Genomic DNA, 43,821 nt, shown 5'->3' on the forward strand with positions numbered 1-43,821 from the left:
GGCAACTGACACTCGAAGCACTTGCTGATGCTGGATGCTGGACCGCGTGATCGACCATCCGGCAGTGCAGGCATGGGCAGACAGCCTGACAATGAAAAACCACTTCCGTCACCACGCTGGATGAGCTGAAGTGGACAGCAAGGCCTTGTCCAATCTGGTGCGCCTTCACTGATTTTCGTGCACGTGGTAAATGACCGGCAGCGTGCACGTACGGTACAATCTCTGACGGCGCTGCGCCCGCCCGACTGATCGAACATCCGCGGATCGGCGAGAGACTGGAAGAGTTCGAGCCACGTGAAGTTCCGCCGTCTTTGGGCGGGCAATTACGAAGATGCGCTATGAGATCCACAGAATCGACTATCGACGTGCGGCGTCTATGGCACACACGAGAGGATCGATAGGACATGAGCCGCAGTTCGGCAATTGGACTCTGTCCTTCGGACAAAGCTTCGAACGACATAAATCGCGGCTTCGGCCTAAGTCCACCGGCTCGCCGGAGACGTGACCGCAAAATGCCCAGGAACGAGAAACTCAAGCTGCTGATCCTCGAAGCCCGCTTCTATGATGATCTGCTGACGGACGACGCTGCTCGACTGCGCCAAGGCTGCGCTCGACGAAGCCGGCGCCAAATACGACGTCGTCACCAAAGTGCCGCGCGCTGGAAATTTTACCGGCCGTGATCTCCTTCGCGCTCGATGCCCGCCGAGGGGAGGGCATCTGACTATGATGGTTATGGTCGCGCTTGGCACGTCATCCGCGGCGAGCACGCATCATTTCGACATCGTCGCAACGGCAGCCGCACGTGCCCTGATGGATATGTCGGTGCAGGAATCGCTTTGCATCGGCAACGGCATCGTCCCACTGCAGGGAATGTACGAACAGGCCTGGACACGCGCCGGCGCAGGAAGGCGACAAGGGTGGCTTTGCAGCCGCGTGCGCACATCACCATGGATTCGCCGTGAAGAAACGGCTTGGAGCCTCACGGCGTGACGCAATCTCGGAGACAATGACCGAGCCACCGTGCGCGCCAGGCCACCAAGCGCGGCGCCGTGCCCGGCTGGCCGCCGTGCAACGGCACTCTATCAGATGGATGCGCGGCAAGCGGCGCGTCTTCGAGATCACCAAGCCGAATACGAGGCCTTTCGTCTCGGCAAGGAAGTCGACGGCGCACTCTAGCGCGAGGCCGATGGCGCAATGGTTCTCGCGCCATCCACGGGTGTCGTCGAGAACCAGAAGAACCGGCGATACCCGGGTGATCATGTGAGAGCCGCCAGGCACTGAGCGAGGATTGCCGCGTGTCGAGGCTGCGATTCGACGACTGCGACGCATTCTGCGCGCCGGCGTCTACGAGCTGATGGAGCGCGAGGATGTCCCGTCGCCGTCATCGTCTCCGCATATGTCGACATCGCCAAGGCCTTCTACGAGGAAGATGAGCCGACGCTGTGTCAATGCCGGGCTTGACCGTGGTGTCTCGCGCCGGGTGCGTGGCGAAGGGGCGACGGCGAAGGGCGCATCATGACAGCAATCGCCGTAGCGGCGGGCAGGGCGGCGAGTCGCGCCCGCTTTGATCCTCGCCCAGGCATCGCAGGCGATCATCGGCTCGGACCGCCCCATCGCCATTTCCATGCGCTGGCCGGGCAATATCTGACTTGGTGCCCGACAATCGCTGGCAACGGCAGGCCGGTCACCGCTTCAACATCGGCGTGGCGCTCGGAGGCGCGCGCAACGACAACCACCAGAGCACGTCGACCATGGTCGACTATCTCAACCGGTCCGGAGAACCGCCTGTCTATGTCGACATTCCGCATGTCAACCACAATTCGGGTGAGCGGCTGCAAAGCTATATCGCGACGATGCAAGTCGCCGATCTGGAACCCGTCGTCGTCGACGCGGCGCGCGACTACACCTGGGACTTCGAGCGCATCGGCCATGAATGGATGGAAAGGACACTCGATGCTGGCGGTCTGCCCGGCCGCACCATCCTGTGCGCCAATGACCGTCTCGCCTTTGGCGTGATGTCGGCCGCGTTCTCGCGCGGCCTGAAGATCGGCCGCAAGCCCGATTGCGATCTGCGCGTTGCCGCGCATGACGATCATCCGTTGAGCCGTTACACCTGTCCGGCGCTGACCACCATGGCGCAGGATTTCGCCGCCATGGCCGGCCGCAGCGTCGAGATTCTATTGGCCCTGCTGGACGAGGCCGACCCGCCAAAGCAGGGCTTGGCACGCACGGTCAAGCTCGGCGCGACCCTGGTGATGCGTCAGTCGGCCTGAGCGTGCACCGTCAGCGACTCTCGAATTGGCGCCAGGCAGCCACCGCCTCGGCCACCGCTTGCCGCGCGGCCGGGATATGGCGTCCCATCGAGACGAAGCCATGGATCTGGCCCGGCCATTGCCGCACGATCTGCGGGACGCCGGCGGCCTGCAGGCGCGCTGCATAGGCTGCCCCTTCGTCGGCGAGGATGTCGCAGCCGGCAAGCGCGACGAAAGCCGGCGCGACGCCGGCGAGATCAGGCGCCAGCAAGGGCGAGACGCGCCAGTCCAGAATGTCATCCGGTGCTCGCACATAGTGGTCGCGGAACCATGCCATGGTGGTTGCCGTAAGCCCGAAACCGTCGCCGAAGCGCCGGTAGCTGTCGGCCGTCTGCCGCGCATCGGTGTTGGGATAGATCAGGATCTGCGCGGCAAGCGACGGCGCCAGCCCGTCGCGCGCAAGCAGCGCCAGCACGGCGGCGAGATTGCCGCCGGCGCTGTCGCCGGCAATGGCGATGCGGTCGCGATCGATGCCGAGACTGACGGCGTTCTCCGCCATGAAGCGGAGCGTTGCCCGAGCATCCTCCAGCCCGGCGGGAAATTTGTGTTCCGGAGCCAGGCGATAGTCGGGACAGACAATGACGGCGTTGCCGAGATTGGCCAGCCAGCGGCAGATCTCGTCATGCGAATCGAGATTGCCGACGACCCAGCCGCCGCCATGCAGATAGAGCAGCGCCGGCGCGCCGCTCGGTGGTGCGCCGATGCCGCGATGGATGCGGACCGCGATGGGGCCGTTCGGCCCGTCGATCCGCTGTTCCGAGGTCGCGGCAGTCGGCGCGTGTTCGCCCTGTTGCGTCGGGAACGAGGCGTTGTAGGCGGCCCGCGCCGCCGCCACGCTGCCGTTCTCGAACGGCTCGCCGCCGGTCGCGCGGCCGATTTCGAGGACGCGCAGCGCATCCCGGTCGAGCGTCATCGTCATCTCCTCAGGCAAGAAGGTCGCTCGCCTCTTCCTCTGTCAGCAGGGCCGGCTGGGTGACATCGCCCGCGACCGCGACCGAGCCCTGGCTCTCGCCGGAACGCAGGATCGCCTCCATGATCTCAAGCACATGCAGCGCCACATTGCCGGACGCGCGTGGCGTCTTGCCGGTCTGAAGCGAGCGCACCAGATCGGCGACGCCGAGCATGCGATAATTGGCGCGGTCGGGCGCCGCATAGGGCCAGTTGCGGGCGCCGTAAAGTTCGCCTTCGCTGGGGAAATCCTTCCAGTCGGCGCCGCATTCGGACAGCGACACGGTGCCGCCGAACGTGTCGGGATCGGGCAGGCGCAGCGAGCCTTCCGTGCCGTGCAACTCGATCGGGTGGTTGGAGTGGCGAAAGACGTCCCAAGAGGCGCCGAAGGTGACGGTCGCGCCGGAGCGGAATTCGAGCAGCGACAGCACGTTGGTCGGCGTGCCGACCTTGAATGTGGTGTTCCTGAACGGCCCGTCGGCGGTGATCAGCCGTTCTTCCTGGCCGCGCGTCGCCATTGCCATGACGCGCTCGACCGGACCGAGCAGGTTGACCAGCATGGTCAGATAGTAGGGCCCCATGTCGAACACCGGCCCGCCGCCCGGCTGGTAGTAGAATTGCGGATTGGGGTGCCAGTGCTCCATGCCGCGGCCCATCATGAAGGCTGTGCCGGTGACCGGACGGCCGATGGCGCCGGCGTCCATCAGCCGGCGCGCCCGGCGCCCGGCGGCACCGAGGAAGGTGTCTGGCGCCGAGCCGAGCTGCAGGCCGCGCGACTTCGCCTCGCTGACCAGGAGCTGCCCGTCGGCGGCCGAGGTGGCGAGCGGCTTTTCGGTGAAGACGTGCTTGCCGGCCGAAAGCGCCGACATGGTGACGTCGAAATGCACGGCGGGGATGGTGAGGTTGAGAACGAGGCCGATTTCGGGATCGGCGAGCAAGGCATCGACGCTCATTGCCCTGATGCCGTATTCACGGGCCCGCAGGGCGGCCGCGTCGGCCGAGATGTCGGCGCAGGCCTTCAACTCCACGCCTGCAAAGAGTGCTGCGTTGCGCATGTAGGTCATGGCGATGTTGCCGCACCCTATGATCCCTACACCAAGCTTTTCCATTCGTCCTCCAGTCGGCCGCCGTCCGTCATTCAATGCCGGATCGGCGGTTCTTCGTCCACGTCGTGGCGATCCTTCGCCCACGTCATAAGCACATCGATGCGCCATTATGCAGTTTAAATCTTGACGCGCGACAATTTTTTATAAATCATGTGCGAAGTTGGACGGGCGGGAGTGGCTGCCGTCAACTCTGGGAGGACTACAAATGGACAAGTCAAGGAAGGGGCCGCGCGGCGGCTCCAAGTCGATAGGGCATGTCACCATTGCCGATCGCCGGCAATTTCTCATCGGTTCCGCCGGCCTTCTCGGCGCGGCGGCGTTCGGAGCGGGAACCTCGCTCGGCATCGGCCGGGCGCGTGCCCAGAGCCGGGCCGAAATCTCGTTTGCCAGCGCCGCCTTCTTCGGCAAGGAGACCTTCGGCGACCTGATCAAGGCCTTCAACGAATCGCAGGACCGCATCCTGGTCAAGAACATCGAATTGCCGCCGCCGAGCTCCTCGACCGAGGTCTACCAGGGCCTGGTACAGCAGCTCGCCCGCCGCACCGGCACGCCCGACGTCTTCAGCCAGGACGTGATCTGGATCGCCGGCTTTGCCGCCGCCGGGTGGGCGCTGCCGCTGGACGAGTATTTCCCGGCCGACAAGCGCAGCGCCTACTTCACCGGGACCCTCGATGCCTGTACCTATGGCGGCAAGCTCACAGCCCTTCCCTGGTTCATGGATTCGGGCATGTTCTATTACCGCAAGGACGTGCTGGAAAAGCATGGCGGCAAGGTGCCGGAAAGCTGGGCCGACATGGCGACCATTGCCGCCGCCGCGCAGAAGGCCGGCGATATCGATTTCGGCTATCTCTGGCAGGGCAAGCAGGCCGAGGTTCTGGTCTGCGACGCGGTCGAGATCATCACCTCCAACAGCGGCGCCATCCTGGCGCCCGATGGCAAGTCGTCGCTGATCAACCAGAAGGGCGCCGTGGATGCGATCCAGTTCCTGCACGACACCATCGCCACCAACAAGATCAGCCCACAGGATGTGCTGTCGTGGGACGAGGAGCCGTCGCGTCAACCCTTTACCTCGGGCAAGGCGATGTTCATGCGCAACTGGTCCTATGTCTATCCGATCGCCCAGGACGCCAAGGCTTCCCAGGTGGTCGACAAGGTCGGCGTCGCGCCGCTGCCGTCGTTCCCCGGCGGCAAGAGCTCGGCCTGCCTCGGCGGCTACCAGCTCGGCGTCAATGCCAACTCGAAGCAGCGGGAAGCCGCGATCGAACTGTTGACCTGGCTGTCGTCGACCGAGATCCAGCATCGCATCGCGCTGAACTTCGGCCTCGCACCGACACGGCCGGCGCTGTTCCAGGACGCCCAGATCAAGAAGGAACAGCCGTTCATGGCCAGCCTCGAGAAGGTGTTCACCGGCGCCACGGCGCGGCCGATCACGCCCGAATACGCGAAAGTGACGTTGGCCCTGCAGTCCGGCATCTCCAAGGCGCTGGTCTCCGGCAACATCCAGGCCGAGATGGACGCGCTGGCGGGCCAAATCAACAAGATCGTAGGCTGAACCAATGTCCGCGGCCGCCACACTTCCAGGCATCGGCCGACCGCGGAGCCTTGGCAAGGCGCTTCCCGGCGCCTTGTGGGCCCTGCTTCTGCTGACGCCGGCCTTCGTGTCGCTGGCGTCGGTCTCCTTCTACCCGATCGTCAACGGGCTCTACCTGTCGCTCACCAACACCTCGCTGATCACGCAGGAGCAGGATTTCACCGGCTTCGCCAACTATGTGGAGCTGTGGGGCGACCCGCAGTTCTGGAATGCCTGGTGGCACACGATGTGGTTCACCGCCGCCTCGACGGTGCTGGAGACGGTGATCGGGCTCGGCATGGCGCTTATCCTGTGCGAGACTTTCAAAGGGCGGGGGCTCGTCCGCGCGGCCATGCTGGTGCCGTGGGCGATGCCCACCGTCGTCACCTCCAAAATGTTCGGCTGGCTGTTCGACGGCCAGAACGGCATCGTCAACTACATCCTCCTGCATGCCGGGCTGATCGACCAGAACATCAACTGGTACGGCTCCCCCGACACGGCGATGATCACCATCATCATGGCCGATGTCTGGAAGACGACGCCGTTCATGGCGCTGCTGCTCCTGACCGGGTTGCAGACCGTGCCCAATTCGCTGATCGAGGCGGCGCGCATGGATGGCGCCAAGGGCTGGATCACCTTCTGGTATATCCGCCTGCCGCTGCTGATGCCCACCTTGCTGATCGCCGGCCTGTTCCGCGCGCTCGACGCCTTCCGCGTTTTCGATCTCGTCTATGTGCTGACCGGCGGCGGCCCGGCCGATTCGACGGAGACGCTGTCGACGCTGTCCTACAAGGTGCTCTTCTCGACGCTGCAGTTCGGCTACGGCTCGGCCGTCTCGACGGCGATGTTTGCCACCGAGGGCATCATCGCGCTGGTGTTCTGCCTCTACCTCATCCGCCAGATCAGGAGAGCGCAATGAACGACACGCGCTCGCCGCCGCAGACTTTTCTCATCTATCTCGGCGCCGTGCTGATCCTGGTCTGGTCGGGCGGTCCGTTCATCTGGCAGTTCTCGACCTCGTTCCAGCTCGACAAGGCGCTGACGTCGGGCTCGCCGTCGCTGATCCCGCATCCCTTCACGCTCGAGCACTACTACAACGCCTTCGTTGAAAAACAGCTTCACCGCTATGTCTGGAACTCGCTGGTGGTCTCGCTGGCGACGACCTTCCTGTGTCTGTTCGTCGGCTCGCTGGCCGCCTTCGCGCTGTCGCGGCTCAACATCAAGGGCCGCTTCGGCATTCTCATGGTCATCCTTTCGGTATCGATGTTCCCGCAGATCGCGCTGGTTGGGCCGCTCTATCTGGTCGCCACCAATCTCGGCCTGCTCGACACCTACACGGCGCTGATCATCACCTATCTGGCGCTCGGCCTGCCGCTGGTGACCTGGGTGCTGTTCGGCTATTTCGAGACGCTGCCGCGCGAGATCGACGAGGCGGCGCGCATGGACGGCGTCAGCGTGCCCGGCCTGCTCTGGCGCATCATCCTGCCGATGTCGCTGCCGAGCCTGGTGACCACCGGCCTGCTCGCCTTCATCACCGCGTGGAACGAATTCCTGTTCGCGCTCGCCTTCACCTCCAACATCGACCGGCAGACGATCCCGGTCGGCATCGCCAACTTCACCAACCTCTATTACGTCCCCTGGGGCGATATCGCCGCGGCCTCCGCCGTGGTGACCGTGCCCTTGATCCTTCTGGTGCTGTTCTTCCAGCGCCACATCATCGAAGGCCTGACCCAGGGTGGCGTCAAGGAATGAACGACATGACGAAGACGAAGCTAAAGGTCGGCTGCCAGACCTTCACCTGGGAGATGCTGGGCAAGGCCTGGACCGGCGGCCCCGACGATCTGTTGAAGGCGATAGGCGATGGCGGCTACGCCGGCATCGAGATCACCGACACCATGATCGGCGACTATGCCGCCAGGCCGGCCGAGTTCGCTGCGGCGCTCGGCGCCCGAGGCCTCGACTTGGTGTCCTTCGCCTTTGGCTCCAAGAGCGGTTTCACGCTGAAGGAAGCGCTGGAAAGCGACCTCGAAGCCGCCCGGCACTGGGTTGGCTTTGCTGCGAATTTTCCCGGCGCGCTGGTGTCGATCGGTTCGGCGACGGTCGTCTCCGATGGTCCGCGCGAAGACAAGTTCGCGATAGCAGCCGAATTCTACAATCGCGCCGCCGAGATCGGCCGCCAGGCCGGTGTGGATGTCGCGGTGCATCCGAGCTCGCATCACAACACGCTGCTGTTCGACCGCGCCGACTATGACACGATCTTTGCCTTGCTCGACCCCGATCTGGTCGGCTGGGTGCCGGATACCGGCCATATCCTGCGCGGCCACGAGGACATGCTCGACACGCTGCGCACCTACCGCGACCGCATCCGCTACATTCACCTCAAGGACGTCGACGCCGAGGGCACCTGGGCCATGCTCGGCAAGGGCGTCTGTGACACCCCGGCGGTCATCGAGATCGCCGGCACCGCGCCGCGCTTCACCGGCTGGCTTGTGCTCGAAGAAGAATCCGACACGGCCGCCGCCGAACCCGCTGGCGCGGTCATGACCAACCGCCAGACAATGCGCTCCTACGGCGCCTGAAGAACGAGACGATGATCAAGAAACAGGACAGACGCCTCAGGGTCGGCGTGCTCGGCTGCGGCCCCATCGCGCAGTTCGCGCATCTCGAATCCTGCGTGAAGGCGGGCAATGCCGATCTTTACGCCATCTGCGACGCGGCACCCGACCTGCTTGCCCGCATGGGTGCCACCTACGAGCCGCGCAAGATGTATGCCGACTATGACGCGATGCTCGCCGATCCGGAGCTGGAGGCGGTGATCGTCGCCACGTCGGACGCCTATCACGTGCCGATGTCGATCAGGGCCCTCGATGCCGGCAAGCATGTGCTGTGCGAAAAGCCGATCGGCACCTCAGTGGAAGAGGGCGAGGCCCTGGCCGAGGCGGTCAGGCGCTCCGGCAAGGTCCTGCAGGTCGGGCATATGAAGCGCTTCGATCCGGCGCTGGAGGCGGCGCGCGATTTCGTCCGCGACGAGATCGGCGAGGTGCTGGCACTGAAGGCCTGGTACTGCGATTCCACCCATCGCTACACCAACACCGATGCCATCCAGCCGCTGCCCGTCACCAGCAAACTGGCGAGAAAGCCGACCGGAAATCCGAAGGCTGATCTCCGGCAATATTTCATGCTGGCGCATGGCTCGCATCTGGTCGACACCGCGCGCTTCCTGTGCGGCGATATCGTCGCCGTGCGCGCCCGCCTCAACGAGCGTTTCGGCGCCTATTGCTGGTTCGTCGAGACCGAGTTCGCCAGCGGCGCGCTCGGCCATCTCGATCTCACCGTCGCCGTGCGGATGGACTGGCACGAAGGTTTTCAGCTGTACGGCGAGAACGGCTCTGTCATCGCCAGGACCTTCAACCCCTGGTATTTCCGCGCCAGCGAGGTCGAGATCTTTCACGAGAAGACCGCCACGGCGCACAAGCCGCTCGGCGCCGACGGCCATTTCTTTCGCCGCCAGTTGGAAGGTCTTGCGCAAACGGTGCTGGACGGCGTGCCAATGCGCGGCGCCAACGTCGAGGACGGCATCGCCTCGATCCGCGCCATGGTCGCCATTGCCCGCTCGGTGGAGACCGGTGAGCGTGTGGAACTCGCCTCGGTTTCGGGAGCGGTCTGATGCGTCTCGGCATCTTCGCCAAGACATTTGCGGGCACCGAGCCGGCCGCGGTTCTCGCGGCCGTGCGGCAGGCTGGCTATGAGGCCACGCAGTTTAATCTCGCTTGCGCAGGCCTGCCGTCGATGCCGGATGCCGTGCCTGAAGCGGCCGTTTCTGCCATTCGCGCCGCCGCGCAATCGACCGGTATTTCGCTCGCAGCACTTTCGGGCACCTACAACATGGCGCATCCCGACAAGGCCGTCCGCGACGATGGCCTCAGGCGGCTCGCCGTCGTCATCGAGGCTGCTGCCGCCCTGGACATTCCCCTGGTCACGCTCTGCACCGGCTCGCGCAACGCCGCCGATCAATGGGCATATCACCCCGACAATGCCGATCCGGCCGCCTGGGCCGATATGGCCGCCGGGATGGCGGAGGCGCTGGCACTGGCCGAACGGGCCGGCGTCGATCTCGGCATCGAACCCGAGCAGGCCAACATCGTCACCTCCGCCAAGGATGCGATCCGGCTGATCGCCGAGATGGGATCGAAGCATCTGAAGATCGTGCTTGATCCGGCCAACCTGTTCGAACACGCGACGCCTGACCAGGCGCGCGCCATCGTCGCCGCCGCGATCGACGAGGCTGCCGGCCACATCGCCATGGCGCATGCCAAGGACCGCCATGGTGACGGCCGCTTCGCCACCGCCGGGCAAGGCATTGTCGACTTCCCCGATTTCGTCGGACGGCTGAAGGCGACAGGCTTCGACGGGCCGCTCGTCACGCATGGCCTGTCCGCCGACGAAGCTCCCGGCGTCGCCGCCTTGCTGCGGAGGCTCCTCTGATGGGCGCCGCGCCGACGATCATGCTTCGCGACGATGCGGCACTTCGTGTCTTCGATATGGGGCAGGGTCTTCCCGTCGTTTTCCAGCATGGTCTCGGCGGCGATGCGGCGCAGGTGGCGCAGAATTTTCCCGACAGCCCGTTGTGCCGCCGGCTGACCGTCGAGTGTCGCGCACAAGGTGGCTCCGGTGCGGGCTCCAGGCGGCCTTTTTCGATCGTCATGTTCGCAGAAGACGTGCTGGCAGCCACTGATGCGGCCGGTCTCGACCGTTTCGTCGCCGGTGGCGTCTCGATGGGCGCGGCGATCGCGCTGCGGCTTGCAAGTCTTCATCCGGATCGCGTCCTTGGTTTGGTACTGGTGCGTCCAGCCTGGACCTTCGATGCCGCGCCGCAGAACATGCGCCCTTATGCGGAAGTGGCGGAACTCATCCGCGAACTGCCGCTCGATAAAGCGCGCGCGGCCTTCGCGGCCTCCGTCACCGCAGCCCGCTTTCGCAAGGAAGCACCGGACAATCTCGCTTCGCTGCTCGGCTTCTTCGAGCGCGACAACGCTGCCGTCTTCGCCGCGGTGATGCAGGAGATCGCAAACGATGGGCCTGGCATCACGCGGGCTACGGCCGCAGGGCTCACTATCCCGACGCTGGTCATCGGCAGCGGCGTCGATCTCGTCCATCCGCTGGCGGCCGCGCGAGAGCTCGCCGACGCCATCCCCAACGCCGCCTTTGCCGAGGTGACGCCGAAGGCCACCGACAAGGATCGCCATTTCGCCGAGGTCCGCGCTGCCATCGCGGGCTTCCTCGCTGATCGTTTCAAAAACCAGGACCAGTCATGATCTCGAAACTTCTCTCAGGCCCGGCCGCCATCGCCGCATTGCCGCGCGATCGCATGATCGCTGAATTCTCGCTGTGGTCCGCCGACCTCGTCAATTTCGAGAGCGACCTGAAGCGCATCGAGCCCTATGTCGACCTTCATCACATCGACGTGGCGGACGGTCATTTCGCGCCGTCCTTCCTGTTCTTTCCCGATCTCGTCGCCCGCATCGCTGGGATGACGGCCAAGCCCATCCATGTCCATCTGATGGTTGACGAGGGAATCGTCGAGGCCCAGACGCGCCAGTTCATCGAGGCCGGGGCTGACATGATCAGCGTCCATGCCGAGAATGGCGAGGCGGGATTGCGCGCCGTCCGGCTGGCGCGGCAACTCGGCGCCGAAGCCGGCGTCGTGCTCAGGCTGGAGACGCCGGTCGAGACGGTGACGCCTTTCGTCTCCGAGGTCGCTTTCGTCACGCTTCTCGGAACCGCAATCGGCGTCAAGGGCCAGAGCCTGTCGGACAAGGCCTGCGACAGGCTGGGTGCCGCCCGCGCCATCCTGAAACAAGCCGGCCGCGAGGCGGAAGTGGTTCTTGCCGCAGATGGCGGCATCCGCCACGAGACCGTGCCGTTGCTGCGCGCCGCCGGCGCCGAAACCGTGGTTCTCGGCTCGCTCGCCTTCGGCGACAAGGACCTGGCCGGCCGCATTGGGTGGCTGCATGGGCTGAAGGTCGCGGCATGACCAACGAAGCCGCCCTTGCGATCGATCTTGGTGGTACGGAGCTTCGTGCCGCCCTGGTCGACCGCGACGGCAAGATCCTGGCATTCGCCGCGGTGCCGACGCAGGCACAGGCTGGCCCCGACGTGATTATCGGCCAGATCGAGGCGCTGGCTGCAACGGTTCATGGCGACGCACCGGCACTCGCCGTCGTCGGCGTCGGCGTCGGCGCGCCGGGACCGCTCGATCCACTGGCCGGCATTGCCGTTGGACCGCCGACACTTGCCGGCTGGCAGGACGTGCCGCTTGCCGACATCCTCGAGCGGCGGCTCGGCCTGCCGGTGCGGCTGGAAAACGACGCCAATGCCGCCGCGCTCGGCGAATGGCGTTTCGGCGCCGGTCATGGCGCCCGCTCGCTGGTCTTCGTCACGGTTTCCACCGGCATCGGCGGCGGCGTCGTCGTCGACGGCCGCATCCTGCATGGCCGCCGCGGTCTCGCCGCCGAGATCGGCCACATGACCATCACCAATGAAGGCGAGCGTTGCATGTGCGGCGTCGTCGGCTGCTTCGAGGCCATCGCCTCGGGCACCGCACTTGGCCGCCGCGCCAATGCCGCGACAAAGCCCTTTGACGGCTCCGCGCTGCGGCGCCTTTCCGGCAACGCCGAGGTGACCGGCCGCCACGTGGTCGAGGCGGCAAGGCTGCAGGACGACCTCGCCATGGCCCTGCTCGATGAGGAAGCACGCTGGCTGGGCATCGGCTTCACCAATCTTTTGCATCTCTATTCGCCAGACGTGCTGGTCGTCGGCGGCGGCATTGCCAATGGCCTCGACCTGATGGCGCCTGTCATCGAGGCGACGATCAGGCAACGGGCCATGCGCGCCTATCGCGACGTGCCGGTCGTCCAGGCGCAGCTCGGCCGCCACGCCGGGCTGGTCGGCGCCGCCAGCCTTGTCCTGTTCGATGACGGCGGCACGCTGGCGGCACGCATGCCTGTCGGTCCAAGCACATATCCGGACACGAGGAGGGACTTCAATGGCTGAGCTCAAGCTGCGCGGCGTGCGCAAGTCCTATGGCAATGCCGAGGTGATCAAGGGCGTCGACCTCGATGTCGGCGACCGCGAGTTCGTCGTCTTCGTCGGCCCGTCGGGCTGCGGAAAGTCGACGCTGCTGCGCATGATCGCCGGCCTCGAGAAGATCACCTCCGGCGAGCTCATGCTTGACGGCGCGCGCATCAACGAGGTCGATCCTTCCGAGCGCGGCCTCGCCATGGTGTTCCAGTCCTATGCGCTCTATCCGCATATGACGGTCGCCGAGAATATGGGCTTTGCCTTGAAGATCGCCGGCCTGCCGGTGACCGAGCGCGACGCCAAGGTCAAGGCGGCGGCCGAGGTGCTGCAGCTGTCGCACCTGCTCGAGCGGCGGCCGAAGGAGCTTTCCGGCGGTCAGCGCCAGCGTGTCGCCATTGGCCGCGCGATCGTGCGCCAGCCGAAGGTCTTCCTGTTCGACGAACCGCTGTCGAACCTCGACGCAGCACTTCGCGTCAACATGCGGCTGGAGCTGATGCAACTGCATGAGCGGCTCGCCGCCACCATCGTCTATGTCACCCACGACCAGACCGAGGCGATGACCATGGCCGACAAGATCGTCGTCCTCAATGGCGGCACGATCGAGCAGGTCGGGTCGCCGCTCGACCTCTATGCCAGACCGGCCAATGTCTTCGTCGCCGGCTTCATCGGCTCGCCGAAGATGAACATGCTGCCGGTCAGGGTCATGTCGGCCAAGGCGGATGGCGTTGAAGTCGCCTTGCCGGGCGGTGCCAGCCTCGTCGTTCCGGTCGAGGCTGGAGGACATGCACCGAACAGCGAGCTGCTGCTAGGCATCCGGCCGGAGCATCTCCGCATCGCGGATGCCGGCCAGTTCAAGGGCGAGGCGGTGCTGGCCGAACGGCTCGGCGGCCTGACCATCCTGCATGCCGACATCGGCGAGACGACAAGGCTGGTCGTGCAGACCGAGGGCACCGATATGACGCCGCTGCACAGCCCCATTGCGCTGCAGGCCGACCCCTCCCGCTGTCATCTCTTCGCCGCCGACGGCAAGGCGCTGGCACCGCTGCGCAAAGCCGCCTGACATCGTTGTGACCTGTACGGCAAAGGCCGGAAGCCATGGGCTTCCGGCCTTTGATTGGTGTTGAAGCGCTCGGATTACTCGGCGGGAACGATGTCGGCCGGCAGGCTGTCGTCGGCCGTGCCTGCCAGTGCCCTGGCGAGCTTGGCCTCGTCGAGCTCGCCTTCCCAGCGGGCGACGACCAGCGTGGCGACAGCGTTGCCGACGAAGTTGGTCAGCGCCCGGCACTCCGACATGAAGCGGTCGACGCCGAGGATCAGCGCCATGCCGGCGACCGGCACCGCCGGAACCACCGAAAGCGTCGCGGCAAGGGTGATGAAGCCGGCTCCGGTGATGCCGGCGGCGCCCTTGGAGGAAAGCATCGCAACCAGCAGCAGCAGGATCTGGTCGCCCATCGACAGGTGAATGTTGGTCGCCTGTGCGATGAACAGCGCCGCCAGCGTCATGTAGATGTTGGTGCCGTCGAGGTTGAAGGAATAGCCGGTCGGGATGACCAGGCCGACCACCGAGCGCTTGGCGCCGGCTTTCTCCATCTTTTCCATCAGCGAGGGCAGGGCGGCTTCAGAAGAAGACGTTCCCAGCACCAGCAGCAGCTCTTCCTTGATGTAGCGGATCAGCGACAGGATGGAGAACCCATTGTAGCGGCAGACCGCACCCAGCACGACGAACACGAACAGCAGCGACGTCACGTAGAAGGTGCCGACCAGCATGGCGAGGTTGATGACCGCGCCGATGCCGTATTTGCCGATGGTGAACGCCATGGCGCCGAAGGCGCCGATCGGCGCAGCCTTCATCAGCACGCTGACCAGCTTGAAGATCGGCGTCGTCAGCGCCTGCAGGAAATTGAGGACCGGCGCGCCCTTGTCGCCGACCAGCGCCAGCGAAATGCCGAACAGCACCGAGAAGAACAGCACCTGCAGGATGTCGCCGTCGGCGAAGGCACCGACGATAGTCGTCGGGATGATGTTCATCAGGAACCCGGTGACCGACTGGTCATGCGCTTTGGCGGCGTAGGTGTTGACGGTCGAGGCGTCGAGCGTCGCCGGGTCGATGTTGAAGCCGGCACCCGGCTGCACGACATTGGCCACGACAAGGCCGATGATGAGGGCCAGCGTCGAGAAGGTGAGGAAGTAGAGCATCGCCTTGCCGGCGACACGCCCGACTTTCTGCAGGTCGCTCATGCCGGCGATGCCGGTCGCCACGGTCAGGAAGATGACCGGGGCAATGATCATCTTGACCAGCTTGATGAAGGCGTCGCCGAGCGGCTTCATGCTCTCGCCGATCGACGGATAGAAGTGACCGAGCAGGATGCCGACGGTGATCGCGACGAGCACCTGCACGTAGAGTTGGGCATAGAAAGGCTTGCGCTGCGCGGAAGGCGCGCCTGATTGATCTGCGATATGCATCGAACTCTCCCTGCCGGATGGGGCGGAAATGCACCGCCCTGCGTGACTTCTCCCATCGCGGCGCTCCGGTCGCACGCCGCTGCAAGGACTTTTGCAAGCGCTGTGCCAGATCGATGAAAGGCCGGAATCCCGGAATTTCTGCGGTTGTCCGGTGCTTTGCGGCAAATGCCTGTGCGGATTTCCGCACAGGCAGCGTTTGCCTGGGCGGAATTTCGCATTACACTGGCCGCCAAGCTGCGAAGAAACGGGGCCGCGAAGAAAAGGGAGAGGGCAGACGCCGCAAGCAGGCACCGATAGCGGGTCCGCAGGGTTTCCCGGCCGTGAATTGCTGCGCGAGGCGGCGGCCCGGCTGCGCGATGGCCGCTGGCGTGTCGTGGTCGTCGCTCTTGCGGTTCTGGCTGGCGCGATCGCCATCGCCGGTCGCATCGCCTCCGGCCAGGCGGCCGACAATCTGCGCGACGGCGCACTTGCCGCCTTGCCGCTGGCGGCGGGAACCCTGACCGGCGAAATCGAGAAGCAACGCCTGGTTCCATTGGTGCTGGCACGCGACGATGCGGTGCGCGGGGCGCTGCGCCGGGCCGGAAAGATGCAAGAAGCGGCCCTCAACGACAAGCTCAAGGCGATTGCCGGCGATGCGTCGGCGTCCGCCATCTATGTCATCGACACGGAAGGCATCGCGATAGCCGCCAGCAATGCCGGCGAGCCGACGAGCTTTGTCGGCATCGACTATAATTTTCGCCACTATTTCCAGGAGGCGATGGCCAACGGCGCCGCCAGCCAATATGGCCTCGGCACGATCAGCGGCCGGCCGGGCCTCTACCTTGCCAGCCGCGTCGACGATGGCGCCAAGCCGCTTGGCGTTGTGGTGCTGAAGGTCGAACTCGACCGCGTCGAAGCCAATTGGCGCTCCAGCGGCTTTCTTGTTTTCGTCACCGACGAACGCGGCGTGGTGCTGGCCACCAGCCAGCCCGAATGGCGGTTTCATGCCCTGGCACCGCTCTCGGCCCAGGACGCCGCCGCCGCCCGCGAGCAACTTCAACTGGCCGATGCCGGCTTCGAACCGCTGCCGTTGCGACGCGGTGCTGGCGACGGCCTGGCGACAATCGACAACAATGGAAAATCGCGCCAGTTCGTCGAGGTCGTGCAGGATTTGCCGGGAGCAGTCCCCGACTGGCGTCTGTGGCTGCTCACCCCCGCCGACGCCGCGCTCTCCTCCGCTGCCAACACCGCGCGCCTGACCACGCTGTTGGGCCTGCTGCTTCTGGGGCTGCTTGCCTTCGTTCTCACCCGGCGCCGGCGCGCCCGCCGGCTGCGGCAGGAGGCACTGGCGCGCATGAATGCCGAACTGGAGAGCCGGGTCAGCATGCGAACGGCCGAGCTGACGCGCTCCAACACGGCACTTGCGGGGGAAATCGCCGAGCGCGAGAACGCGGAAGCCAAGGTCCGCCGGCTGCGCGACGACCTCGCCCAGGCCAACCGGCTCTCCATCCTCGGCCAGATCGCCGCCGGCGTCGCGCACGAGATCAACCAGCCGGTCGCCGCCATCCGCACCTACGCCGAGAACGCCGGCCGCTTTCTCGACACCGGCAAGACCGAGCCGGCCAGCGGCAATCTGACGTCGATCGTTTCGATGACCGAACGCATCGGCGCGATCACCAGCACCTTGCGCACCTTCGCCCGCCGGCCTGGCGTCGCCGCCTCGCCGCTCCCGGTGCGCGAGGCGATCGACGGTGCGCTGTCCCTCCTGTCCGGCCGCATCCGCGATTCCGGTGTGACCATCGTCAAGCCGCGCGGCAATGCGTCGCCGGTGGTCATGGCCAGCCGCATCCGGCTCGAACAGATCCTCGTCAACCTGCTGCAGAACGCGCTGGACGCCATGAAGGACCAGCCTGATCCCCGCATCGAGATCGACATCGCCGAGCGCGAGGACAGAGTGCTGATCTCGGTGCGCGACAATGGTCCCGGCCTCGGTCCGGAGGCCGCCGGCAATCTGTTCATGCCGTTCCAGACCACCAAGGAGAAGGGGCTTGGCCTCGGGCTGGTGATTTCGCAGGAGATCGCCCAGGAATTGGGCGGCACGCTGCGGCTCGATCCCGGCAGCGCCGGCGGCGCGTCCTTCACCATCGACTTGAGGCGAATTGAATGACGGACGCATCCGGGCCGGTGGCGCTCGTCGACGACGATGCGGATTTGCTGCACGCCACCACGCAGTTGCTCGAACTCGCCGGCTTCACGGTGACCGCGCTCGACGCCGCCGAGGCAGCGCTTGCCGTCGTCGACAGGGATTTCGAGGGCGTGGTCGTCAGCGATATCCGCATGCCCGGCATGAACGGGCTGCAGCTGTTCGGTCGCATCAAGGCGATCGATCCGGACATACCGGTGATCCTGGTCACCGGGCATGGCGACGTCGATCTCGCGGTGGCCGCGCTCAAGGATGGCGTCTACGATTTCATTCCGAAGCCCTATGCCGGCGATCGCCTGGTCGAGGCGTTGAGGCGGGCATCGGAAAAACGACGGCTGGTGATGGAGAACCGGCGGCTGCGCGAAGCCGCGGCGCTGGCCGCCGACGGCCTGCCGCTGATCGGCGAGGCGCCCGCCATCAGCCGGCTGCGTGAGACCTTGCGGCAGATCGCCGACATGGATGTCGACGTGCTGGTGGAAGGGGAGACCGGAACCGGCAAGGAAGTGGTGGCGGACCTCCTGCACCGATGGGGCCGGCGGCGCGCGAAACCCTTCGTGGCGCTGAATTGCGGTGCGCTGCCGGAAACCGTCATTGAAAGCGAGCTGTTCGGCCACGAGGCGGGCGCGTTTACTGGTGCGCAGCGGCGACGGATCGGCCGCATCGAGCATTCCAGCGGCGGCACGCTGTTCCTCGACGAGATCGAATCCATGCCGCCGGCTCTCCAGGTCAAGCTGCTGCGCGTGCTCGAAACGCGCAGCGTCACCCCGCTTGGCTCGAACGAGACCCGGCGCGTCGACCTCAGGGTTGTCGCGGCAACCAAGGTGGATCTCAGCCGGCAGGATCAGCGTGGCGATTTTCGCGAGGATCTCTATTTTCGCCTCAACGTGGTGACGCTGCGCATCCCGCCATTGCGCGAGCGACGCGGCGACATCCCGATGCTGTTCGGCCATTTCCTCGGCAAGGCCGCAGAACGGTTCGGCCGGCCAGTCGCGAAGGTGAACGCGGCTATCAGCGATCATCTGCAGTCGCATGCCTGGCCGGGCAATGTGCGCGAGCTCGCGCATTTTGCCGACCGCGTCGCGCTCGGTCTCGGCCCGGACGACGAGACGAAAGCGGTTCGCGCGCACTTGCCGGAGCCTGCGGCCACGCTGCCCGAACGTGTCGGCCACTACGAGGCGCAACTCATCCGTGACGCGTTGCGCGATCACGGCGGCGATGTGCGCAGCGCCATCGACGCGCTCGGCGTGCCGCGCAAGACCTTCTACGACAAGCTCAAGCGCTACGGCATTGCCGCCTCCGAGTTCCGCAATGGTGGCGATCCGGATCCGCAACCTGTTAGGGGCCAGAGATAGAAATTGCGGTGAGCGCCGTGCCCCTCGTAGCGCTGCGTCGTATGCAACCGCGCATCTCGGAAAAAGCCATGAAGACGACACTTGAAACGACCGCAAATCCCTTGCCTGAGGAACTCACTTTTCTCGCCGAACGGCTGACGGCGTTCAATGACGCAGATGTCGGCGCTTCCGAAAGGAAGGCCCTGGCGGTGTTCGTGCGCGACGAGGATGGCGCGGTCGTCGCCGGCATCTCGGGCTACACCGCCTGGGGCTGGCTTTACGTGCAATGGCTGTGGGTCGATGAAAGGCTGCGCGGCCAGCACATGGCCGGCAATATGCTGGACGCGGCCGAACAGGAAGCGGTGGCGCGCGGCTGTCGGAATGCCTGGATCGACACCTTCAATCCAAACGCCGCCAAGGCCTATCAGCGCCAGGGCTATAAGCCGTTCGGAACACTTGCCGATTTTCCCGTCGGCCGCAGCCGCATCTTCTTGCAGAAGACGTTGGTTTAACCGGCGAGCTTTCCGCCGCGCATCGGCTGCGGTGCGCCGGTTGTGCTCGGGAAACTGATCGGCAGGCCTCGCAGCACACGAACCGCGAGGAAAGCAAAACACTCCGCCTCCACCGCGTCGCCGCTCCAGCCAAGCGTCTCGGCCTGCACCACCTCGACGCCGGCACGGCTGGCGAGCATTGCCATCATTGTCGGGTTGTGGCGGCCACCGCCGCTGACCACGAGTTTCTTGGGCCGGCGCGGCAACAGGTCGAGCGCCTTGCCGACGGCGGCGGCGGTGAAAGCGGTGAGCAGGGCCGCACCGTCCTCGGCGTTCAGGCCATCCGCCATCGCGGCGCCGAAGTCGAAACGGTCCAGCGATTTGGGATAGGGCTTGATCAGATAAGGATGCTGCAGCAGCCTGGCGAGCCGCGCCTCGTCGACCTTGCCCGCACGGCCAAGCGCGCCGTCGCGGTCCATGTCGCCGAGCCCTTTCGATTTGATGAAATCGTTGAGCGGCGCGTTGGCCGGTCCGGTGTCGAAGGCAACGACATTGTCGAGGCCGTCCCACCAGGTGATGTTGGCGACGCCGCCGAGATTGAGCACGGCCACCTCGCCACTGGCGCCGGCGCTGCGCATCAGCGCGGTGTGATAGGCGGCGGCCAATGGCGCGCCTTGCCCGCCGGCGCGCATGTCGGCCGAGCGGAAATCATAGGCGACCTTGGTGCCCAACAGGGTATGCATCAGCTCGCCGTCGCCGAGCTGCCTTGTTTGGCCGAGTCGGCCCACTTGTGGGGCGCGATGCAGCACGGTCTGGCCGTGAAAGCCGACGACGCCGATATCGGCCATCCTCATCCCATAGCCTTCGACGAGTTCCTTGACCGCCGCCGACTGCGCACGCGTCAGGGCTTCTTCCGCCTTGCGAAAGATCGCCGGCTCCGGCCCGGTGAAATTCCAGGCCCTTGCCTCGTTCAGTGTCTCCTCCAGCAGGGAGCGGATCGAAGGGGGATAGGGCATCAGCCGATAGGTGCCGAAATCGTCGATCCGTTCGCCATCGGTCTTGATCAGTGCGACGTCGATGTTGCCGTCAAGCACGGTGCCGGTCATCAGGCCGACGGCCCAGATTGGTTCCATGGTCACTTCCCTAACAATCCCCGTTGACAAGGTCGCCGACCGCCTGTCGAAGCGAAGCGATTTCGCTGTCGAAATGACGTGTCGGATGGATCCGGTTGGTGAGCAAGGTCCAGGCCTTGCCCCTGTCGAAGTCGATCCACAATCCCGTGCCGGTGAAGCCGGTGTGGCCGATGGTTCCGGGGCTGCACAACGCCCCGCCGGACCAGCCCTCATGGGGGCGCTCCCAGCCATGCGTGCGGGTGGCCGACAAGGGCGTTCGCATCAGCGCGATCGAACGCTCGCAAGCGCCGGTGCCATCCAGCAGCCCCTGCGCGAAAACGAGGACGGAAGCGGCTGTTCCGAACAGGCCGGCATGACCCGCGCCTTGCAGTGCCGAGCAATTGTCGTCATGGACCTCGCCGGACAGCACGCGATGGCGCCAGGTGCAGTCCTCGGTCGCCGCCGACGCATCCGGCTCAGCGGAGAAGGCAAAGCCGGGGCCGGGATCCATGTCCCGGATCGTCTTTCCCGACAGCCGCTCCAGCGCGAAGCCGAGCAGGATGAAGTTGATGTCGGAATAGACCGGGTCGCGAGCCCGCCATTCGCGCTGCAGGATGAAGGCACGCAGCAGCTCGGGGTCGCGCCCATAGGTGTAGATCGGTTCGACCGCGGGAAACGGCGTCTGGTGGCCAAGACACTGGCGGAAGGTCACCTTCCGCTCCCAGGCCTCTTGATCATACTGGCGCAGGTCCGGCAGCACCGAGATCAGCGGCGCATCGAGATCGACGATGCCCTCTTCCGCCAGCGCCAGGATGCGCGGCGTCGTGAAGATGACCTTGGTCAAGGATGCCAGGTCGAACCATGTGGCGTCCTGCATCGGGCGCGGCGTCGGCACCAGCTGGGCCGAGCCGATCGACCTGACCATGCGTTCGCCATTTCTGTCGACAATGCCGAGCACGCCGCCGGGAATGCGTTTGGCGGCCACTGCAGCTGCCAGCGGTGCGAACGCTCGATCGAAGAGCTGGGCGAGGGCGCTCAATGCCGGGCTCCGTCTGAAAGGCAGCGTTCCGTCCCACCCCCCTCTGTCCTGCCGGACATCTCCCCCGCAAGGGGGGAGATCGGCAGTTCGTGCGCGCCGCCAGCCTTCAAACTTTGAAGATTGGCGAAGGCCGATGCGACATCCAATCTCCCCCCTTGCGGGGGAGATGTCTGGCAGGACAGAGGGGGGTGCTGTCCCGCCGACCCTGCATATTTCCGGATGCAACCCATCACACCTCCGCCCTCGCCATATGATCAGCCCCAAACCGCTCCCACCTCGCCGGCGCCGGCTCATACCCCTGCGGGCGCACCAGCGAAGGGACCTGGCGCGTGTCGAGCTCGAAATGTTCGTGGCGCCGGTCGATGGTCGGCACGGCGGCGATGAGCTTCCTCGTATAGGAATGCTTCGGCTTCGACAGCACCGAGGCCGCGTCGCCGATCTCGACGATCTGGCCGGCATAGATGACGGCGATCCGGTGCGCGATCCGTTCGACGACCGCCATGTCGTGCGAGATGAACAGATAGGCCAGCCCAAACTCGCGCTGCAGGTCGACCAGCAGTTCCAGCACCTTGGCCTGTACCGAGACGTCGAGCGCGGACACTGCTTCATCGAGAACCACGACGGAAGGATTGAGCATCAGCGCGCGGGCGATGCACAGCCTTTGCCGCTGGCCGCCGGAGAATTCGTGCGGATAGCGTTCCAGGCTGTTCTTCGGCAGGCCGACGCGTTCCAGAAGGCGCACCATCCTGGCCCGCGTCTCGGGATTCACCCGGCCGCCGGTGGCGATCACCGGTTCGGCCAGGATGCTCTCGATGCTGAGCCTCGGATTGAGCGAGGCATACGGGTTTTGGAACACCATCTGCACGGGCAGGGCGCTTTGCTCGGACGAAGCCTTTCGGGCGCCGACAGAGAAGCTGCCACGTGCAGACCGCACCAGTCCCAGCACGGCGCGCGCGGTGGTGGATTTGCCCGAACCGCTCTCGCCGACGATGGCCAGCGTCTCGCCGGGCATCAGGTCGAAATTGACCCCGTCGACGGCATGCACCGCGCCGGTGGCGCGGCTGAAGAAACTGCTTTTGAGGGGAAACCGCACCACAAGATCGTCGACCTTCAAAGCCGGTTCTGTGCTCGCATTCTCGCCGCGCTGCCCGTCCGCGCGCGTTGCGCTGCCATTGGCGAAATGCGGCACGTCCTGCAGCAGGTGCTGCGTATAGGGATGCTGCGCATGGTCGAGGATCTGGCTCAGCTCACCCTGTTCGACGGCCTGCCCGTTCTGCATCACCATCACCTTGTCGGCGATGCCGGCAACCAGGCCGATGTCATGGGTGATGAAGATCATCGACATGCCGGTTTCCCGCTTCAGGTCGGCCAGCAGCGCCATGATCTGCGCCTGCACCGTGACGTCGAGTGCCGTCGTCGGCTCATCGGCGATGAGAAGGCGCGGATTGCAGGCCAGCGCAATGGCGATCATCACCCGCTGCAGCATGCCCCCGGACAACTGGTTGGGCGTGTATTTCAGCCGCCGCGCGGCATCAGGGATGCGCACGCGGTCGAGCGCATCCCTGGCTGCTGCCGTGGCTTGCCTGCCGGTCAGCCCACGGTGCAGCCGAAACGATTCCTCGATCTGCGTGCCGATGGTCAAAACCGGATTGAGCGAGGTCATCGGCTCCTGGAAGATCATGCCGATCTCGGCGCCGCGAATGCCGGTCAACTGCGGTTCGGTGGCGGTCATCAGGTCGAAGAGGCTGCCGTCGGCCCGTTTCAGCTTCATGGCGCCGCCGGTGATGCGGCCGCCGCCGAAATCGATGAGACGGTTGATCGACAGTGCGGTGACGGATTTGCCCGATCCGCTCTCGCCGACAATGGCCAGCGTCTCGCCGTCGGCGAGGTCGAAGCTGACGCCGCGCACCACCTCGTTGGCCTGCGGATTGCGGCCGAAGCCGACGCGCAGATCGCGGACGGACAGCAGCGGGGTCATGCCGGCGCCCTCCGCATCTTGGGGTCGAGGATATCGCGCAAGGCGTCGCCAAGCAGGTTGAAGCCAAGGATGCTGATCATGATCGCCAGGCCCGGAAAGATCATCAGCCAGGGCGCGGTCTCCATCAAATTGCGGCTGTCGCTCAGCATCAGGCCGAGCGAGGCGGCGGGCGGCTGCGTGCCGAGCCCCAGGAAGCTCAGGCCCGCTTCGGTCAGCAGCGCCCAGGCCAGGGCCAGCGTCACCTGGACGGTCAAGGACGCCACCAGGTTGAGCAGCAAATGGCGCGTCACGATGTAGCTCGAGCTGCTGCCGAAGGTGCGTGCGGCATCGACGAATTCGCGCGCCTTGAGCGACAAGGCAGGGCCGCGCACCACGCGGGTGAAGATCGGCGTGTAGACGATGCCGATGGCAACGACGCTGGTCCATGTGCCCGGCCCGGCGACAGTGACGATAAGCAGCGCCAAAAGGATTGCCGGGAAGGCCAGCAGCACATCCATGATCCGCATCAGCACTCCGTCCCAGCGGCGGCCGAGCCAGGCGGCGGCAAGCCCCAGCACAGTGCCGGTAAGCGTCGCGAAGGCGACCGAGAAGAAGGCGACGGTGAAGGACTGGCCGACGCCCGCCATCAGCCGGCTGGCCACGTCGCGGCCGAACAGGTCGGTGCCCATCCAAAAGGCGCCGTTAGGCGCATGCAGCCGGTCGACCCGGTATTGCGTGATGGGATTGTGCGGTGTCAGCCCGAGCATGCCGAGGATGGCGACCAGCAGATAGACGCCGACGATGATGCCGCCGATGCGGCCGCTGCCGTGTCCGAAGATGGCGCGCAGGATGCGCATCACGACTCTCCCAGCCGGATGCGCGGATCGAGCGCGACATAGGCGAGATCGACCAGGAGATTGACGATCATGAAGTTGAAGGCGATGAACAGCACGCTGCCTTGCACTAGTGCGTAGTCGCGCTGCTGGATGGCATCCAGCACCATGCGCCCGAGGCCCGGCAGGGCGTAGATCTGCTCGACGATGACGGCGCCGCCCAGCAGATACCCGAACTCGATGCCGCTCAGCGTGACGACCGGGATCAGCGCATTGGGCAGGGCATGCCGCCAGATGACGCTGCGCGCCGACACGCCCTTGCTGCGCGCGGTCCGGACATAGTCGTCGCTCAGCACGTCGAGCATGGCCGAGCGCGATATACGGGTGACCGACGCGGCGAAGGCGAAGCCGAGCGTGATGGCGGGCAGGATCAGCTGGCTGAGATTGCGCAAGGGATCCTGCCAGAGCGGCGCGAATTCGCCCATCGCCGGCAGCACGCCGAAGCCGGCCGACAGCGTGTAGATGATCAGCAGGCCAAGCACGAAGCTCGGCGTCGACTGGCCGATCATGGCGACGATGCGCACCCCGAGGTCGGACAGTTTCTCATTGCGGGTGGCGGCAAAGACCCCCGCCGGCATGCCGACCGCAAGCGCGATGATCATCGAGAGCACGGCCAACTCCAGCGTCAGCGGGAAGCGCTCGATGATGACGTCGAGCACCGGCCTGCCATAGGTGACCGAAATGCCGAGATTGCCGCTCAGGATGCCGCCTATCCAGCGCCAGTACTGGATGAACCAGGGCTGGTCGATGCCGAAATAGGCGGCGAGCGAGTCGCGTTGTGCCGGCGTCAGCAGGCCGGCTTCGGTGCCCAGCATTGCCGTGATCGAATCGCCCGGCACCATCCTGATCGCAACGAAGACCAGGATGGACACGCCAAGCAGGACCAGAGGAAACGTCGCCAGTCGTCGCATCAGATAGTTCACGCGAAGAGTACCTCTCGTCCAATGCCGGCGGTGACTACTGCTGGATGGTCACCTTGCTCAGGCTGAACAGCGTGCCCGTCGGCGTCGGCACGAACCCGGCTATGTTCTTCTGCTGCGCCGTGTAGCTGTACGAGGTGTAGAGCCAGATCCACGGCGACGTTTCGGCGAGGTGCTTCTCGAACTCGGCGAAGATCGCCTTGCGTTTCGCAGGGTCGGTCTCGGCGCGGCCTTTCTGCATCAGGCTGTCGAGCGTGTCGTCGATGTAGTTCGCCACCTTCTGCAAATTGCCTGCCTTGGTCCAGTAGCGGTTGTACATCGTGTAGGGGTCGGCGCGGCCGCCGTTGAGCGCGATCGCCATGTCGAAATCGCCCTTCAGCCAGGCGTCGACATAGACGTTGAGCTCCATCATCTTGATATCCAGCTTGACGCCGATTTCGGCCAGCTGCGACTGGATGACCTGGGCTTCCGCCGCCGCCGTCGGCGGCTCGCCGGTGGCGCCGATCACCGTCGCCGAAAAGCCGTCGGCATAGCCGGCTTCGGACATCAGCTTCTTGGCCTTCTCGACGTCGCGCTTGTAGCAGAACAGCTGGCTCGGATCGGTTGCCAGAGCCGGGATCGTCAGCGGGCCGGTGACCTTGCCTTCGCCGAGCGAAGCCGTGTCCAGAACCTCCTGCCGGTCGACGGCGCAGGAGATGGCCTGGCGCACCTTGAGCTCCGTCATCGGCTTGCGCGACGGGTTGAGCTGCAGCACGTGATAGGCGAGCACCGGCACGCGGTTCAGTTGCAGGCTGGCCTCCTTCGGCACCAGCGTGGCGACCAGCGGATCGTTGAGCAGAGCGAAATCGATCTGCTTGGTGCGCATGGCGGCCAGGATCGCCGCTTCGTCGGGAAGCACACTGATCTCGATGCCGTCGACGCCGGTCGGGCCGCCGGCCCAATCCTTGTTGGCGCTCAGGACTTCCTTGGCGTTGGGATCCCATTTGTCGAGCTTGAACGGGCCGGAGCCGAGCGCCTTGGTGCCGATCGAGCCGGCCTTGATTTCGCTTGCCGGAACGATGGCCGCGTTGACGTCGCTCATCGCCGTCAGGATCGGCGCGTCTGGCTGCGACAGATGGAAGACGACGGTGGCAACATCGGGCGTGTCGATGCTGGCGATCGACAGGAAGTTGGCGCGGGCGGCCGCGCCCGTCTTCTCGTCGAGGATACGCTCGAACGACGCCTTGACGTCGGCCGAGGTGACAGCCGTGCCGTCCTGGAATTTCGCCTTGGGATCGAGCTTGAAGGTCAGCTCCTTGCCGTCCTTGGAGAACTCCCAGGACGTGGCGATGGCCGGGATGATCTGCAGGCTGGCTTCGACCCGCACCAGCGGCTCATAGATCAGCTCCAGCAGCCGTAGCGACGAAAAGGCCGTCTGCTTGTGCGGGTCGAGCCCGGTGGCGTCCTGCGACCAGGCCATATGCAGCGTCGCCGCATTCGCCTGCGTTGAAACCGCAGCCACGCTCAGCATCGCGGCCAAGGTAATGCTCGACAGCGTCATGCCCGACAGCAGTTTTCTTGTGAGGTGAACCATTCTCGTCTCCCATTGTCATTGAACTTGATGCCTTGCAGTTTCTGCGGACCGCTTCCAGACACACATGCTTTGGAGTATCGGCCCAGTCTATGCGGCTTCACGCCGTCTTGTCCGGCTTCAGCCGTCTTGCGTCATGCGGCTTTGCCGCCTTGTTCCATGCGCCTTCACGCCGTTCTGTCGCTGATTGCCTTTCGCAGGAATCCTCCGGCCTTGCCGAGAGCCACGCGCGCCTGCTCGACGCCCATGCCTGTGATCGTCACCAGGATCGCCAGCTTTACATCATTGCCGGTCAGGGCAAGCACCTGTTTTGCCTGCTGCGCCGCGCAGCCGGTCGTCTGCATGACGATCCTGATTGCTCTGGCGACCAGCTTCTTGTTGGAGGGGTTAAGGTCGACCATCAGGTTCTGGTAGCTCTTGCCGATGCGGATCATGCTGGCGGTGGTCAGCATGTTGAGCACCAGCTTCTGCGCGGTTCCCGATTTCAGCCGGGTCGAGCCGGTGAGCACCTCCGGGCCGACGACCGGCGAGATGGCAATGTCGGCGATGCCGGCGATGGTCGAGGCCGGATTGCACGATAGGGCGACCGTCGTTGCGCCCACCTGCCTGGCATAGTTCAGCCCGCCGATGACATAGGGCGTGCGCCCGCTGACCGCGATGCCGACGACCACGTCGTCTGATGTGAGCCCGATCTCCTGCAGCGCCCTCGCGCCCATTTTCGGATCGTCCTCGGCGCCTTCCGTCGACCGCACCAGGGCGTCGGGACCGCCGGCGATCAGGCCGACGACCATGCCTTCGGGCACGCCGAAGGTCGGCGGACACTCCGAAGCGTCGAGAACGCCGAGCCGGCCGCTGGTGCCGGCGCCCATATAGATCAGTCGCGCGCCTTTCTGGAACGCAAGCACGATCCGGTCCACCGCGGCGGCGATGTCCGGCACGACCCTTTCGACCGCCGCCGGGACAGCCTTGTCCTCATCGTTGATCTTGCGCAGCACGTCGATGGTCGGCAGCAGGTCGATGTCCATCGTCCTCGGGTTGCGACCTTCGGAAACCAGCCGGTCCAGCTCAGACATCAGCCCCTGCTCGGTCATCCCAGTGCTTTCAAAAATCATGCGGCACAGCCGGTTGGCGAGCATGGCTCGTCCAGCGGCGCCACTGCGCACGGACCACAGTCCGTGTTTGCTACCCTGTTTTCTTTGTTAACTTTTTAGAATTGAATATTCGTATCGTCAACAGAAATATGGAATACATTATTCCATCCGGACAAGGCGCTTTCACCTGCCGCAAGACCTTTTGGCAAGGATGATCGCTCCCGAGACAGCATCGCCGTCAGCGGGCTTCAGGCGGCGCCGGACATCGGGGGAGAGCCAGGGCTCGAGAGGGCTGGACAAGCCGCCCAGCAAGGTCACGCGCGGTGCGCCTTGTTCGAACAGCACCCGCACCAGCGTGTCGATCTGCTCGGCCGCACTTTGGAGGATGCGCCGCCCGACCGGATCGCCCTGGTCGGCGTGGCGCATCACCATCGGCGCCAGGGCCGCATAGTCCGTGGCGCTGGCGCGGTCCATCCAGGCGACCGCTTCCATCGGGTCGCCCTCGAAGCGCTGCATCACCTCTGCCAGCAGCGCCGTCCGCTCGTGCCGTCCGTCATGGGCGCGCAACGCCAACTGCACAGCTTTCAGTCCAAGGTCGGCGCCGCTGCCCTCGTCGGAGATCGGGAAGCCATAGCCGCCGACGCGCAGGTCGCGGCCATCGACGAAGCCAAGGCCGATCGAGCCGGTGCCGGCGATGACGATGGCGCCGTCCTGACCGGAATGCGCGCCAAGGCAGGCGCCGACGCCATCGCTGACGAAATCGATGCTGGCAAACGGATGCGCGATCGCCCGCAACGCTTCCAGCGCGCCCTTGCGGCCGATGCCGGCAAGGCCGATGCCGGCGCTGATCCGGGCGGTCTCGGCCGGTCCGAACCCTGTCTCCTCGATCGCCGCGCCAAAAGCTTTCGCAATCGAGGCCCAGGCCGCGTCGATGCCGAGCCGCGTTGTCGCCGGACCCGACAGGCCCTGTCCCAGCACGGCTCCGTCCGCATCCTCGATGCGAGCCCGGCAGCCGGTGCCGCCGCCGTCGACGCCGAGGAAATAATCCGCGCCGCTGTTCATGCGCTCAGCCGCTCGATGTCGGCGCCGCAAAGGCGCAGCTTGCGGTCGAGTTGTTCATAGCCGCGGTCGAGGTGATAGACGCGGTTGATGGTCGTCTCGCCCTCGCACACCAGCGCCGCCAGCACCAGCGACACCGAAGCGCGCAGATCGGTGGCCATCACCGGCGCGCCATGCAGCTTCGCGCCACCGCGCACCAACGCCGTGGTGCCCTGCAGCTTGATGTTGGCGCCGAGCCGCATCAGTTCGGGAACATGCATGAAGCGGTTCTCGAAGATGGTTTCACGCAGCAGCGATGCGCCCTCCGCGCAACACATCAGCGCCATGAACTGCGCCTGGAGATCGGTCGGAAACCCCGGATAGGGTTCCGTCGTGACGTCGACCGCCTTGAGCGGCCGATCACGTGACACGATGAGCCCGCGGTCGCCCGGCCAGACGCTGACGCCGGTTGCTTCCAGCAATTGCACCACCGAGGCCATGTGCTCGAGCCGGGCGTGGGTCAGTTCTAGCTGGCCACCGGTGATGGCGGCGGCGATGGCATAGGTGCCGGCCTCGATGCGGTCAGGGATGATGTCGTGCCTGGCGGCGTGCCAGTCTGTGTCGCCCGCGATCAAGATGCGGTGCGTGCCGGCGCCCTCGATGCGCGCGCCCATGGCGTTGAGGCAAGCGGCGAGGTCCGCCACTTCGGGCTCGCGCGCCGCGTTGAGGATTTCGGTTTCGCCCTTTGCCGTGGTCGCCGCCATCATGGCGGTTTCCGTTGCCCCGACCGACGGCGAACTCAAGACGATGCGCGTGCCGGTCAGCCCGTTCGGCGCCGATGCGACGATCGAACCGTTCTCGATGGCGATCCGGGCGCCCAGCGCGGCGAGCGCCGCGACATGCATGTCGACCGGCCGCGCGCCGATCGCGCAGCCGCCCGGCAGTGAAACCCGCGCATGGCCGAAACGAGCGAGCAGCGGCGCCAGGACGAGCACCGTCGCCCGCATTTTCCGCACCGTATCGTAGGACGTCTCCTTGGAAACGGCGGCGCTGGTGTTGATCGTCGCGGCATGGGCCGACCGCGTCACTTCGGCGCCGTGAAGGCGCACCACGCCGAGCATGTTTTCGACATCGGTCACGGCAGGCAGGTTGGTCAGTTCGAGCGGGTAGGGGCTGAGCAGGGCGGCTGCTATCTGCGGCAGGGCGGCATTCTTGGCACCGGATATGGTGACCGCGCCTTCCAGTCTCTGTCCGCCGACGATCCGCAGTCTGTCCATGCGCCGAAACCTTGTGTGATAAAGGTCGAGAATTAATTGTGCGTTCTTGGCTGTCAATCAGAATTGGAATATTTTATTCCTATCTTGGCACGCTGTGCGGCTTGCCGGCCTGAAACGCATAAAGGGGATCCCGTGTCCGTTCTGAACAGGATCAATGCGAAGCTCGACGGCATGGCGCCCGGCGATCGTGAGATCGGCCGCTACATCGTCGACAATCCTGACCAGATGCTGCGCCTGTCGACGGCCGCTCTGGCGGCCGAGATCGGACGCAGCCAGTCGAGCGTCGTCAAGTTCAGTCAGAAGCTCGGCTATGCCAGCTATCAGGAGCTGAAGCTCGCCGTCAGCGAGGCCAAGGCGCAGGAATGGCAGGTACCGGCGGGCATGATCCACGGTTCGATCGAGGTCGGCGACGGCTACCAGGTCATCCTGAAGAAACTGATCGGCAGCAAGCTTCTGTCGATGCAGCGGACCGTCGCCGCCAACACGGAGCGGATCATCTCCAGAGCGCTGGAACTGCTGGATGGCGCGCGCCGCATCCATCTGGTAGGCGTAGGCGCTTCCTCGCTGGTGGCGCGCGATTTCTCCTACAAGCTGATGAAGCTCGGCCGCAATGTCCTGCACGACAGCGACAGCCACGTCCAGATGGCCAATGTCTCGACGCTCGGGCCCGGCGATGTGCTGTTCGCACTGTCCTACTCGGGCGCCAGCATCGAAACCTTGCGCATCGCCGAGCTGGCCCGCAAGCGCGGCACGATGGTGATCGCCGTCACCGGCGTCCACGACAATCCGCTGAGCCGGGTTTCCGACATCTGCCTTTACACCATCGCCGACGAGGAGCGTGCGCGCTCGTCCTCAATCACCGCGCGCGACGCGCAGCTGGCGCTGACCGACCTTCTTTTCATCCTGCTGCTGCAGAGGCAGCCGGATGCCAACGAGTATGTCCACAACAGCGAAGTGGCGGTCTCGGTGCTGAAGGCCGAGCTGTCCTCGTAAATACTCAGACGCTTTCCAGGTAGGTCTCGATCTCGAAGTCGCTGACGTTGAGGGCGAATGTATTCAGTTCCTGGCGTTTGCAGGCGACAAAGGAGTCGCGCAGGATCGCCGGAAAGATCTCGGCCACATGTGTCCCGCTCTCGAAACTGGCGATCGCGGAGGCCCAGTCCGGCGGCAGCTTGGCCGGCACAAGCCCTTGCCCGTCGCTCCCGGTCGGATCGCCCGGCGACATCTGTCTTTCGATGCCGATCAGTGCTGCGCCCAATATGGCGGCAAGCACGAGATAGGGATTGGCGTCCGCTCCCGAAACGCGATGCTCGATCCGGCGCGCACCCGTCGGGCCGCCCGGAATGCGGATCGCGACCATGCGGTTCTCATAGCCCCAGGCCACGGCGGTCGGCGCATAGGATCTTGGCCGCAGCCTGCGGTATGAATTGAAGTGCGGCGCGAATACCAGCGTGCTCTCGGCCATCGCCGCGAGCAGCCCACCGACGGCATGGCGCATGATTTCCGAGCCCTGATCGGTGCCGTCGTCGAAGACGTTGCGCCCCTCGGCGTCGGTCAGGCTGAAGTGCACGTGAAAGCCGTTGCCGGCGCGGTCGCCATAGGGCTTGGCCATGAAACAGGCGGCAAAACCGTGCTTGCGGGCGATGCCCTTCACCGTGCGCTTGAACAACACGGCATCGTCAGCCGCGCGCAGGGCGTCGGCGACGTGGTTCAGATTGATCTCGAACTGGCCGACGCCATTTTCGGCAATGGCCGTGTCGACGGGAATGCCTTGCGTTCTGCAGGCTTCGTAGACGTCGTGGATGAAGGATTCGAAGTCGTCGATCTCATCGATCGAAAGTGCCGCGTCGGAATCGAGACGGCGCCCGGTGACCGGCGAGACTGGCCCGACCGGCCGCTGCGATTGCGGATCGACCAGATAGAATTCGAGTTCCGTCGCCGCGACCGGGGTCAATCCCAAGGCCTTGTAGCGATCGAGAATGCGGGCCAGCGCCCGCCGTGGATCGCCAAGATACGGCGCGCCGGTTTCGTCGGCGAGCCAGAGCGGGACAAGCGCCGTCGGGTGCGCCGTCCAGGCCACCGGGAGAATGCCGCGCCCCGTCCATTGGCAAAGCCCGTCGGCGTCGCCGGTCGAGAAAACCAGCGTGTTGCCTTCGATGTCCTCGCCCCAGATGTCGAGCCCGATCAGGGAATAAGGCATGCGCAGCTTGCCTTCCAGCGCCTTGCGTGCCTGTTCGACCGGGATGCGCTTGCCGCGCATGACGCCGTTGAGGTCGCACACAGCCGCCCTCAGGCTCTGGATGTCGTTTCGGCTTTCAAGCCAGTTCAAAACGTCCGCAATTGCATCGCTCAATTTCTAACCTCCTGGTTTTTGAAGGCGCCGTAGCCTGATCGGCTACACTGTCCCTGGTAAAGATGGCTGGTGAGTTTTTGAAAACAAACTGCGGCTGCCGCCGGAGTTTTTCCTTAATTTTTCAAGTCACTAGCTGGGATGTCGGGAGGCATTTCAAAACCAATTGCGCGATCTGCGATCGCAACATAGAGGCAACAAGACGGAAAGCCAAGTGGCTTTTGAACGGCGATGTCGGACCCGCCTCGCTCCATCGCGTCGTCATCCACGGGCGGAGCAAGGAGCGCAGCGACGCAGCGCAAACCCGAGGATCCATGCCGCGACCTCAAAGCGCCGCTACGGTGCAGAATTCTGCCCCGCGGCACCCTGCGGCCAAGGTCCCGGCATGGATCCCGGGGTCTCCGCGACGAAGCTCCGCTCCTGCTTCGCCCAGGGATGACGAAGTTGGGGAGGCCTCGCCCAATCGCGAATGTTTGCTCCACCGAAGCGAACGATGAAATCCCGGCTGCCAAGAGACCTCCAATCCGTCAAATCCTCCGCGCTGCGGTTCTCGCTTCCGGAAATCTGGCCTGCTGAAGGATATGTGTCGCGCCTTCGTCGATGTCGCGAACGATGGCCGTGCGCGCGCGCTCCCCGTCCTGAGCCTCGATCGCCGCGACGACTTCCTCGTGGTAGTCGATGTCGAGAATGGAGGCGAGATCGTCCTCGAATCCCATGGCCAGGTTCCGCAGGAAAGGGCCAACCTGCATCCATACGGTCTCGATCAGGAAGATCATCTGCTCATTGCCGCAATGGCGATAGATCGAGAATTTGAAGTCGTGGTTCTTGCGCAGATAGTCGTCGATATCGCCCTGGCGGGCCGCCAAAGTCAGGTCGCTGCAGTGGCGTCTGATGGTCCGCAGATTGTTGCCGTTGATGAGCTTTGTCGCAAATTCAGTCGCCGAGCCTTCGAGGATCGTCCGCACGGCGGTCAACTGCGAAAACCGTTCGGCCGAAATGACCGGCACTTCCATGCTGCCGTTCGGCATCGGGCTCAGCGCCCGCAGCGCCTGCAGCCGCATGAAGGCGCTGCGCACCGGCATGTCGCTGGTGCCAAGTTCCTTGGCGAGCTTGCGCGAGGTCAGCTTCTGGCCAGGCAGGAACTGCCCGGACATCAGGGCTCTGACCAGCTCCAGATAGACTTTCTCGTGCAAGGGAACGGTGTCGACGGCGGTCAACCCGAATTGTGTTCTGTCGGCCATTGGTGGTGCGCTACTTCATTCGTTCTGAAATCTACGCAGCTGAGACAACGTTCGCCGCAAGTCATTGTTTGCTGGCTGAACGCCGTGTGTGGGCCGTTGTCAGCGACTTCTCGGCTGGAATGATAGACGCATCGATCGCAGCGCCGCAAGCCGTGTTGGCAATGCGGCCATGGACCGGGTCTCGCAACCAGGCTGTCAAGCCTCTCGGCTGCGGCTTGCAAACTAGTCATCACAAATCTTGACCTTTCCCGCACTTGCACCTCTGGCCGCTCTCTGGCTTTTTGAGGTACCCATCCGAACGGACTGATTCGCGTCATGCCGCTCGATTGCAATGTCCCCCATAGGCAGTCTGCGGACGGGTCGTGAAGCGCGCGCAATGGCGAAGGAGAAACAGGCATGGCCGAGTTCAAGAAGCCCGAAATCTCCGAGATGAGACCCAAGATCACCGTTATCGGCGTTGGCGGCGGCGGCGGCAACGCCGTCAACAACATGATCGCGGAGCAGCTTCAGGGAACCGAGTTCATCGCCGCCAACACCGACGCGCAGGCGCTGACCATGTCGAAGGCAACGCGGCTGATCCAGCTTGGCGCCCACGTCACCGAGGGATTGGGCGCCGGATCGCTTCCCGAGATCGGCCGCGCCGCGGCCGAAGAATCGCTCGACGAGATCATGGACCATCTGGCTGGCACGCATATGTGCTTCGTCACCGCCGGAATGGGCGGCGGCACGGGAACCGGTGCTGCTCCGATCATCGCCCAGGCGGCGCGCAAGGCCGGCATCCTGACCGTGGGCGTCGTCACCAAGCCTTTCGCCTTCGAGGGCAGGCGCCGCATGCAGATGGCCGAAGAGGGTATCGAGCGGCTGCGCGAGAGCGCCGACACGGTGATCGTCATCCCCAACCAGAACCTGTTCCGGATCGCCGATGCCAAGACCACCTTCGCCGATGCGTTCGTCATCGCCGATCGCGTGCTCTATTCCGGCGTCAGTTGCATCACCGACCTGATCGTCAAGGAAGGCCTGATCAATCTCGACTTCGCCGATGTGAAATCGGTGATGCGCGACATGGGCCGCGCCATGATGGGAACCGGCGAGGCCTCCGGCGAGAGCCGGGCGATGAAGGCGGCGGAAGCCGCGATCGCCAACCCGTTGCTCGACGAAGTGTCGATGAAGGGCGCCAAGGGTGTCCTTGTCTCGATATCGGGCGGCAGGGACATGACCTTGTTCGAGGTCGACGAGGCCGCCACCCGCATCCGCGAGGAGGTCTATGAGGACGCCGACATCATCGTCGGCGCCATCTTCGACAAGAGCATGGAAGGCCGCTTCAGGGTCTCGGTGGTGGCGACGGGCCTCGACCGTTCGTTTGGAGCAGAGGATGCCGATGCCGGCATCGCCCGGGATCACGCCGGCCAGCCGCCAGCGCGCACGCTTCAGTAGAGCGTATTCGATCCGGATCGACCGAGCCCGGGATGTCGGGTGGGCTGCTGGCATTGCCATGTTCGGGCTCGCCGCACCGATGGCCGCCTGCACTCCATCTCGCGCCTTGGCTGAGGCCGCTTCTCACGGACGACGGGCTCTCCCGGAACAAGCTCTCAACTGAGATTTAAAACGTTTGCAATTTTGCGAAAGGCGATTACAAACGTTTCAAATTCGTCTGAGGGAGGAACGATGACGACCCGCGTCATCACGCTGAAAGAGCTTGCGGCAAGCCTCGACCTGTCGATCACCACGGTCTCGCGGGCGCTTGCCGGCCATGAACAGATCGCCCTCAAGACGCGCGAGCGTGTCGCGCAGGCGGCGCGCCAGGCTGGCTACGTGCCCAACACCGCGGCGCGCACGCTGGTCTCCGGCCGCAGTGGTTTCGTCGGCCTTGTGTTGCCGATCCGCGGGCCGAACCTTGTCGATTCCTTCCTTGGCGAATTCGTCACCGGGCTTGGGGAAGGGCTGGTGTCGCACGGCGCCGACCTGATCCTGGCCACCGCGGCCTTTGGTCATTCTGAACTGTCGGTGCTGCGTCATGTCGTCGAATCCGGGCGTGCCGATGGCGTCGTCGTCACGCGTATCGCCGAAGTCGACGAGCGCCTCGCCTATCTGCGCGAGCGCGGCTTTCCGTTCGTTGCCCACGGCCGGCTGATCGAGAGCGACTTTGCCTATAACTGGCTCGACACCGACGGCGCGCACGCCTTCGGCGAGGCTTTCGACATGCTCTATGAGCTAGGCCATCGCCATTTCGGCCTGGTGACGATTTCCGAGCCGATGACCTTCCGGCATCTCAGACAAGACGGCCTCGCCGCGGCCATCGCCCGGCGCGGCGATCCGTGGGTGCGGCTCGACGTGGTGACGGCGCCGCGCTTCGATCACGAAGCCCGCATCGAGGCCGTCAACCGGATGCTAAAGCGGCCCGACCGGCCGACGGCCATCGTCGCTCTGTTCGACGAACTGGCGCTGACCGTGATGGAGGAGGCCGCCCGCGCTGGTCTCAGCGTGCCGCGCGACCTCTCCGTCATCGGCTTCGACAATATCGCCGCGTCGGCCTACGCGCCGCCAGGCCTCACCACTTTCGATGCCTCGATCCGCCAGTGCGCACGCGAGATCGCCGACATGCTGCTCACAATCATCGCCGACAGGCCCGCCGCACCACTGACGCGGCTGATCCGGCCGACGCTGGTTGCGCGCGCAAGCCATGGACCCGCACCGCGGACAAGAAGCTGACGCCGCCTGACGGCGCATATCCAGGGAGGAAGACCATGATGAAAGCGTTGAAGACACTGGCCGGCGCCGCGCTGGCGTTATCGATCGCCTCGGGCGGCGCGCAAGCCCAGCAGGTGCTGTTCTGGTCGACGCAGGCGCGTCCGGTCGAGGAAACCCAGAAGATGCGCGACGAGGTGCTGAAGGGTTTCGACGGTCCCGTCGACTATCAGGTCGCCGAGGACGGCCCATGGCTCACCCGCTTGCAGGCCGAGCTGCAGGCCGGCTCCGGCACCATCGGCCTGCTTGGCGGCCTGCATGGCGACTTCTCGACTGTCGGCGCGAACCTCACCGATCTGTCCAGCGTCGACGTCGGTGGGGTCAAGGTCAACGAGGCCTACAGGAAGCTCGGCATGCTCGGCACCGGCGAGCAGAAATACATGCCGTGGATGCAGGCCACCTACCTGATGGCGGCCAACAAACAGGCCCTGCAATATCTGCCGGCAGGCGTCGATCTCAACACCATCACCTACGACCAACTGATCGAATGGTCGAAGAACATCGCCGAAAAAACCGGTTCGCCGAAATTCGGTTTTCCGGCCGGCCCCAAGGGCCTGAAGCATCGCTTTTTCGAGGGTTTCCTCTATCCGTCCTACACCGGCTCGATGGTGACCAAGTTCCGCTCAGCCGAAGCCGAAACGGCGTGGAACAAGTTCAAGGAATTGTGGCAATACACCAACCCGAACTCGACCAACTACGCCTTCATGCAGGAGCCGCTGCTTTCAGGCGAAGTCTGGGTGGCGTTCGATCATGTCGCGCGGCTCGCCGACGCCTTCAACAAGAAGCCGGACGACTTCGTCGCCTTCCCGGCGCCGGCCGGCCCCGCCGGTCGCGGCTTCATGCCGGTTGTAGCCGGCGTCGCCATTCCGAAGACCTCGCCTGACATGGACAAGGCCAAGGCGCTGGTCGCCTATATGCTGAAGCCTGAAACCCAGATCGCCACGCTCAAGGCGACCAATTTCTTTCCGGTCGTCGACGTCAAGCTGCCCGACGACATGCCGGCCTCGGTCAAGGCTTTCAGCCCGGCGATCGCCACCATGACCGGTGCATCCGACGCGCTGCCGGCGCTGCTGCCGATGGGGCTCGGCGATCTCGGCGGCAAGTTCAACCAGGTCTACACCGACAGCTTCGAGCGCATCGTGCTCGGCGGCGAAGATGTCCATGCCGTGCTCGGCGAAGAAGCGACGGCGCTCAAGGCGATCATCGACCAGTCGAAGGCGCCGTGCTGGGCGCCCGACAAGCCATCCGCCGGCGCTTGCCCGGTCGATTAAGATCCTCCCGAGGGGGCGCCCGGAGTTTGTTGCACTCCGGGCGCCCAGACTGCAGCACTCGACCGCAGCACGCAAAGGACACCACCATGCACGGCAAGGCTCTGCCCTATCTGCTGCTGATGCCGGCGACGCTGTTCCTCTGCATCTTCTTCCTCTACCCGTTCGCACTAGTCGCTTTCGAGGCGGTGACCCGCGACGGCGCCTTCACCCTCGACAATTTCCGCACCATGGCCGGCAGCTGGAAATTCCCGGTCACCGTCCGCAACACACTGCTGCTGGCGGCCATCGTCGTGCCGATCCAGCTGGTCATGGCGTTGCTGATGGCAAGCGTGGTGTCGCGGCTGGAAACCGGGCGCAGTGCCACCCTCTATGTCTTTGCCATTCCCCTCGGCATTTCCGATCTCGCGGCCGGCCTGATCTGGCTCGCCATCTTCGACCAGTCGGGTTTCCTCAACACGCTGCTTTCCAGCCTCGGCGTCGTCGACAAGCCGGTCATGTTCCTCGGCTACCAGAGCAAGCTCACCATCTTCATCGCCGTGGCGCTGGCCGAGATCTGGCGGGCCACCGCGATCATGATGGTCATCCTCGTCGCCGGCATGGGCCTGATCCCCAAGGAATATTACGAGGCGGCGGAAGTGTTCGGGGCAAGCCCATGGCAGCGCTTCCGGCGCATCACGCTGCCATTGCTGCGCCCCAGCCTGCAGACGGCGATCATCCTGCGCGTCATCCTCGCCTTCGAGGTCTTCGCCGTCGTCGCAGCCCTTGGCGGCACCAATCTGCCGGTGCTGATGGGCGAGACCTACAACTGGCAATTCACGCTGCAGGACCGCAATGTCGCCGCCGCTTCGGCGCTGCTCATCCTGGCCGTCTCGATCGGCTTCACGCTGTTTTTCCTCAGGGTGCTGCGCGTGCCCAAAGAGGCACGGATATGAAGGAGGCGCGCATATGAGCGCGGTCACGCAAGCACCGGCTGCCGCGACCGCCGATGCGCGCAAGGCCGGCGACTGGCTGCTGATTGCCACCGCCATCATACTTTGCGTCTGGGTGCTGTTGCCGATCTACCTCCTGATCGTCAACGCGCTGTCGTCGCCGGGCGAGGTCACGGCCTTTCCCAAGCGCTTCTTCCCGTCCTTTGATTTTGGCAGCCTGTCCTTCTTCATCAATTTCGCCGGCGTCGCCAGGGCGCTGTGGAACTCGGTCCTGGTCGCCACCCTGACGATGATCCTCGCCATCGGCTTCGGCGCACCGGCCGGTTACGCGCTGTCGCGCTTCGACTTTCCGGGCAAGGGAACCTTCCGCTTCCTGGTGCTGATGACGCGCGCCTTTCCGCTGCCGCTGCTGGCATTGCCGCTGGCGGTGATGTTCATCCGCACCGGTCTCGACGACACCGCCATCGGGCTGGCGCTGGTCCACACCACGCTGGCGCTGCCGTTCGCCGTGCTCGTCACCTTCTCGCTGTTCTCCGGCATTCCGGTCGAGCTCGAGGAGGCGGCGTGGACGCTCGGCTGCACGCGCTGGCAGGCCTTTCGCAAGGTCATCCTGCCGCTGGCGCTACCCGGTATCGCGGCCTCGGCGGTGTTTGCCTTCACCATCTCCTGGAACGAGGTGTTTGCGGCCGCCGTGCTGACCATCGAGAACCGCACGCTGACCGCCTTCCTTTTGCAGAGCCTTGGTGAATCGCCGCTCTATCTCAAATTCGCCGGCGGTGCGGCGCTGGTCGTACCGGCGCTGATCTTCATCTTCGCCGTCAGGAAATATCTGTTCGCCATGTGGGGGATCGCCAACCGATGACGCGCGACACGGAGACCGCTCATGGCTGAAATCGCGATCAAGGGCGTGGCCAAGCGCTTCGGTGGCTTCACCGCGCTGCATCAGGTCGACCTCACCATCGCCGATCAGGAATTCATGGTGCTGCTCGGCGCATCGGGCTGCGGCAAGACCACGCTGCTGAGGATCGTCGCCGGGCTGGAGACGCCGAGCCAGGGCGAGGTCTGGATCGGCGGCCGCCGCGTCGACCATCTGCAGCCGCGCGACCGCGGTATTGCCATGGTGTTCCAGAACTATGCCGTCTTTCCGCATCTGACCGTGTTCGAGAACATTGCCTTCGGCCTGCGGATGAAGAAATTGCCGCAGCAAGAGGTCGAGCGCCGCGTTGCCCGCACCGCCGAACTCATGCATATCGAGCAATTGCTGAACCGCTATTCCGGCCAGCTGTCCGGCGGCCAGCGCCAGCGCGTCGCCGTCGCCCGCGCGCTCGCCATGGAGCCCGACGTCATCCTGATGGACGAGCCGCTGTCGAATCTCGACGCGCTGCTGCGGCTGGAAATGCGCGCCGAACTCAAGGGCGTGCTCGCCGCCTCCAGGACCACCACCATCTACGTCACCCACGACCAGGTCGAGGCGATGAGCCTGGCCGACCGCATCGCCGTCATGCATCAGGGCCGCATCGTCCAGGCTGCGTCGCCGGTCGAGGTCTACCGCAATCCGGCCGCGCGCTTCGTCGGCTCCTTCATCGGCAATCCGCCGATGAATTTCCTGCCCGCGACGAAGACCGCGAACGGCAGCTGGAGCGTTGCCGGGCTGACGCTCCCCGGCCCCAAATCAGACAGGCAGAAGCTGGAATTCGCCATCCGCCCCGAGGACGTCGATGCCGGCGGCGAGGGTCTGTACGCCACCGTGCGTGTCATCGAGCCGCTCGGACCGCACACGCTGGTCACCTGCGATGTCGAGGGCGGCCTGTTCCGCGCCATCTTGGAATCGAATGCCAGCGTCAAGGTCGGCGATCACCTGCGCCTGGCGCCCAAACCCGACCGCATCCGCTGGTTCGATCCTGAAACCACCAATGCCCTTTGACATCGAAAGCCCACGAACATCCATGACTGCTTCTGCCACCAACGACATCATCGCCCGCGCCGTCGAGGTGCTGAAAGAGAACGACCAGGGCGCCTACACCGTCCCGACCAAAGGCCTTTATCCGTTCCAGTGGAACTGGGATTCCTGCCTGACCGCGCTCGGCCTTGCCCACTATGACGAGGCGCGCGCATGGACCGAGATCGAGACATTGTTCGCGCACCAGTGGCCGGACGGCATGGTGCCGCATATCGTCTTCCATGTCTGGAACGACGGCTATTTTCCCGGCCCGGAGGTCTGGCGGACCGGCCGGCCGACGGCCACCTCCGGCATCACCCAGCCGGCCGTCGCCGGCTTTGCAGTGCGCCGCCTGTTCGACCGCGCTAGGGACAAGACGCTCGCAAGAGAACGCGCCAGCGCGCTGCTGCCGAAGATCGATGCCTGGCATCGATGGTTCTACGAAACCCGCGACCCCAAGGGCGAGGGGCTGGTCGCCATCATCCATCCCTGGGAGTCCGGCCGCGACAATTCCATCGACTGGGACGATGCCTTCGAGCGCGTGCCGACCGAAGGCGTCGAGCCCTACATCCGCCGCGACACCCTGCACGCCGACCCGGCGCACCGTCCGACACGGGAACAGTACGACCGCTACATCTGGCTGGTGCAGCACTTTCGCGGGCTTGGCTGGGACAATGCCAGGCTGCATGACGCCTCGCCGTTCCAGGTCGTCGATCCCGGCTTCAACGCCATCCTGATCCGCGCCGCGGCCGATCTTGCCGATCTCGCGCAAGCGCTGGGCGACACCGCGATTGCCGCCGCCAATCGTGCCCGCGCTGAAAAAGGCCTGGCGGCGATGGAACGGCTTTGGAGCGATGCGCAGGGCCAGTATCTTTGTCTCGACCGCATCACAGGAAAACGGATCGACAGCGCCTCCGTCGGCGGCATCCTGCCGGCCTTCGCGGCCATCCCCACGGCTCGTGCGCAAGCGCTGGCCGCCACCGTCGAGCGCCTTGCCGCCAACGCGCGCTACGTCGTGCCGTCGCATGATCCCGGCGATCCACGCTTCGATGCCAAGCGCTACTGGCGCGGCCCGGTCTGGCTGGTGAGTCAACCGGTGACCCCAATTTCCAGACAAGCCATTGAAACCACTGAAAACTATGGTGGGAGGGCGTGACGAAGGCCGTCATCTCGCCGATACTTCTCGTTCGGCCGGCACGTCCGGCCTCGGAGCCACCATGACGATCTGGATTCCACGGCGAGGAAAGCTGATGCTCGACAAGGCCCCAGACACAGAGAAACTGTCGCGACCTGCTCGAACAATTCGGCGCCGCCATTAGGCCAGCCAATGACATCGAGAAAGCGGTCGATGATGCTTTCAGGATGGGACTGCTACTGGCGCGACCGGCTCGTCACCTTCACCTGGGACATCAGACCATGGAAGGCCGCGACCAGGTCCGCGACATGCTGCTTCAAGCAGTGTCGCAAAGACCAGGCCATCCCACTTTGCCATCGCCAGGGCGAGGATGCGACCGAGAGTGATGGGCTGATCGACGGATGATCAGCTTCGAGGACCGAGGTGGCGCGCGCGCTATCTGGCACACTCAGGCTGACGGGGACGGCAAGATCATGGACGCTGCTGACACACCATGGCCGAGTGGTGAAGCCACAGAGGAGCCGGCGGTTTCGCACGCGCCGATGGGCCGCCAGCATGGCTCGGGCAGAACCGAGCCGACTGGAAGGAAGAAACGCGAGAAAAACAGGAAGCACTGAGCTCGGCTCAAGACGCAGCCTACACGGTGCTCATCGGCGGCGCTCAGGGCGGCATCGCGCTCGGTGCGCGGCTGCGGCAGCTCGGCGTTCCACAATCATCATCGAGAAGAACGAGCGGCCCGGTGACAGCTGGCGCAAGCGCTACAAGTCGCTCTGCCTGCATGATCCGGTCTGGTACGACCATTTGCCCTATATCGATTTCCCGAAGAACTGGCCGGTCTTCTCGCCAAAGGACAAGATCGGCGACTGGCTGGAAATGTACACCAGGTGATGGAGCTGAACTACTGGTCCTCGACCGAGGCCAGAGCGCCTCCTATGACGACAAGACAAAGGAATGGATCGTCGTCGTCCACCGCGACGGCAAGGACATCACACTGAAGCCGAAGCAACTGGTGCTGCCACGGGACAATCGGGCAAGGCCAATGTGCCGAAATTCAAAGGCATGGAAAACTTCAAGGGCGATCAGCATCACTCATCGAAGCATGTCGGCCCCGATGCCTATGCCGGCAAAAAAGCTGTTGTCGTCGGTTCGAACAATTCCGCCCACGACATAGCAGCCGGCACTTTGGGAAGCCGGCGTCGATGTCACCATGGTGCAACGCTCGACCACCCATATCGTCAAGTCCGACACGTTGATGGAGATCGGGCTGGGGTCCCTCTACTCGGAACAGGCGGTTCAGAGCGGCATGACCACGGCAAGGCGGATCTCGTCTTTGCCTCCCTGCCCTACAAGATCCTGCACGAATTTCAGATCCCGGCTTACGCCGAGATGAAGAAGCGCGATGCAAAATTCTACGCGGGTCTGGAGAAGGCCGGCTTCATGCTCGACTGGGGCGATGACGAGTCAGGCCTGTTCATGAAGTATCTGCGGCGTGGTTCGGGCTACTACATCGACGTCGGCGCTTCCGACCTGATCATCGATGGCTCGGATCAGCTGAAAAGCGGTGTCGACGTGGCCTTTTGGTGCTGTGTTGGTGAGTTTCGGGTTTGTTTTTTGGGGTGTGTTTTGGGGTGTGTGGCGGTCAAGGGAGCATTCGGTGCTGCTCAGCGACGGATCGGAATTGGTCCCGCCGGATATGTCATCGAGTCTGACGCCACCGGACTATGCAGTTCGATGAACTGGAGCTGGCGCCAGACTGATCTCCAGGACGTACGCCGACAAAGTCGGAAGAGCTGGGGCCTTGCTCGAACACCACCAGGATTCCCGTCCATGG

General features: G+C 64.8%; 36 protein-coding genes and 3 pseudogenes. 25 read left to right on the plus strand and 14 right to left on the minus strand.

Features of this window, described 5'->3' with window-relative positions; translation table 11 throughout:
• The first annotated feature begins 585 nt into the window (after window positions 1-585).
• From ACFSQT_RS03055 to ACFSQT_RS03065, 3 genes and pseudogenes are all read left to right on the plus strand, one after another.
• On the plus strand, window positions 586-990 hold the full coding sequence (locus ACFSQT_RS03055; RefSeq protein ID WP_379016984.1) for a 6,7-dimethyl-8-ribityllumazine synthase: 405 nt from the start codon (window positions 586-588) through the stop codon (window positions 988-990).
• Between the two features lie 35 nt (window positions 991-1,025).
• Window positions 1,026-1,519 (plus strand): annotated as a pseudogene (locus ACFSQT_RS03060) (transcription antitermination factor NusB); the annotation flags it as partial.
• 205 nt (window positions 1,520-1,724) lie between these two features.
• A pseudogene (locus ACFSQT_RS03065) lies at window positions 1,725-2,273 on the plus strand (substrate-binding domain-containing protein); the annotation flags it as partial.
• Window positions 2,274-2,283: 10 nt separating this feature from the next.
• Here the strand turns inward: ACFSQT_RS03065 and ACFSQT_RS03070 are convergent.
• Window positions 2,284-3,225 carry an alpha/beta hydrolase gene (locus ACFSQT_RS03070; protein ID WP_379016941.1) on the minus strand — a complete coding sequence of 314 codons (942 nt, stop codon included), beginning with the start codon at window positions 3,223-3,225 and terminating at the stop codon, window positions 2,284-2,286.
• A 10-nt stretch (window positions 3,226-3,235) separates the two neighbouring features.
• A complete protein-coding gene (locus tag ACFSQT_RS03075) occupies window positions 3,236-4,369 on the minus strand; it encodes a Gfo/Idh/MocA family protein (protein ID WP_379016942.1) in 1,134 nt (377 codons plus the stop codon).
• Window positions 4,370-4,571: 202 nt separating this feature from the next.
• Between ACFSQT_RS03075 and ACFSQT_RS03080 the strand changes: the two genes are divergently transcribed.
• The 10 genes from ACFSQT_RS03080 to ACFSQT_RS03125 are packed head-to-tail and all read left to right on the plus strand — an operon-like array spanning window position 4,572 to window position 14,076.
• A complete protein-coding gene (locus ACFSQT_RS03080) occupies window positions 4,572-5,918 on the plus strand; it encodes an ABC transporter substrate-binding protein (RefSeq protein WP_379016943.1) in 1,347 nt (448 codons plus the stop codon).
• Between the two features lie 4 nt (window positions 5,919-5,922).
• Complete coding sequence (locus ACFSQT_RS03085) at window positions 5,923-6,855, plus strand: carbohydrate ABC transporter permease (protein ID WP_379016944.1); 933 nt, start codon at window positions 5,923-5,925, stop codon at window positions 6,853-6,855.
• Window positions 6,852-7,688: a carbohydrate ABC transporter permease gene (locus tag ACFSQT_RS03090; protein ID WP_379016946.1), complete on the plus strand. Its 837-nt coding sequence runs from the start codon at window positions 6,852-6,854 to the stop codon at window positions 7,686-7,688. Before ACFSQT_RS03085 ends, ACFSQT_RS03090 begins: the two co-directional genes overlap by 4 nt.
• A 5-nt stretch (window positions 7,689-7,693) precedes the next feature.
• Window positions 7,694-8,515, plus strand: coding sequence for a sugar phosphate isomerase/epimerase family protein (locus ACFSQT_RS03095; protein ID WP_379016947.1), 822 nt, complete (start codon window positions 7,694-7,696; stop codon window positions 8,513-8,515).
• Between the two features lie 11 nt (window positions 8,516-8,526).
• On the plus strand, window positions 8,527-9,603 hold the full coding sequence (locus tag ACFSQT_RS03100; protein WP_379016948.1) for a Gfo/Idh/MocA family protein: 1,077 nt from the start codon (window positions 8,527-8,529) through the stop codon (window positions 9,601-9,603).
• Complete coding sequence (locus ACFSQT_RS03105; protein ID WP_379016949.1) at window positions 9,603-10,421, plus strand: sugar phosphate isomerase/epimerase family protein; 819 nt, start codon at window positions 9,603-9,605, stop codon at window positions 10,419-10,421. Before ACFSQT_RS03100 ends, ACFSQT_RS03105 begins: the two co-directional genes overlap by 1 nt.
• Window positions 10,421-11,251, plus strand: a complete 831-nt coding sequence (locus ACFSQT_RS03110) for an alpha/beta fold hydrolase (RefSeq protein ID WP_379016951.1) — start codon at window positions 10,421-10,423, stop codon at window positions 11,249-11,251. Before ACFSQT_RS03105 ends, ACFSQT_RS03110 begins: the two co-directional genes overlap by 1 nt.
• On the plus strand, window positions 11,248-11,970 hold the full coding sequence (locus ACFSQT_RS03115; RefSeq protein WP_379016952.1) for a ribulose-phosphate 3-epimerase: 723 nt from the start codon (window positions 11,248-11,250) through the stop codon (window positions 11,968-11,970). Before ACFSQT_RS03110 ends, ACFSQT_RS03115 begins: the two co-directional genes overlap by 4 nt.
• A complete protein-coding gene (locus ACFSQT_RS03120; RefSeq protein ID WP_379016954.1) occupies window positions 11,967-12,989 on the plus strand; it encodes an ROK family protein in 1,023 nt (340 codons plus the stop codon). The genes ACFSQT_RS03115 and ACFSQT_RS03120 overlap by 4 nt, the downstream gene beginning before the upstream one ends.
• Window positions 12,982-14,076, plus strand: coding sequence for an ABC transporter ATP-binding protein (locus ACFSQT_RS03125; protein WP_379016955.1), 1,095 nt, complete (start codon window positions 12,982-12,984; stop codon window positions 14,074-14,076). The genes ACFSQT_RS03120 and ACFSQT_RS03125 overlap by 8 nt, the downstream gene beginning before the upstream one ends.
• 74 nt (window positions 14,077-14,150) lie before the next feature.
• Here ACFSQT_RS03125 and ACFSQT_RS03130 read toward each other — a convergent pair whose 3' ends face one another.
• Window positions 14,151-15,479 carry a dicarboxylate/amino acid:cation symporter gene (locus tag ACFSQT_RS03130; protein WP_379016956.1) on the minus strand — a complete coding sequence of 443 codons (1,329 nt, stop codon included), beginning with the start codon at window positions 15,477-15,479 and terminating at the stop codon, window positions 14,151-14,153.
• A 325-nt stretch (window positions 15,480-15,804) separates the two neighbouring features.
• Between ACFSQT_RS03130 and ACFSQT_RS03135 the strand changes: the two genes are divergently transcribed.
• From ACFSQT_RS03135 to ACFSQT_RS03145, 3 genes are all read left to right on the plus strand, one after another.
• Window positions 15,805-17,625, plus strand: coding sequence for a sensor histidine kinase (locus ACFSQT_RS03135; RefSeq protein WP_379016957.1), 1,821 nt, complete (start codon window positions 15,805-15,807; stop codon window positions 17,623-17,625).
• Window positions 17,622-19,013: a sigma-54-dependent transcriptional regulator gene (locus ACFSQT_RS03140; protein WP_379016959.1), complete on the plus strand. Its 1,392-nt coding sequence runs from the start codon at window positions 17,622-17,624 to the stop codon at window positions 19,011-19,013. The genes ACFSQT_RS03135 and ACFSQT_RS03140 overlap by 4 nt, the downstream gene beginning before the upstream one ends.
• A gap of 68 nt (window positions 19,014-19,081) precedes the next feature.
• Window positions 19,082-19,504, plus strand: a complete 423-nt coding sequence (locus ACFSQT_RS03145) for a GNAT family N-acetyltransferase (protein ID WP_379016961.1) — start codon at window positions 19,082-19,084, stop codon at window positions 19,502-19,504.
• Here ACFSQT_RS03145 and ACFSQT_RS03150 read toward each other — a convergent pair.
• The 9 genes from ACFSQT_RS03150 to murA all read right to left on the minus strand — a co-directional run bounded on the left by ACFSQT_RS03150 (window position 19,501) and on the right by murA (window position 30,380).
• On the minus strand, window positions 19,501-20,616 hold the full coding sequence (locus tag ACFSQT_RS03150; protein WP_379016962.1) for an anhydro-N-acetylmuramic acid kinase: 1,116 nt from the start codon (window positions 20,614-20,616) through the stop codon (window positions 19,501-19,503). The two genes, ACFSQT_RS03145 and ACFSQT_RS03150, sit on opposite strands and share 4 nt — an antisense overlap.
• 10 nt (window positions 20,617-20,626) lie before the next feature.
• On the minus strand, window positions 20,627-21,634 hold the full coding sequence (locus ACFSQT_RS03155) for a serine hydrolase domain-containing protein (protein WP_379016963.1): 1,008 nt from the start codon (window positions 21,632-21,634) through the stop codon (window positions 20,627-20,629).
• Window positions 21,635-21,863: 229 nt separating this feature from the next.
• A complete protein-coding gene (locus ACFSQT_RS03160; RefSeq protein ID WP_379016964.1) occupies window positions 21,864-23,612 on the minus strand; it encodes an ABC transporter ATP-binding protein in 1,749 nt (582 codons plus the stop codon).
• Window positions 23,609-24,448: an ABC transporter permease gene (locus ACFSQT_RS03165; RefSeq protein ID WP_379016965.1), complete on the minus strand. Its 840-nt coding sequence runs from the start codon at window positions 24,446-24,448 to the stop codon at window positions 23,609-23,611. The genes ACFSQT_RS03160 and ACFSQT_RS03165 overlap by 4 nt, the downstream gene beginning before the upstream one ends.
• Complete coding sequence (locus tag ACFSQT_RS03170) at window positions 24,448-25,407, minus strand: ABC transporter permease (protein ID WP_379016967.1); 960 nt, start codon at window positions 25,405-25,407, stop codon at window positions 24,448-24,450. The genes ACFSQT_RS03165 and ACFSQT_RS03170 overlap by 1 nt, the downstream gene beginning before the upstream one ends.
• 34 nt (window positions 25,408-25,441) lie before the next feature.
• On the minus strand, window positions 25,442-26,977 hold the full coding sequence (locus ACFSQT_RS03175) for an ABC transporter substrate-binding protein (RefSeq protein ID WP_379016968.1): 1,536 nt from the start codon (window positions 26,975-26,977) through the stop codon (window positions 25,442-25,444).
• A gap of 164 nt (window positions 26,978-27,141) precedes the next feature.
• A complete protein-coding gene (gene murQ / locus ACFSQT_RS03180; RefSeq protein WP_379016986.1) occupies window positions 27,142-28,065 on the minus strand; it encodes an N-acetylmuramic acid 6-phosphate etherase in 924 nt (307 codons plus the stop codon).
• 183 nt (window positions 28,066-28,248) lie between these two features.
• The gene (locus ACFSQT_RS03185) at window positions 28,249-29,127 is read right to left on the minus strand and encodes a glucosamine kinase nucleotide-binding domain-containing protein (protein ID WP_379016969.1); all 879 of its coding nucleotides are present in this window, start codon (window positions 29,125-29,127) and stop codon (window positions 28,249-28,251) included.
• The gene (gene murA / locus ACFSQT_RS03190; RefSeq protein WP_379016970.1) at window positions 29,124-30,380 is read right to left on the minus strand and encodes a UDP-N-acetylglucosamine 1-carboxyvinyltransferase; all 1,257 of its coding nucleotides are present in this window, start codon (window positions 30,378-30,380) and stop codon (window positions 29,124-29,126) included. The genes ACFSQT_RS03185 and murA overlap by 4 nt, the downstream gene beginning before the upstream one ends.
• A gap of 132 nt (window positions 30,381-30,512) precedes the next feature.
• Here murA and ACFSQT_RS03195 point away from each other — a divergent pair, with 132 nt between their 5' ends.
• Complete coding sequence (locus ACFSQT_RS03195) at window positions 30,513-31,373, plus strand: MurR/RpiR family transcriptional regulator (protein WP_379016971.1); 861 nt, start codon at window positions 30,513-30,515, stop codon at window positions 31,371-31,373.
• A 4-nt stretch (window positions 31,374-31,377) separates the two neighbouring features.
• Here the strand turns inward: ACFSQT_RS03195 and ACFSQT_RS03200 are convergent, their stop codons facing one another.
• Together ACFSQT_RS03200 and ACFSQT_RS03205 are read right to left on the minus strand one after the other, a co-directional pair.
• A complete protein-coding gene (locus ACFSQT_RS03200) occupies window positions 31,378-32,733 on the minus strand; it encodes a glutamine synthetase family protein (RefSeq protein ID WP_379016972.1) in 1,356 nt (451 codons plus the stop codon).
• 524 nt (window positions 32,734-33,257) lie between these two features.
• Window positions 33,258-33,971, minus strand: coding sequence for a GntR family transcriptional regulator (locus tag ACFSQT_RS03205; RefSeq protein ID WP_379016974.1), 714 nt, complete (start codon window positions 33,969-33,971; stop codon window positions 33,258-33,260).
• Window positions 33,972-34,367: 396 nt separating this feature from the next.
• Between ACFSQT_RS03205 and ftsZ the strand changes: the two genes are divergently transcribed.
• From ftsZ to ACFSQT_RS03245, 8 genes and pseudogenes are all read left to right on the plus strand, one after another.
• Complete coding sequence (gene ftsZ, locus ACFSQT_RS03210) at window positions 34,368-35,405, plus strand: cell division protein FtsZ (protein WP_379016975.1); 1,038 nt, start codon at window positions 34,368-34,370, stop codon at window positions 35,403-35,405.
• 231 nt (window positions 35,406-35,636) lie between these two features.
• Window positions 35,637-36,680: a substrate-binding domain-containing protein gene (locus ACFSQT_RS03215; RefSeq protein WP_379016977.1), complete on the plus strand. Its 1,044-nt coding sequence runs from the start codon at window positions 35,637-35,639 to the stop codon at window positions 36,678-36,680.
• Between the two features lie 35 nt (window positions 36,681-36,715).
• Window positions 36,716-37,987 (plus strand): ABC transporter substrate-binding protein, encoded by a 1,272-nt coding sequence (locus tag ACFSQT_RS03220; protein ID WP_379016978.1) that lies wholly within the window; start codon window positions 36,716-36,718, stop codon window positions 37,985-37,987.
• Between the two features lie 86 nt (window positions 37,988-38,073).
• On the plus strand, window positions 38,074-38,919 hold the full coding sequence (locus tag ACFSQT_RS03225) for a carbohydrate ABC transporter permease (protein ID WP_379016979.1): 846 nt from the start codon (window positions 38,074-38,076) through the stop codon (window positions 38,917-38,919).
• 13 nt (window positions 38,920-38,932) lie between these two features.
• A complete protein-coding gene (locus ACFSQT_RS03230) occupies window positions 38,933-39,778 on the plus strand; it encodes a carbohydrate ABC transporter permease (RefSeq protein WP_379016981.1) in 846 nt (281 codons plus the stop codon).
• Between the two features lie 21 nt (window positions 39,779-39,799).
• Complete coding sequence (locus ACFSQT_RS03235) at window positions 39,800-40,840, plus strand: ABC transporter ATP-binding protein (protein ID WP_379016982.1); 1,041 nt, start codon at window positions 39,800-39,802, stop codon at window positions 40,838-40,840.
• A gap of 22 nt (window positions 40,841-40,862) precedes the next feature.
• A complete protein-coding gene (locus ACFSQT_RS03240) occupies window positions 40,863-42,011 on the plus strand; it encodes an MGH1-like glycoside hydrolase domain-containing protein (protein WP_379016983.1) in 1,149 nt (382 codons plus the stop codon).
• A gap of 94 nt (window positions 42,012-42,105) precedes the next feature.
• A pseudogene (locus ACFSQT_RS03245) lies at window positions 42,106-43,821 on the plus strand (NAD(P)-binding domain-containing protein); the annotation flags it as partial.

Source organism: Mesorhizobium calcicola, from assembly GCF_042682105.1.
Taxonomy (GTDB): Bacteria; Pseudomonadota; Alphaproteobacteria; order Rhizobiales; family Rhizobiaceae; genus Mesorhizobium; species Mesorhizobium calcicola.

Excerpts from the sequence above, each read along its gene's own strand:
- ACFSQT_RS03070 (WP_379016941.1), bottom strand. The coding sequence starts at position 3,225 with ATGACGCTCGACCGGGATGCGCTGCGCGTCCTCGAAATCGGCCGCGCG.
- ACFSQT_RS03075 (WP_379016942.1), bottom strand. The coding sequence starts at position 4,369 with ATGGAAAAGCTTGGTGTAGGGATCATAGGGTGCGGCAACATCGCCATG.
- ACFSQT_RS03080 (WP_379016943.1), top strand. The coding sequence starts at position 4,572 with ATGGACAAGTCAAGGAAGGGGCCGCGCGGCGGCTCCAAGTCGATAGGG.
- ACFSQT_RS03085 (WP_379016944.1), top strand. The coding sequence starts at position 5,923 with ATGTCCGCGGCCGCCACACTTCCAGGCATCGGCCGACCGCGGAGCCTT.
- ACFSQT_RS03090 (WP_379016946.1), top strand. The coding sequence starts at position 6,852 with ATGAACGACACGCGCTCGCCGCCGCAGACTTTTCTCATCTATCTCGGC.
- ACFSQT_RS03095 (WP_379016947.1), top strand. The coding sequence starts at position 7,694 with ATGACGAAGACGAAGCTAAAGGTCGGCTGCCAGACCTTCACCTGGGAG.
- ACFSQT_RS03100 (WP_379016948.1), top strand. The coding sequence starts at position 8,527 with ATGATCAAGAAACAGGACAGACGCCTCAGGGTCGGCGTGCTCGGCTGC.
- ACFSQT_RS03105 (WP_379016949.1), top strand. The coding sequence starts at position 9,603 with ATGCGTCTCGGCATCTTCGCCAAGACATTTGCGGGCACCGAGCCGGCC.
- ACFSQT_RS03110 (WP_379016951.1), top strand. The coding sequence starts at position 10,421 with ATGGGCGCCGCGCCGACGATCATGCTTCGCGACGATGCGGCACTTCGT.
- ACFSQT_RS03115 (WP_379016952.1), top strand. The coding sequence starts at position 11,248 with ATGATCTCGAAACTTCTCTCAGGCCCGGCCGCCATCGCCGCATTGCCG.
- ACFSQT_RS03120 (WP_379016954.1), top strand. The coding sequence starts at position 11,967 with ATGACCAACGAAGCCGCCCTTGCGATCGATCTTGGTGGTACGGAGCTT.
- ACFSQT_RS03125 (WP_379016955.1), top strand. The coding sequence starts at position 12,982 with ATGGCTGAGCTCAAGCTGCGCGGCGTGCGCAAGTCCTATGGCAATGCC.
- ACFSQT_RS03130 (WP_379016956.1), bottom strand. The coding sequence starts at position 15,479 with ATGCATATCGCAGATCAATCAGGCGCGCCTTCCGCGCAGCGCAAGCCT.
- ACFSQT_RS03140 (WP_379016959.1), top strand. The coding sequence starts at position 17,622 with ATGACGGACGCATCCGGGCCGGTGGCGCTCGTCGACGACGATGCGGAT.
- ACFSQT_RS03145 (WP_379016961.1), top strand. The coding sequence starts at position 19,082 with ATGAAGACGACACTTGAAACGACCGCAAATCCCTTGCCTGAGGAACTC.
- ACFSQT_RS03150 (WP_379016962.1), bottom strand. The coding sequence starts at position 20,616 with ATGGAACCAATCTGGGCCGTCGGCCTGATGACCGGCACCGTGCTTGAC.
- ACFSQT_RS03160 (WP_379016964.1), bottom strand. The coding sequence starts at position 23,612 with ATGACCCCGCTGCTGTCCGTCCGCGATCTGCGCGTCGGCTTCGGCCGC.
- ACFSQT_RS03165 (WP_379016965.1), bottom strand. The coding sequence starts at position 24,448 with ATGCGCATCCTGCGCGCCATCTTCGGACACGGCAGCGGCCGCATCGGC.
- ACFSQT_RS03175 (WP_379016968.1), bottom strand. The coding sequence starts at position 26,977 with ATGGTTCACCTCACAAGAAAACTGCTGTCGGGCATGACGCTGTCGAGC.
- murQ (WP_379016986.1), bottom strand. The coding sequence starts at position 28,065 with ATGACCGAGCAGGGGCTGATGTCTGAGCTGGACCGGCTGGTTTCCGAA.
- ACFSQT_RS03185 (WP_379016969.1), bottom strand. The coding sequence starts at position 29,127 with ATGAACAGCGGCGCGGATTATTTCCTCGGCGTCGACGGCGGCGGCACC.
- murA (WP_379016970.1), bottom strand. The coding sequence starts at position 30,380 with ATGGACAGACTGCGGATCGTCGGCGGACAGAGACTGGAAGGCGCGGTC.
- ACFSQT_RS03205 (WP_379016974.1), bottom strand. The coding sequence starts at position 33,971 with ATGGCCGACAGAACACAATTCGGGTTGACCGCCGTCGACACCGTTCCC.
- ftsZ (WP_379016975.1), top strand. The coding sequence starts at position 34,368 with ATGGCCGAGTTCAAGAAGCCCGAAATCTCCGAGATGAGACCCAAGATC.
- ACFSQT_RS03215 (WP_379016977.1), top strand. The coding sequence starts at position 35,637 with ATGACGACCCGCGTCATCACGCTGAAAGAGCTTGCGGCAAGCCTCGAC.
- ACFSQT_RS03220 (WP_379016978.1), top strand. The coding sequence starts at position 36,716 with ATGATGAAAGCGTTGAAGACACTGGCCGGCGCCGCGCTGGCGTTATCG.
- ACFSQT_RS03225 (WP_379016979.1), top strand. The coding sequence starts at position 38,074 with ATGCACGGCAAGGCTCTGCCCTATCTGCTGCTGATGCCGGCGACGCTG.
- ACFSQT_RS03230 (WP_379016981.1), top strand. The coding sequence starts at position 38,933 with ATGAGCGCGGTCACGCAAGCACCGGCTGCCGCGACCGCCGATGCGCGC.
- ACFSQT_RS03235 (WP_379016982.1), top strand. The coding sequence starts at position 39,800 with ATGGCTGAAATCGCGATCAAGGGCGTGGCCAAGCGCTTCGGTGGCTTC.
- ACFSQT_RS03240 (WP_379016983.1), top strand. The coding sequence starts at position 40,863 with ATGACTGCTTCTGCCACCAACGACATCATCGCCCGCGCCGTCGAGGTG.